General features: G+C 65.2%; 55 protein-coding genes, 1 tRNA gene, 1 other RNA gene and 1 pseudogene (1 of these 58 running past the window's edge). 22 read left to right on the forward strand and 36 right to left on the reverse strand.

All coding sequences use genetic code 11. The features are described 5' to 3' along the window. Nucleotides 1-71: 71 nt before the first annotated feature. The 8 genes and pseudogenes from ACFSCT_RS17050 to ACFSCT_RS17085 all read right to left on the reverse strand — a co-directional run. Nucleotides 72-392: pseudogene (locus ACFSCT_RS17050) on the reverse strand (aminomethyl transferase family protein); the annotation flags it as partial. Between the two features lie 181 nt (nucleotides 393-573). Beyond that, nucleotides 574-2,358, reverse strand: a complete 1,785-nt coding sequence (locus ACFSCT_RS17055) for an APC family permease (protein ID WP_379144793.1) — start codon at nucleotides 2,356-2,358, stop codon at nucleotides 574-576. Between the two features lie 170 nt (nucleotides 2,359-2,528). Beyond that, nucleotides 2,529-2,804, reverse strand: coding sequence for a hypothetical protein (locus tag ACFSCT_RS17060; protein WP_379144795.1), 276 nt, complete (start codon nucleotides 2,802-2,804; stop codon nucleotides 2,529-2,531). Then, nucleotides 2,801-3,472: a hypothetical protein gene (locus ACFSCT_RS17065; RefSeq protein WP_379144797.1), complete on the reverse strand. Its 672-nt coding sequence runs from the start codon at nucleotides 3,470-3,472 to the stop codon at nucleotides 2,801-2,803. The genes ACFSCT_RS17060 and ACFSCT_RS17065 overlap by 4 nt, the downstream gene beginning before the upstream one ends. Nucleotides 3,473-3,477: 5 nt before the next feature. Then, nucleotides 3,478-4,911 carry an APC family permease gene (locus ACFSCT_RS17070; RefSeq protein WP_379144798.1) on the reverse strand — a complete coding sequence of 478 codons (1,434 nt, stop codon included), beginning with the start codon at nucleotides 4,909-4,911 and terminating at the stop codon, nucleotides 3,478-3,480. Then, entirely contained in the window at nucleotides 4,908-5,114 is a 207-nt protein-coding gene (locus ACFSCT_RS17075; RefSeq protein ID WP_379144800.1) for a hypothetical protein, read from the reverse strand. Before ACFSCT_RS17075 ends, ACFSCT_RS17070 begins: the two co-directional genes overlap by 4 nt. Before the next feature lies 1 nt (nucleotide 5,115). Then, complete coding sequence (locus ACFSCT_RS17080; RefSeq protein ID WP_379144802.1) at nucleotides 5,116-5,505, reverse strand: hypothetical protein; 390 nt, start codon at nucleotides 5,503-5,505, stop codon at nucleotides 5,116-5,118. After that, entirely contained in the window at nucleotides 5,505-5,822 is a 318-nt protein-coding gene (locus ACFSCT_RS17085; protein WP_379144805.1) for a hypothetical protein, read from the reverse strand. Before ACFSCT_RS17085 ends, ACFSCT_RS17080 begins: the two co-directional genes overlap by 1 nt. Nucleotides 5,823-6,067: 245 nt before the next feature. Here ACFSCT_RS17085 and ACFSCT_RS17090 point away from each other — a divergent pair, with 245 nt between their 5' ends. The 6 genes from ACFSCT_RS17090 to ACFSCT_RS17115 all read left to right on the forward strand — a co-directional run bounded on the left by ACFSCT_RS17090 (nucleotide 6,068) and on the right by ACFSCT_RS17115 (nucleotide 11,918). Further along, nucleotides 6,068-6,964: a class II glutamine amidotransferase gene (locus ACFSCT_RS17090; RefSeq protein WP_379144808.1), complete on the forward strand. Its 897-nt coding sequence runs from the start codon at nucleotides 6,068-6,070 to the stop codon at nucleotides 6,962-6,964. A gap of 4 nt (nucleotides 6,965-6,968) precedes the next feature. Further along, on the forward strand, nucleotides 6,969-7,658 hold the full coding sequence (locus ACFSCT_RS17095) for a GltB/FmdC/FwdC-like GXGXG domain-containing protein (protein WP_379144810.1): 690 nt from the start codon (nucleotides 6,969-6,971) through the stop codon (nucleotides 7,656-7,658). 7 nt (nucleotides 7,659-7,665) lie between these two features. Next, nucleotides 7,666-8,991, forward strand: coding sequence for an FMN-binding glutamate synthase family protein (locus ACFSCT_RS17100; protein WP_379144812.1), 1,326 nt, complete (start codon nucleotides 7,666-7,668; stop codon nucleotides 8,989-8,991). Between the two features lie 90 nt (nucleotides 8,992-9,081). Further along, the gene (glnT, locus tag ACFSCT_RS17105) at nucleotides 9,082-10,389 is read left to right on the forward strand and encodes a type III glutamate--ammonia ligase (protein ID WP_379144813.1); all 1,308 of its coding nucleotides are present in this window, start codon (nucleotides 9,082-9,084) and stop codon (nucleotides 10,387-10,389) included. Then, a complete protein-coding gene (locus ACFSCT_RS17110) occupies nucleotides 10,389-10,823 on the forward strand; it encodes a group II truncated hemoglobin (protein ID WP_379144815.1) in 435 nt (144 codons plus the stop codon). The genes glnT and ACFSCT_RS17110 overlap by 1 nt, the downstream gene beginning before the upstream one ends. Nucleotides 10,824-10,979: 156 nt before the next feature. Next, entirely contained in the window at nucleotides 10,980-11,918 is a 939-nt protein-coding gene (locus ACFSCT_RS17115; protein ID WP_379144818.1) for a calcium-binding protein, read from the forward strand. A 120-nt stretch (nucleotides 11,919-12,038) separates the two neighbouring features. On the opposite strand, the gene ACFSCT_RS17120 is transcribed toward ACFSCT_RS17115, so the two are convergent. The 5 genes from ACFSCT_RS17120 to ACFSCT_RS17140 are packed head-to-tail and all read right to left on the reverse strand — an operon-like array spanning nucleotide 12,039 to nucleotide 17,081. Then, complete coding sequence (locus ACFSCT_RS17120) at nucleotides 12,039-13,118, reverse strand: BMP family ABC transporter substrate-binding protein (protein ID WP_379145039.1); 1,080 nt, start codon at nucleotides 13,116-13,118, stop codon at nucleotides 12,039-12,041. A 39-nt stretch (nucleotides 13,119-13,157) separates the two neighbouring features. After that, nucleotides 13,158-14,087 (reverse strand): ABC transporter permease, encoded by a 930-nt coding sequence (locus tag ACFSCT_RS17125; RefSeq protein WP_379144820.1) that lies wholly within the window; start codon nucleotides 14,085-14,087, stop codon nucleotides 13,158-13,160. Next, nucleotides 14,084-14,446: a hypothetical protein gene (locus ACFSCT_RS17130; RefSeq protein ID WP_379144823.1), complete on the reverse strand. Its 363-nt coding sequence runs from the start codon at nucleotides 14,444-14,446 to the stop codon at nucleotides 14,084-14,086. Before ACFSCT_RS17130 ends, ACFSCT_RS17125 begins: the two co-directional genes overlap by 4 nt. Then, nucleotides 14,443-15,519 (reverse strand): ABC transporter permease, encoded by a 1,077-nt coding sequence (locus tag ACFSCT_RS17135; protein WP_379144824.1) that lies wholly within the window; start codon nucleotides 15,517-15,519, stop codon nucleotides 14,443-14,445. Before ACFSCT_RS17135 ends, ACFSCT_RS17130 begins: the two co-directional genes overlap by 4 nt. Continuing rightward, nucleotides 15,516-17,081: an ABC transporter ATP-binding protein gene (locus tag ACFSCT_RS17140; protein ID WP_379144826.1), complete on the reverse strand. Its 1,566-nt coding sequence runs from the start codon at nucleotides 17,079-17,081 to the stop codon at nucleotides 15,516-15,518. The genes ACFSCT_RS17135 and ACFSCT_RS17140 overlap by 4 nt, the downstream gene beginning before the upstream one ends. A gap of 106 nt (nucleotides 17,082-17,187) precedes the next feature. Between ACFSCT_RS17140 and dnaE the strand changes: the two genes are divergently transcribed. Beyond that, nucleotides 17,188-20,664, forward strand: coding sequence for a DNA polymerase III subunit alpha (gene dnaE, locus ACFSCT_RS17145; protein ID WP_379144827.1), 3,477 nt, complete (start codon nucleotides 17,188-17,190; stop codon nucleotides 20,662-20,664). Between the two features lie 153 nt (nucleotides 20,665-20,817). Here the strand turns inward: dnaE and eda are convergent, their stop codons facing one another. The 4 genes from eda to ACFSCT_RS17165 form a co-directional block, all read right to left on the reverse strand. Next, nucleotides 20,818-21,459, reverse strand: a complete 642-nt coding sequence (gene eda / locus ACFSCT_RS17150) for a bifunctional 4-hydroxy-2-oxoglutarate aldolase/2-dehydro-3-deoxy-phosphogluconate aldolase (protein WP_379144829.1) — start codon at nucleotides 21,457-21,459, stop codon at nucleotides 20,818-20,820. A gap of 95 nt (nucleotides 21,460-21,554) precedes the next feature. Beyond that, nucleotides 21,555-22,211, reverse strand: a complete 657-nt coding sequence (locus ACFSCT_RS17155; RefSeq protein WP_379144831.1) for a DUF1190 domain-containing protein — start codon at nucleotides 22,209-22,211, stop codon at nucleotides 21,555-21,557. A gap of 10 nt (nucleotides 22,212-22,221) precedes the next feature. After that, on the reverse strand, nucleotides 22,222-23,445 hold the full coding sequence (locus ACFSCT_RS17160) for a glutathionylspermidine synthase family protein (protein WP_379144834.1): 1,224 nt from the start codon (nucleotides 23,443-23,445) through the stop codon (nucleotides 22,222-22,224). A 95-nt stretch (nucleotides 23,446-23,540) separates the two neighbouring features. Next, nucleotides 23,541-23,615: transfer RNA gene (locus tag ACFSCT_RS17165), tRNA-Thr, on the reverse strand. Between the two features lie 172 nt (nucleotides 23,616-23,787). On the opposite strand from ACFSCT_RS17165, the gene ACFSCT_RS17170 reads away from it, so the two are divergent. The 4 genes from ACFSCT_RS17170 to ACFSCT_RS17185 are packed head-to-tail and all read left to right on the forward strand — an operon-like array spanning nucleotide 23,788 to nucleotide 26,270. After that, nucleotides 23,788-23,985, forward strand: coding sequence for a hypothetical protein (locus tag ACFSCT_RS17170; protein ID WP_379144836.1), 198 nt, complete (start codon nucleotides 23,788-23,790; stop codon nucleotides 23,983-23,985). A gap of 32 nt (nucleotides 23,986-24,017) precedes the next feature. Then, nucleotides 24,018-25,319, forward strand: a complete 1,302-nt coding sequence (gene murA / locus ACFSCT_RS17175; RefSeq protein ID WP_379144837.1) for a UDP-N-acetylglucosamine 1-carboxyvinyltransferase — start codon at nucleotides 24,018-24,020, stop codon at nucleotides 25,317-25,319. Continuing rightward, the gene (locus ACFSCT_RS17180; protein ID WP_379144839.1) at nucleotides 25,312-25,797 is read left to right on the forward strand and encodes a DUF2948 family protein; all 486 of its coding nucleotides are present in this window, start codon (nucleotides 25,312-25,314) and stop codon (nucleotides 25,795-25,797) included. The genes murA and ACFSCT_RS17180 overlap by 8 nt, the downstream gene beginning before the upstream one ends. Further along, complete coding sequence (locus tag ACFSCT_RS17185) at nucleotides 25,794-26,270, forward strand: GNAT family N-acetyltransferase (protein ID WP_379144841.1); 477 nt, start codon at nucleotides 25,794-25,796, stop codon at nucleotides 26,268-26,270. Before ACFSCT_RS17180 ends, ACFSCT_RS17185 begins: the two co-directional genes overlap by 4 nt. A gap of 35 nt (nucleotides 26,271-26,305) precedes the next feature. Here ACFSCT_RS17185 and recR read toward each other — a convergent pair whose 3' ends face one another. From recR to ACFSCT_RS17210, 5 genes are all read right to left on the reverse strand, one after another. Continuing rightward, nucleotides 26,306-26,908 (reverse strand): recombination mediator RecR, encoded by a 603-nt coding sequence (gene recR, locus ACFSCT_RS17190; RefSeq protein WP_379144843.1) that lies wholly within the window; start codon nucleotides 26,906-26,908, stop codon nucleotides 26,306-26,308. A gap of 12 nt (nucleotides 26,909-26,920) precedes the next feature. Next, on the reverse strand, nucleotides 26,921-27,274 hold the full coding sequence (locus ACFSCT_RS17195; protein WP_379144845.1) for a YbaB/EbfC family nucleoid-associated protein: 354 nt from the start codon (nucleotides 27,272-27,274) through the stop codon (nucleotides 26,921-26,923). Between the two features lie 11 nt (nucleotides 27,275-27,285). Further along, entirely contained in the window at nucleotides 27,286-29,157 is a 1,872-nt protein-coding gene (locus tag ACFSCT_RS17200) for a DNA polymerase III subunit gamma/tau (protein WP_379144846.1), read from the reverse strand. Between the two features lie 120 nt (nucleotides 29,158-29,277). Then, an RNA gene (gene ffs, locus ACFSCT_RS17205) (signal recognition particle sRNA small type) lies at nucleotides 29,278-29,374 on the reverse strand. Between the two features lie 38 nt (nucleotides 29,375-29,412). Beyond that, a complete protein-coding gene (locus tag ACFSCT_RS17210; protein ID WP_379145041.1) occupies nucleotides 29,413-31,365 on the reverse strand; it encodes a 5'-nucleotidase C-terminal domain-containing protein in 1,953 nt (650 codons plus the stop codon). Nucleotides 31,366-31,741: 376 nt separating this feature from the next. On the opposite strand from ACFSCT_RS17210, the gene ACFSCT_RS17215 reads away from it, so the two are divergent. Next, nucleotides 31,742-32,125 (forward strand): hypothetical protein, encoded by a 384-nt coding sequence (locus ACFSCT_RS17215; RefSeq protein ID WP_379144848.1) that lies wholly within the window; start codon nucleotides 31,742-31,744, stop codon nucleotides 32,123-32,125. Between the two features lie 186 nt (nucleotides 32,126-32,311). Here ACFSCT_RS17215 and ACFSCT_RS17220 read toward each other — a convergent pair whose 3' ends face one another. Then, nucleotides 32,312-33,199: a prephenate dehydratase gene (locus ACFSCT_RS17220; protein ID WP_379144850.1), complete on the reverse strand. Its 888-nt coding sequence runs from the start codon at nucleotides 33,197-33,199 to the stop codon at nucleotides 32,312-32,314. A 228-nt stretch (nucleotides 33,200-33,427) separates the two neighbouring features. Between ACFSCT_RS17220 and ACFSCT_RS17225 the strand changes: the two genes are divergently transcribed. From ACFSCT_RS17225 to coaD, 7 genes are all read left to right on the forward strand, one after another. Further along, nucleotides 33,428-33,955 (forward strand): c-type cytochrome, encoded by a 528-nt coding sequence (locus ACFSCT_RS17225; protein WP_379144852.1) that lies wholly within the window; start codon nucleotides 33,428-33,430, stop codon nucleotides 33,953-33,955. 146 nt (nucleotides 33,956-34,101) lie between these two features. After that, entirely contained in the window at nucleotides 34,102-36,114 is a 2,013-nt protein-coding gene (locus ACFSCT_RS17230; RefSeq protein ID WP_379144853.1) for an extracellular solute-binding protein, read from the forward strand. A gap of 33 nt (nucleotides 36,115-36,147) precedes the next feature. Continuing rightward, on the forward strand, nucleotides 36,148-37,236 hold the full coding sequence (locus ACFSCT_RS17235; protein ID WP_379144855.1) for a microcin C ABC transporter permease YejB: 1,089 nt from the start codon (nucleotides 36,148-36,150) through the stop codon (nucleotides 37,234-37,236). Continuing rightward, entirely contained in the window at nucleotides 37,233-38,339 is a 1,107-nt protein-coding gene (locus ACFSCT_RS17240; protein ID WP_379144857.1) for an ABC transporter permease, read from the forward strand. Before ACFSCT_RS17235 ends, ACFSCT_RS17240 begins: the two co-directional genes overlap by 4 nt. After that, entirely contained in the window at nucleotides 38,336-40,135 is a 1,800-nt protein-coding gene (locus tag ACFSCT_RS17245; protein ID WP_379144860.1) for an ABC transporter ATP-binding protein, read from the forward strand. Before ACFSCT_RS17240 ends, ACFSCT_RS17245 begins: the two co-directional genes overlap by 4 nt. After that, on the forward strand, nucleotides 40,132-41,364 hold the full coding sequence (locus tag ACFSCT_RS17250; RefSeq protein WP_379144862.1) for a glycosyltransferase: 1,233 nt from the start codon (nucleotides 40,132-40,134) through the stop codon (nucleotides 41,362-41,364). The genes ACFSCT_RS17245 and ACFSCT_RS17250 overlap by 4 nt, the downstream gene beginning before the upstream one ends. A gap of 144 nt (nucleotides 41,365-41,508) precedes the next feature. Further along, nucleotides 41,509-42,003: a pantetheine-phosphate adenylyltransferase gene (gene coaD / locus ACFSCT_RS17255; RefSeq protein ID WP_379144864.1), complete on the forward strand. Its 495-nt coding sequence runs from the start codon at nucleotides 41,509-41,511 to the stop codon at nucleotides 42,001-42,003. A gap of 110 nt (nucleotides 42,004-42,113) precedes the next feature. On the opposite strand, the gene ACFSCT_RS17260 is transcribed toward coaD, so the two are convergent. From ACFSCT_RS17260 to pyrC, 7 genes are all read right to left on the reverse strand, one after another. After that, on the reverse strand, nucleotides 42,114-42,617 hold the full coding sequence (locus tag ACFSCT_RS17260; protein ID WP_379144867.1) for a bactofilin family protein: 504 nt from the start codon (nucleotides 42,615-42,617) through the stop codon (nucleotides 42,114-42,116). Nucleotides 42,618-42,640: 23 nt separating this feature from the next. Next, nucleotides 42,641-43,951 (reverse strand): DUF5930 domain-containing protein, encoded by a 1,311-nt coding sequence (locus ACFSCT_RS17265; protein ID WP_379144870.1) that lies wholly within the window; start codon nucleotides 43,949-43,951, stop codon nucleotides 42,641-42,643. Nucleotides 43,952-44,234: 283 nt separating this feature from the next. Further along, the gene (locus tag ACFSCT_RS17270; RefSeq protein WP_379144872.1) at nucleotides 44,235-45,479 is read right to left on the reverse strand and encodes a multidrug effflux MFS transporter; all 1,245 of its coding nucleotides are present in this window, start codon (nucleotides 45,477-45,479) and stop codon (nucleotides 44,235-44,237) included. Beyond that, complete coding sequence (locus ACFSCT_RS17275; protein WP_379144873.1) at nucleotides 45,466-45,816, reverse strand: DMT family protein; 351 nt, start codon at nucleotides 45,814-45,816, stop codon at nucleotides 45,466-45,468. The genes ACFSCT_RS17270 and ACFSCT_RS17275 overlap by 14 nt, the downstream gene beginning before the upstream one ends. 3 nt (nucleotides 45,817-45,819) lie before the next feature. Next, nucleotides 45,820-47,286, reverse strand: coding sequence for a replicative DNA helicase (locus ACFSCT_RS17280; protein ID WP_379144875.1), 1,467 nt, complete (start codon nucleotides 47,284-47,286; stop codon nucleotides 45,820-45,822). A 123-nt stretch (nucleotides 47,287-47,409) separates the two neighbouring features. Then, nucleotides 47,410-48,081, reverse strand: coding sequence for an orotate phosphoribosyltransferase (locus ACFSCT_RS17285; RefSeq protein ID WP_379144877.1), 672 nt, complete (start codon nucleotides 48,079-48,081; stop codon nucleotides 47,410-47,412). Between the two features lie 10 nt (nucleotides 48,082-48,091). After that, the gene (pyrC, locus tag ACFSCT_RS17290; protein WP_379144879.1) at nucleotides 48,092-49,135 is read right to left on the reverse strand and encodes a dihydroorotase; all 1,044 of its coding nucleotides are present in this window, start codon (nucleotides 49,133-49,135) and stop codon (nucleotides 48,092-48,094) included. Nucleotides 49,136-49,350: 215 nt separating this feature from the next. On the opposite strand from pyrC, the gene ACFSCT_RS17295 reads away from it, so the two are divergent. After that, complete coding sequence (locus ACFSCT_RS17295) at nucleotides 49,351-49,680, forward strand: antibiotic ABC transporter (RefSeq protein WP_379144880.1); 330 nt, start codon at nucleotides 49,351-49,353, stop codon at nucleotides 49,678-49,680. 89 nt (nucleotides 49,681-49,769) lie between these two features. Here ACFSCT_RS17295 and ACFSCT_RS17300 read toward each other — a convergent pair whose 3' ends face one another. Then, nucleotides 49,770-50,297 (reverse strand): hypothetical protein, encoded by a 528-nt coding sequence (locus ACFSCT_RS17300; protein ID WP_379144882.1) that lies wholly within the window; start codon nucleotides 50,295-50,297, stop codon nucleotides 49,770-49,772. A 108-nt stretch (nucleotides 50,298-50,405) separates the two neighbouring features. Between ACFSCT_RS17300 and ACFSCT_RS17305 the strand changes: the two genes are divergently transcribed. Continuing rightward, nucleotides 50,406-50,816 carry a SufE family protein gene (locus ACFSCT_RS17305; protein WP_379144883.1) on the forward strand — a complete coding sequence of 137 codons (411 nt, stop codon included), beginning with the start codon at nucleotides 50,406-50,408 and terminating at the stop codon, nucleotides 50,814-50,816. A gap of 36 nt (nucleotides 50,817-50,852) precedes the next feature. Here the strand turns inward: ACFSCT_RS17305 and ACFSCT_RS17310 are convergent, their stop codons facing one another. The 5 genes from ACFSCT_RS17310 to ispF all read right to left on the reverse strand — a co-directional run bounded on the left by ACFSCT_RS17310 (nucleotide 50,853) and on the right by ispF (nucleotide 54,434). Further along, complete coding sequence (locus ACFSCT_RS17310; RefSeq protein ID WP_379144884.1) at nucleotides 50,853-51,200, reverse strand: RidA family protein; 348 nt, start codon at nucleotides 51,198-51,200, stop codon at nucleotides 50,853-50,855. 14 nt (nucleotides 51,201-51,214) lie between these two features. Then, nucleotides 51,215-51,982, reverse strand: coding sequence for a sulfite exporter TauE/SafE family protein (locus ACFSCT_RS17315; RefSeq protein ID WP_379144887.1), 768 nt, complete (start codon nucleotides 51,980-51,982; stop codon nucleotides 51,215-51,217). A 117-nt stretch (nucleotides 51,983-52,099) separates the two neighbouring features. Beyond that, nucleotides 52,100-52,645, reverse strand: a complete 546-nt coding sequence (locus ACFSCT_RS17320) for a CinA family protein (RefSeq protein WP_379144889.1) — start codon at nucleotides 52,643-52,645, stop codon at nucleotides 52,100-52,102. After that, nucleotides 52,642-53,142, reverse strand: a complete 501-nt coding sequence (locus ACFSCT_RS17325; protein WP_379145042.1) for a phosphatidylglycerophosphatase A family protein — start codon at nucleotides 53,140-53,142, stop codon at nucleotides 52,642-52,644. Before ACFSCT_RS17325 ends, ACFSCT_RS17320 begins: the two co-directional genes overlap by 4 nt. 29 nt (nucleotides 53,143-53,171) lie before the next feature. Next, the gene (gene ispF / locus ACFSCT_RS17330) at nucleotides 53,172-54,434 is read right to left on the reverse strand and encodes a 2-C-methyl-D-erythritol 2,4-cyclodiphosphate synthase (protein WP_379144891.1); all 1,263 of its coding nucleotides are present in this window, start codon (nucleotides 54,432-54,434) and stop codon (nucleotides 53,172-53,174) included. Nucleotides 54,435-54,678: 244 nt separating this feature from the next. On the opposite strand from ispF, the gene rpiA reads away from it, so the two are divergent. Then, on the forward strand, nucleotides 54,679-55,340 hold the 5' portion of the coding sequence (rpiA, locus tag ACFSCT_RS17335) for a ribose-5-phosphate isomerase RpiA (RefSeq protein ID WP_379144893.1). Its footprint extends 64 nt past the window's final position; 662 of the gene's 726 nt are visible here — the first part of the coding sequence; the start codon lies at nucleotides 54,679-54,681; its stop codon lies beyond the right edge, outside the window.

A 55,340-nucleotide genomic window follows, 5' to 3' on the forward strand; every position in this document is an offset into this window, starting at 1 on the left:
CCATGCCCCTACCGTCGAACGCCTCCCGCGTCATACCCCGACCGCCGCATTGCTGCAATTTTTAGAGGCGCCCGATAGATCACGCAATCGTCGATGAACTTGCCGGCATCGTTCAGCATCGTGGCATAGACCGACCGGCCCGGCATCAGCTTTTCCATGTTCCGCGTGGTGGCGCGCTCGATCACATGGCTGGCGGCGGGTCCGGTGATGTGGATCTTTTTCAGTCCCGAAACGTCCATCAGCCCCGCTTTGGTGCGGATCGCCTCATATTCCTTTTCGGGATCGCCCTTGGAATAGCTCCATGCGGTGCCCATGCCGCTCCAATCCTCAAGCTCGGATCCAAGCGCACGGTGCCGGTCCCCCAGCGTCGAGAATCGCCACGAATTGGTCATTTCCACTCTCCTCCCGTCTGTGTTGACGTCAGTGTCGGTCGGGGCTGGCTGGAAATCAACATGCAAGTGAACAAAAATCACTGACAGGCAATCAGGCCGGCGCCACGTCCTGATCGCGGCATGAAGAAAGAGGCAGCATTCCTGCTGCCTCTGGTGCGCAAGAAAGGGGCGCGGGCCGGGATCAGCCCGGCAGGACGAAGAACCAGTTGGCCCACAGGACCAAGATCGCCCCGGCGATCAGGGCAAGATAGGGTAGCATGCCGGCGCGCCGTTCGCCCAGATGCCGCGCATCGGGGGGCAGGCCCAGATCCTCCATCGCGGCGGGGGGAAAGACGCCCTTGTCCACCACGTAATGCCGCCAGGCAAACACCGGGATGATCAGCGCCGCAAAGATCAGCCCCGCCCAAAGCGCGTTCGAATATCCCCAGACCTTGGCGCCCGCACCCAGAAACAGCGCGTTCACGAACGCCAGAACGGTGTTCACGCCGATCAGAAACGTCGGCGCGCGCCACGGACGCGGCCGGTCCGGGGAATCGACGCGGTGGATCCAGCCGGCGTTCAGGTTGAGGAAGTTGAAGATCAGATAGCCGACGTTGGAAATGGCGAGCACATAGAAATAGCCGCCCGCATCCGACGCCAGCGCCAGCAGGATCAGGTTGAAGCAAAGGTCCGTCGCCATCGCCCCGGTGGGTGCGCCGTGCGAATTGACCCGGCTGAGGTATTTCGGCAGCCAGCCGTCGCGCGATCCCTGATAAAGCGTGCGCGACGATCCCGCCATCGCGGTCATGATGGCCAGAAACAGCGCCAGGATCATCAGAAGCACGAACAACTGGATCCAGATCCGGCTGTCGGACACCATCCGCGCCAACGCCTCGCCCACGCCGGTGCCGTCGACGATGCCGGGGTTCAGCATGCCCGCGTGGCCGTAAACGCCCTGAAACGCGAACGGGATCAGGAAGAAGAACAGGATGCACAACAGGCCGGAATAGAAGATCGCCTTGAACGTGTCGCGCGCCGGGTCGCGCAGTTCGGCCGTGTAGCAGACGGCGGTTTCAAAACCATAGGTCGACCATGCCGCGATATACATGGCCCCCAGAACCAGCGTCCAGCCGCCCAGATTCCACGACCCTTCCTCGGCCGCATAGGCCGCCGTCGGCGGCACGATATCGGTGACATTCGCCCATTGGATCGAGCCGGTCAGTATCGGCCAGACCCCGGCGATCAGAAGCGGCACCAGCACGATGATCGCCAGCACCTTCTGCGCCGAGGCGGTCGAGGCGATGCCGCGGTGCTGGATACCGAAGATGATCAGCATGAGGATCGTCCCGATCACGAAGGTCGAGTTGAAATGCAGCGTCCCGAGCCCCGGGATTTGCAGCGCGAACAGCTCCCACGTGCGGAAGGCGGGGGTCAGGGCGGTCACGGCATCGGTCGACAGAATGGCGTTGATCGCCTGTTCGGCCGATGTGCCGGGGTTGCTTCCCAACCATTCGACGACCCGCGGATCGGCGGCGGTCAGGCTGGCCGAGTTCGCGGCGATCCAGTCCGCGACCAGGGCGCTGTCGGCCGACGGGATCGGGAAAAAGGCGTTCAGGATATAGCCGGCGGCGATCGCGCAACCCAGCGACAGCACCGGGCTCCACGCGAACCAGTTGCACCACACCGACAAGGGCGCGATCAGCTTGGAATAGCGCAGCCACGCGGTCGCGCCATAGACCGAGGTGCCGCCCGATTTGTTGCCGAACATGCCGGCCATTTCGGCATAGGTGAAGGATTGCAGGAACCCCATGCACATCGACACGATCCAGACGACGAAAGCCGCCTTGCCCGCGACCCCGGCAATGCCGCCGATCGAGAACAGGACCAGCGGCGGCACGCCCGCCGCGACCCAAAAGGCCCCGCGCCAGGTCAGCGATCTTTGCAGCTCGTGCTGCGGCGGATCGCGATAGTCAGTGGTCACACTCATCGGTTCCCTCTCTCACTGTTTGATGGCCGGCGCCTTGATCGGGCCGGTCTTTGGTTATTGACCTGATGCAGGCGGCACGGCGCAGGGCCTCAAATTCCTTTGATGCGGGTGATGCGTTACAGGGCATTCTGGCCGGGAAAATTCTGGCCGTGAAATCAGGGGATGACGGATCATTTTCCGGCCCCGCGCGCGGCGCTTGTGGCGCTGCGGATCCGGGCGATGCGATAAGCGTCAAGGATCGACATCGCCCATACGAACAACCCGCCCGCGATGCGGCCGACGGGCGATGCGGCATCAGGCGCGGTCAGCACGGTGGCCGCGCCCAGAAGCAGGATGAACAACACGAAACCCAGCCCGCGTTTCGGCAATCCCAGCCACACATGTCCCATGCCCGGCAGGATCGTCGCCAGCCCCATCACCGCATAGGGATTGGGGGTGCGGCTCATGCCGCGATCCTTTCGCCGGGTGGCGCGGTCAGGGCCCGGTCAAGCGCAAGGGCGGCATCGAACAGCCGCGCCGCCAGATCGGCGGGGACCGGATCGACCGGGAATTCGGCGTCGCGCCCAAGCAGATAGCGGCCACGGTCGGCCTCGGCCAGAAGCCAGGTCAGGCGGATGCCGGAAGGGGTCAGTTCGACCTCGCGCAGACGATCCCCCAGCCCGGCGAAAGCGGCGTTGAGCGGCTGCGGATCGGGCAGCCGCGCCGCCGGATCATCCGTGGAAATCCGGGCGTCCTCGGGAAACGCGCCCGGTGTTTCGACCGGGAGCGGCAGGTCGCGCGCCGGCCCGATGCGGCGGCGGCTGATCGTCAGGCGGGGCCGGGCCGCCTGGCGGATCAGCGCGACCTCCAGCCACAGGCTTGGCAGCTTGCGGACCTCCAGCGCGTCGGGATGAAGTTGCAGGTCAAAGACCGCGCCCCGCCACCGCCCCGAGATGCGCGGCCAGCCGTCCGCCGCGATCAGGCGGCGCGGATCCGCAAGATCGCCGGCGACGCCGTCCAGCATGATCCGCCGCCCGTGACGACGCCGGGCCAGCCCCCGCCCAAAGGCCCGTGCGGCATGGGCCAGCGCAATTCCGGCCACCACAAGAACCACAAGCGGGACGATGGGGCCCATGGGTGCTAGTACCCCTGTGGCCGGTGCCACGGCATGGTGAACTGGCTGGCGCGGTCGACAAAGCGATAGCGCCAGAAGTGGAACCACAGCGAGACGATGACATAGAAAACCACCATCGCGACCAGTTGCGTGCCATAGCCCAGAAACACCGCGAAATAGGTGACCGCGCACAGCGCCAGCAGCGTCAGCGCCGGGATCGGATGGAACGGATGCTCATAGCCGCGCTTGATCGAATCCAGCGGCCATTTGCGGCGGAACAGGATGATGTTCAGCGGCATGAACGTATATTCCAGCAGCCCCGACAGGATCGAGAAGGTGATCACCTGATCCAGGGGCGCCCCCAGCGCGAAGGTCAGCGCGATCGGGATCAGGAAGATGATCGAGCGATAGGGGGTGCGATAGACCGGATGCACGGCGCCGAACCATGATGGCAGGTAATTGTCGCGGCCCATGGCGAACCATGCCCGCGAGGCGTCGTTGATGCAGCCGTTCGCCGATGCGAGCGTGGCGAACATCGTGCCGATGCCCAGAAGCACCATAAGCAGCGGCGATCCGGTCAGCCGCGCCGCATCGAACAGCGGCACCCCGGCCTGACCCAGATATTCCCACGGCATCAGGCCGGAACAGACATACCAGGTCAGCGTCGCCGCGATCAGCAGCGTCATGATCCCGGCCAGCGTGCCGAAGGGCAGGGCGCGGGCGGGTGAGCGGACCTCTTCCGCGGCCTGCGTGGTGCCCTCGATCCCCAGATAGAACCACAGTCCGAAATGCATCGCCGCCAGAACGCCAAGCCAGCCATAGGGCAAGCCCCCCTCCATCAGCGCGGCATGGGCCAGAAGCGGCGCGCCCGGCTTCAGCACGGCGGCGAGGAACAGAACCACGATGGCGGTGAAGGCGAAGGCGGTGATGACAAGGTTGAAGGTCAGCGTCGCCAGCACCCCGCGATAGTTCAGCCAGGCCAGGAACATGATCGACAGGATGATGAACGGGCGCTGGTCGATGCCTTGATACCCGGTCAGATTGGCGACGGTGTCGATCAGAAAGCCGAAGGTGATGGCGTTCGCCGCTTCCAGCATCGTATAGGCAAAGACCAGATACAGCCCGACGTTGAAGGCCATCAGCGGGCCGACGATATGCTTGGCCTGCGTATACTGGCCGCCCGCCGCCGCCACGGTCGAGGTGACCTCGCTGTCGATCATGGCGACGCAGGTGTAAAGGATGCCGGCGAACCAGCAGGCGATCAGCGCCGCATAGGCGCCGCCCTTGCCGACGGCAAAGTTCCAGCCCATGTATTCGCCGACCAGCACGATGCCGACGCCAAGCGCCCAGATATGTGCCGGGCCCAGAACGCGGGACAGCCCGAAGCCGCCGGGCTTTGCGCCGTCTGGCAGTTCGTCGCCGGGCAGTTCTTCGGCGGCCGATGTTGTGCGGTCGGTCATTCTGGCTTGCCCCCGGTCTTGGCGTTATGGCCCGCCGGCAGGCGGTGCTGTTCAGTCAGCGCCTCAAGCTCACCCTCGCGCGAGGAAAGCAGTTCGGCCTCGGAATAGGTTGAATCGGTGCGCAGCCAGTCAAAGACGATCAGCGCGGCAAAGATGGCCGAGCCGATCCAGGCCGCGATTTCCAGAATGTTCCAGATGCTCATGTCACCGCTTCTCCCTGTCGCCGAACCGGGCGTCGACGACTTCGCGATATTCCTTGTCGGAAAGGCGCAGCATCATCACGAAATAACCGATGATGACGATGGCCATGACGATCAGTTCGAACCAGCTGAAGGCGTAGTTGAACCGCGAGGTGATGATCGGCGCGGCATCGGCCGGGGTCGCAAAGCCAAGCTGCTGCCAGCGTTCGGCCATGGTCGCGTTCTGGCCCAGCGTCTCCCACGTCGGGTCGGGGACCGGGGTGTCGACCTTGGCGCTGCCGGCCAGCCCCAGCCAAAGCGGCACGTAAAGCGCCCCGAGCGCCAGAACCAGAAGCACGATCACGTCGATGATCTGACCGGCCCGCGACTGGACCGGAGGGGTATATTTCGCCATCAGCCGCGCCCCCGATCTTGTGCACGGCTTTGTGCGCGACGTTCCCGCGCCTCGTCCAGAAACCGCAGGTCAAGCCCGTACATGAAATCCCGGTCCTCGCGGTAATGGCGCAGCATCGCCATGATCGCGGCGGTGTTGAAGGTCAGCACAACCGCGCCCGCGATCAGCAGAACCACCCGCGCCGCGCCGCTTGGGGCCAGGGGCCAGACCGAGATGGCGACAAACACCATCGCCAGCCAAAGCCCCACGATAAAGGCCCAGGCGACCATCACGTCACGCCTGTGCATGTTTTCGATGCGAGATTGAAGACTGTCCATTCGTCTTTCCTTTTCAAGCAGTTGGCGTGAATTGGGTTTAGACTGCGCGGCAACTATATTTCATGAAAGGAAATGGTGCCTGCGACATTCTGTCAAGAAAAACTTTGACCGGACGGCCTGTCGGATTCGACAATCGCGGTGTTGACGCCTAGGATTGTTTGCCGCAGAGTGAAAATAGTTTCATAGAACTTGACCGCGTCCCGACCCATTCATGCGGGATGCCACAACCGGGAAAGAATCGCGCTATGTGCGGAATTGTGGGGCTTTTCCTCAAGGACCCGAAGCTTGAACCCAAGCTTGGTCAGATGCTGACCGACATGCTGATCACCATGACCGACCGCGGCCCCGACAGCGCCGGTATCGCCATCTATGGTCACGGCAAGAAGGGGGTCGCGAAACTGACCGTTCAGTCGCCGGACCCCGCGAATAATTTCAAGGGCTTGGCGGGCGATCTTGGCAAGGCGATCGACGCCAAGGTCAAGGGCACGGTCAAGGATACACATATCGTGCTGGAACTGCCCACCGAAAAGCTGGCCGAGGCCCGCGCCGCGATGCGCGATCTGCGCCCCGACACCACGGTGATGAGCGCCGGCGAGGAGATCGAGATCTTCAAGGAGGTCGGCCTGCCCAAGGATGTGGCGGCGCGGTTCCATGTCGAGAAGATGGCTGGCACCCACGGGATCGGCCACACCCGGATGGCGACGGAATCGGCCGTCACGACGCAGGGCGCGCACCCGTTCTCGACCGGCGCGGATCAGTGCCTTGTGCATAACGGCTCGCTGTCGAACCACAATTCGGTGCGCCGCGTGCTGTCCGACGCCGGCATGACCTTCGAGACCCAGAACGACACCGAGGTCGCCGCCGCCTTCCTGACCCACAAGATGAACGAGGGCGCCAAGCTGGGCGAGGCGATGGAGGCGACGCTGACCGATCTGGACGGTTTCTTCACCTTCGTCGTCGGCACCAAGGACGGCTTTGGCGTGATCCGCGACCCGATCGCCTGCAAGCCGGCGGTCATGGCCGAAACCGACCAGTATGTCGCCTTCGGCTCGGAATACCGGGCGATGGTGAACCTGCCCGGAATCGAAAACGCCCGGGTCTGGGAACCGGAGCCCGCGACCGTCTATTTCTGGGAGCGCTGAGAATATGCAGAATTTCGACCTTGGGAAGCTTGGCCTGCGCGAGCTGAACAGCCAGCTTCATCAACTGAGTCAGGATACCAACCAGACCGCCTGGACCGTGACCAATCCGCGCGGCAGCCACGCCATCGCGGCCGGTGTGGATGCGCCGGTGGACATCACCGTCGACGGCTCGACCGGCTATTACTGCGCGGGCATGAACAAGCAGGCGACGATCCGCGTCAACGGCTCGGCCGGGCCGGGTGTGGCGCAGAACATGATGTCGGGCGCGGTGATCGTTGACGGCGATGCCAGCCAATATGCGGGGGCCACCGGACGCGGTGGCCTTTTGGTCATCAAGGGCAACGCAAGCTCGCGCTGCGGCATCTCGATGAAGGGCATCGACATCGTGGTGCATGGCAACATCGGCCATATGTCGGCCTTCATGGCGCAATCGGGCAATCTGGTGGTGCTGGGTGACGCCGGCGACGCGCTTGGCGATTCGCTCTACGAGGCGCGGCTGTTCGTGCGCGGCGACGTCAAAAGCCTTGGCGCCGATTGCGTCGAAAAGGAAATGCGCCCCGAACATCTGGAACTGCTGGCCGACCTGCTGAAACGCGGCGAAGCGGACGGCAAGGCCAAGCCCGAAGAGTTCAAACGCTACGGCTCGGCCCGCAAACTTTACAATTTCAATATCGACCACGCTGGCGAATACTGAGGCTTCCATGAGCGATTTTCCCCACACGCCGCCCAAATACTCGTGGACATTCTCGCCCGAGGTGAACGCCGAGATCCGCCGCGCCGCGGATTCGGGCATCTATGACATCCGCGGTGGCGGCTCAAAGCGGCATCTGCCGCATTTCGACGATCTGCTGTTCCTCGGCGCCTCGATCAGCCGCTATCCGCTGGAAGGCTATCGCGAGAAATGCACCACCGACGTGTGGCTGGGCACCCGTCACGCGAAAAAGCCGATCCATCTCGATATTCCGATCACCATCGCGGGGATGAGCTTCGGCGCGCTGTCCGGCCCGGCGAAAGAGGCTTTGGGGCGCGGCGCGACCGAGGCCGGCACCTCGACCACCACCGGCGACGGCGGCATGACCGAAGAGGAACGCGGCCATTCCAAGACGCTGGTTTACCAGTATCTGCCCAGCCGATACGGGATGAACCCCGACGATTTGCGCCGCTGCGACGCGATTGAAATCGTGGTCGGGCAGGGCGCCAAGCCCGGCGGCGGCGGTATGCTGCTGGGGCAGAAGATTTCGGACCGGGTGGCGAAGATGCGCAACCTGCCGAAAGGTATCGACCAGCGTTCGGCCTGCCGGCATCCGGACTGGACCGGCCCCGACGATCTGGAGATCAAGATCCTTGAGCTGCGCGAGATCACCGACTGGGAAAAGCCGATCTACGTCAAGGTCGGCGGCGCGCGGCCCTATTACGACACCGCGCTGGCGGTGAAGGCCGGGGCGGATGTGGTCGTCGTCGACGGCATGCAGGGCGGCACCGCCGCCACGCAGGACATCTTTATCGAAAACGTCGGTATGCCGACGCTTGCCTGCATTCCGCAGGCGGTGAAGGCGCTTCAGGATCTTGGCATGCACCGCAAGGTGCAACTGATCGTCTCGGGCGGGATCCGCACCGGCGCCGATGTGGCCAAGGCGATGGCGCTTGGCGCCGATGCAGTCGCCATCGGGACCGCCGCACTGATCGCGCTTGGCGACAACGACCCGGCACTTGAGGAGGAATACCGCAAGCTCGGCACGACCGCCGGCGCCTATGACGACTGGCACGAAGGCCGGGACCCGGCCGGGATCACCACCCAGGACCCGGCGCTGTTCAGCCGCTTCGATCCGGTGCAGGGCGGGCGGCGGTTGCGCAATTATCTGAAAGTGATGACACTCGAGGCGCAGACCATCGCGCGCGCCTGCGGCAAAAGCAGCCTGCACAATCTTGAGCCCGAGGATCTTTGCGCCCTGACCGTCGAGGCGGCGGCGATGGCCAATGTTCCCATCGCGGGAACCAACTGGATTCCGGGCAAGACCGGCTATTGACGGGTTCGGAGAACTAGCGACGACGCAGGCACACAACACTGGCGCGGAACAGTAAACAGCGCGAGAAAACCTAGCAGGGAGTATCTATAGATGGCCAAGGACCTGGCAGCGTTTGCCGAGAAGAATGGAGTGAAATACTTCATGGTCTCGTATACGGACCTGTTCGGCGCGCAGCGGGCGAAACTCGTACCGGCGCAGGCGATCAACGACATGGCGGTGGATGGGGCCGGTTTTGCCGGGTTCGCGACCTGGCTGGACCTGACGGCGGCCCACCCCGACATGATGGCGGTTCCCGACGCCGAGGCGGTGGTGCAACTGCCCTGGAAACCCGATGTCGCCTGGGTTCCGGCGAATTGCGTGATCGAGGGGCAGCCGCTGGCGCAGGCCCCCCGCAACGTCCTGCGCCGGATGGTCGACGAGGCCGCCGCCGAAGGGCTGCGCGTCAAGACCGGGGTCGAGCCGGAATTCTTTCTGCTTTGCCCCTCGGGCGACCGGGTTGCGGATGAATACGACACGGCGGTCAAGCCCTGCTATGACCAGCAGGCGGTGATGCGGCGCTATGACGTGATCGCCGAGATCAGCGATTACATGCTCGCCTTGGGCTGGGAGCCCTATCAAAGCGACCACGAGGACGCGACCGGCCAGTTTGAAATGAACTGGAAATTCGACGATGCGCTGGCCACCGCCGACAAGGTGTCCTTCTTCAAGTTCATGGTGAAATCGGTTGCCGAGAAACACGGGCTGCGGGCGACCTTCATGCCGAAACCGTTCGAGGGGCTGACCGGCTCGGGGATGCACGCGCATATCTCGGTCTGGGACAAATCGGGCAAGAAGAACGCTTTCGCCGATGATTCCCGGGAACTGGGCCTGTCCGAACAGGGCCGGAATTTCCTTGGCGGGATCATGGCCCATGGCACCGGCATGACGGCGATCACCAACCCCACCGTCAACAGCTACAAGCGGATCAACGCCCCGCGCACCTCGTCCGGCGCGACATGGGCGCCGAACAGCCTGACCTGGACCGGCAACAACCGCACCCACATGGTCCGCGTCCCCGGTCCCGGCCGGTTCGAGCTGCGGCTGCCGGACGGTGCGGCGAACCCCTATCTGCTGCAGGCGGTGATCATCGCCGCCGGTCTGGACGGCATCCGCCGCAAGCTGGACCCCGGCCCGCGCAGCGACATCAACATGTATACCGACGGCCATCTGGCCAAGGATGCGCCAAAGCTGCCGCTGAACCTTCTGGATGCGCTGCGCGCCTTCGAGGCGGACGAAACCCTGAACCGCGCGCTTGGCGCCGAGTTCGCCGCGGCCTATCTGAAGTTGAAGCGCATGGAATGGGACAGCTATGTCTCGCATTTCTCGAAATGGGAACACGACCACACGCTGGACGTCTGATGCAACCGACCGCCGCCATCCTTGACCGGATCGGCGGCGCCGCGACCCTGCGGGGCGTGGTCGCGCGGTTTTATGACCTGATCGAGACCGACCCGCGTGGCGCCCGCATCCTGCAAATGCACCTGCGCGGCCACGGGCTCAGCCATGTGCGGGCGGAACAATTCGACTTCATGTCCGGGTTTCTGGGCGGCCCGCGCCTTTATGCCGAGCGTCACGGCCATATGAACCTGCGCGAGATTCACGACCATGTCCCGATCCGCAGCCGCGACGCCGAGGATTGGCTGGCGCTGATGGACCGCGCGCTTGACGAGGCCGGCATAGATGACGCCGAGGCGCTGGAGCGTATCCGCGCCACCCTGCGCCGGGCGGCGCTGATGCTGGTCAATACCTCGGACGACATCACGCATCTGCCCGACAGACCGACGCGAAGCTGACGCGCAGCCGCCCCCAAAGACCGCCTCGCGTGGGCGGCGCCTGTCCATCATACATGTATCATAATTGCGTAACCCGCCCGGTTCCGGCCAAGCAACTTATTGTCCCAGCCGGTTAACCATGCTTTGATCGCCGCAAATCAACGTGACACGGGGCAGATGATGGGAAACGAATGGTGGTTGCTGGGCCTGTTGCCTTTGGCGGCGCTTGCCGCGGCGATTATGAACGGCGGCAGCGATGACGGCAGCGACGATGATGACGACGGCAATTTCCCCGATGAGCTGGACCTGCCTCCGCCGCCCGCCGACCCCGAGGATCCGACCATCGTCGGCACCGACGGCGCCGACAACCTGACCGGAACCCCGGACGCCGATTTCATTGCCGGTGCCGGTGGCAACGACACGATCAGCGACGGCGTGGCCGACAGCGATCCCACCACGATCGACAAATTCTATGGTGCGGGCGGCGACGATCTGATCGACAGCCTGGAAGGGCCGACCTATGTCGTCGGTGGCGATGGCGACGATACCGTCAATGGCGGGGCCGCCAACGACACCATTCTGGGCGGTCCGGGTGATGACGTGATCGACGTCGGCGGCCTGCCCTCGGAAGGTGAAACCGGCGCCGACTGGGCCCATGGTTCGCGTGGCGACGATACGATCACCGGTGGCGCCGGCGATACGCTTTATGGCGGTGGCGGCGAGGATCACATCTCGGGCGGCGAATTTCAGCATGGTGGCGTCGGTGACGACACGCTGGTGGCGACCGCCGGTATCAACGACGTCACCTATATGAAGGGCGGCGCGGATGACGACCTGTTCCAGATCAATCTGAACAAGGGCGAATCCGCCGAAATCCTTGATTTCAAATCGGGCACCGACAAGCTGGAGGTCTCGGTGCGCGATCAGGACGATCTGACCGAGGATGGTTATGTCCGCATGACCATGGTCGAGGATGCGGACGGCAACACCGTCGTGCTGATCGGCAATCCCGACGATCCGATCGCGCGTCTGAACGACCTCGACAAGCTGAAGGAATCCGATTTCCCGCAGGGCTTCCGCACGGCCGAAGAACTCGCCGCCGAGCAAAAGACCTGAGGCAGCGGGCCAAGCCCACGGTTTGCGCGGCGGCTGATTTGCCGGGCCACGCGGGCAAAAGATACGAAAAGGGGCGGCCATCGCGGGCCGCCCCTTTTTGATCCGCGCCGATCGCGCCGGTTATTGCGGGATTTTCGCGGTGATGCCTTCGACGAAGAAATTCAGCCCGCTGAGTTCCTGATCCGTCGCGGTCTGCCCCTCGGCCAGCCATTCGCTGCCATCCTGCTTTTTCAGCGGGCCGGTGAAGGGGTGATAGGCGCCCGAGGCGATCTTGTCCTTCAGCGCCAGCGCCTCGTCCTTGACCTCGGCGGGGATGGCGTCGGTGATTTCGCCGATCACGACCTCGCCGTCGCCGATGCCCATCCATTTGGACTGGCTTTTCCACGACCCGTCCAGCATCGCGCCGATCCGCTGGATGTAATAGGGCGCCCAGTTGTCGATGATCGAGCTGACCCGCGGGGTCGGGGCAAAGGCCGCCATGTCGCTGGCCTGACCAAAGCCGATCACGCCGGCCTCTTGCGCCTTGGCCAGCGGCGCGGTGGAATCGGTATGTTGCAGGATCACATCGACGCCCTCGGCGATCAGGGCGGCGGCGGCGTCGGCCTCTTTCGCCGGGTCGAACCATGTATAGGCCCAGACCACGCTGATCTGCACGTCGGGGTTCACCTTGCGGGCGTGGATGAAGGCGCTGTTGATGCCCTGAATGACCTCGGGGATCGGGAAGGATCCGATATAGCCGATCTTGTTCGATTTCGTCATCCGCCCGGCGATGGTGCCGATCACGGCCCGGCCTTCATAGAAACGGGCGTCATAGGTCGCCACGTTATCGGCGGTCTTGTAGCCGGTCGCGTGTTCGAAATTCACATCGGGGAATTTCTTGGCGACGTTGATGACGGCATCCATGAAACCAAAGCTGGTCGCGAAGATCAGCTTGTTCCCGGCCAGTGCCAGTTGGGTCAGTGCGCGTTCGGCGTCGGCGCCCTCGGGCACCGATTCGATGAAGGTGGTCTGGATCTTGTCGCCATATTCCTCTTCGGCGGCCTTGCGGCCAAGGTCGTGCTGGAAGGTCCAGCCGCCGTCACCGACGGGGCCGACATAGATGAAGCCGACTTTCAGCGGTTCTTGCGCACGGGCCGGAAGGCCGACGGCGGCCAGCGTGGCCGCGCCGGCGGCGGTGCCGAGCAATTGGCGGCGGGTCATGGACATAGGCGTATTCTCCCTGTTGGTTTCTGCGCCGGCTTACCGCAGCGCGTGGAATGTGCGCCCCAGCGAGCCGGGGGCCGAAAATGCCTGTGAATGGCTGTATTTCTGCAAGGCGGATATGATCACAAGCACAAGGATCGTGGCAAGATAGGGCGCCATGCTGAGAAGCTGGACGGGCACCGAAACCCCGGCTGCCTGCAGACGAAGCTGCAATACGGTCACGCCGCCGAAAAGCCAGGCACCGGCTAGAACGCCAAGCGGCCGCCAGAAGGAAAAGACCACGATCGCCAGCGCGATCCAGCCGGCGCCGGCGGTCATTCCGTCGGTCCACTGCAACACCGTCGCGATCGAGATATAGGCGCCCCCCAGACCCGCCATGGCGCCGCCAAAGGCGATCGCCGCGGTGCGCACCAGCACCACCTTGTAGCCGAGCGCATAGGCGGCATCGTGGTTCTCGCCGATCGCGCGCAGGATCAGCCCGGCGCGGGTCCGGTTCAGGAACAGCCAGACCAGCAGCACCATCAGAAAGCCCAGATAGACCATGCCGTCAAACCGGAAAAACGCCCGGCCGACAAAGGGCAGCTCGGCCAGAAACCCAAGGTCGGGCCGCAGCAGGGCAGGCGCCTTGATCCCCTCATACCCCTTGCCGAAAAGCGAGGTCATGCCCAGTCCGAACAGGGTCAGCGCCAGGCCGGAGGCCACCTGATTGGCCAGCAGGATCTGGGTCAGGACGGCGAAGGGCAGCGAGATCAGCGCGCCAGCCACGGCGGCGGCGGCAAAGCCGATTGCCGGGCTTCCCGTGGCGACGGCGGCGGCGAAACCGGCCAGCGCGCCGGTGATCATCATCCCCTCGACCCCAAGGTTCAGCACGCCCGCGCGTTCCACCACCAATTCACCCAGTGCGGCGAACAGAATGGGCGTCGCCGCCGCCACCAGAAGCACGAATACCGAAACCGGGTCGATCATGCATTGCCCCCCGCACCTGACGCCGACATCCATATCACCGCGACGACCGAGATCAGATAGCCCAGCCCAAAGGCCGGTGCCGCGATGGCGGGTGGTTCCTTTGCGGAAGCACCGCCGCGATAGATCGCATGGCCCAGTCGCGAGACCCCGGCCCAAACCAGTTCAAGCAGCTTCGTGGCGATGTCGGATATGAAATAGATGTCCAGCCACGGCCCGACGATCAGCGCGACGACCACGATCAGCGCAAGGTATCCCAGCGCCGTGGTGGTGATCAGCCAGCCGGTCAGCGCGCCCAGAAACAGGCCGATCACGAAGAAAACCGCGCTGTCCCACCGGGTCGAACCCATATCACCGCTCATGCCAGTTTCCCCCAGACGATGCGGAACCGGGTCAGCAGGTCAAAGGCCAGCAGAAAAAACAGCAGCATCCCCTGAAACACCTGCACGGTCGCGGCGGGCATGTTCAGCGTCAGTTGCGCCAACTCGCCGCCGATATAGGTCAGCGCCAGCAGCAGCCCCGCCAACAGGATGCCGATCGGGTTCAGGCGGCCCAGAAACGCCACGATGATCGCGGTGAAACCATAGCCGGAACCGAATGCATCGGTGATCTGGCCGCCGGGGCCCGCGACCTCGAACAGACCCGCCATGCCGGCCAGCGCGCCCGAAAGCCCAAGGCAGAAGGCGACCAGCCGCTCGGGCCGGACACCGGCGAAACGGGCGGCACGCGGCGCCTCGCCCGCGACGCGGATGTGAAACCCCCGGATATGGCGGCTCATCAGCCACCATGTGAACAGAACCGCCGCCGCCGCCGCGACGACCCCCCAATGGGCGCCGGTGTTCGGCACAAGCTCGGGGTTCGAGGCGGCGGGGTATTGCTGAAGATTGCGCGAGCCGGGAAAGCCGTATCCCTCGGGGTTCTTCATCGGACCAAAGGCCATCCACGCGGCAATTTTCTGCGCCACATAGACCAGCATCAGCGACACGAGAATCTCGGAGGCGCCGAACCAGTTGCGCAGCAGCGCCGGGATCATCCCCCAGGCCCAGCCGCCCGCGGCCCCGGCGATGATCATGGCCGGAAAGATCCACACCGCGTCCAGCGGATAGACCGCAAGCGCGACCGCCGCGCCCGAGATGCCGCCGATGATATACTGACCCTCGGCCCCAATATTCCAGATTCCGGCGCGAAACCCGATGGCAAGGCCCGAGGCGATCAGGATCAGCGGCGCCGCCTTGACCAGCAATTGCGGCCGCGAATAGCTGGCGCTGGCGCCGAACAGCGGATCCCAGAAGATCGTGCGGATGGCGGCGACCGGGTCATATCCCATGATCGCGAACAACAGCGCTCCGGTCATCATCGTGGCCAGAAGTGCCGCGACCGGCGCGCCCAGTTCCCAGCCGCGCGCGGCGGATGACCGGGGGACCAGCCGCATCATGTCGCCACCCCGTCAAGCGCCGGCGCTTCAGGGGCGGAAGGGTCGATTTCGGCCACGCGCATGCCATGCGCCCCGCCCAGCATCAGCCCGATTTCGTCCAGCGTCAGCCCTTCGGTCGGGCGCGGCTCGGACAGGCGGCCTTCGTTCAGCGCGGCGAAGCGGTCGGAAAGCTCCAGCAACTCATCAAGATCCTGGCTGATCACGATCACCCCGGCGCCATCCCGGGCAAGGTTCAAAAGCGCCTGCCGGACCGCGGCGGCGGCGCCGGCATCGACGCCCCAGGTCGGCTGGTTCACGGCCAGCACGCGGGGGGCCTGCATGATTTCGCGGCCGATGACGAATTTCTGCAGATTGCCGCCGGACAGGGCCGCCGCAGCGGTCAGTTCATTCGGCGTGCGGACGTCGAAGGCGTCGATGACCCGGCGGGCGAATTCGCGGGTGCGGGGACGGTCGATCATGCCGGCGCGCACCAGCCCCTCGCGTCCGGCGGCGGTAAGCAAGGCATTGTCGGCAAGGCTCATTCCCGGCACGGCGGCATGGCCCAGCCGATCCTCGGGCGCGGCCGACAGCCCGGCCAGACGGCGGCGGTCGGGGCCCAGTTGCGACAGGTCCGCGCCGTCCATGACCACGGTGCCGGTGGGGCTGACGATCTCGCCCGAAAGCGCCGACAAAAGCTCTTCCTGTCCGTTGCCCGCGACACCGCCGATGCCCAGAACCTCGCCCGCGCGCAACTCGATGGTGATGGATTTCAGCGCCACCCCGTCGCCCGGCGGCGTCGACAGATCGCGGATATGCAGGACCGGCGCGCCCTGAGTGCGTCCGCTGCGGTCGATCCGGCGCATCTCGCCGCCCACCATCATCGCGGCCAGTTCGCGGGCCGAGTGGTCGCGGGGATTGGCGGTGGCCACGACCTTGCCGTGGCGCAGGATCGTGGCGCGGTCGCAATGGGTGCGGATTTCCTCGAGCTTGTGGCTGATATACAGGATCGCCGTGCCCTGATCGGCCAGTTTGCGCAGGGTCGCGAACAACAGATCGCTTTCCTGCGGCGTCAGCACGCTGGTCGGCTCGTCCATGATCAGCAGACGCGGGTTCTGCAACAGGCAGCGGACGATCTCGACCCGCTGGCGTTCGCCGGCCGAAAGCGCGCCGATCCGCCGGGCCGGGTTCAGCGGCAGACCGTACTCCTGACTGACCCGGCGAATCCGCTCGGACAGCAGGCGGCGCGGCGGCGGGTTCTCCATCCCGAGGGCGACGTTCTCGGCGACCGTCAGCGCATCGAAAAGCGAGAAATGCTGAAACACCATCGCGACGCCCGCGGCGCGGGCCGCGCGCGGGTCGGCGGGCGCATAGGGCGCGCCGCTTAGCCACATCGCGCCCTGATCCGGGCGGACAAGGCCGTAGACCATCTTGACCAATGTCGATTTGCCGGCGCCGTTCTCACCCAGAAGTGCGTGGATTTCGCCCGCGCGGACGTCGAAGGACACATCGTCATTGGCGCGCACGCCCGGATAGGTTTTCCCAAGCCCTTCGGCCCGGAAAACAACACCTTGATCGTCAGGCACGCGGCATTCCCCTGTCGGTTTTTTATCGTCCTTTGGGCTAGGTTAGCCGCTTTCCCCGCATTCGCGCAATTGGACTTTGCGTCGGCGGCGCAATACTGTGCGGACCATGAGCCAGCCCCGATTCATCCACCTGCGCACCCATTCCGAATATTCGCTGCTCGAGGGCGCGGTCCCGGTCGGCAAGCTGATCAAATCAGCGGCCGAGGCCGGGATGCCCGCCGTCGCGCTGACCGACACCAACGCCATGTTCGCGGCGCTGGAGTTCTCGACCAAGGCCAAGGCGGCGGGGGTGCAACCCATCGTCGGCTGCCAGATGACGCTCGAGGCCGGCGGCCAGACCGGTCCCTTGGTGCTGCTGGCCCAGAACGCCGAGGGCTATGCCAATCTGATGGCGTTGTCCTCGGTCCTGTATCTGACGCCCGATGTGGCGCGGCCGCGGATCACGCCCGCCGATCTGGCCGCGCATTCGGCCGGGCTGATCTGCCTGACCGGGGGGGCCGAAGGCTGTCTGGGCCGGATGCTGGCCGCCGGGCAGGGCGATGCCGCCCGCGCGCTGGCCGAGGCGCTTTTCGCCGATTTCGGGGACCGGCTGTATGTCGAATTGCAGCGCCATCCCGTCGAGGGCGCCGGCATGACCGAGGCCGAAGCGGCCGCCGAACCCGGGCTGATCGCCCTTGCCTATGACATGGCGCTGCCTCTGGTCGCGACGAATGACGTGCATTTCCCGAAACCGGCGATGTTCGAAGCCCATGACGCGCTGATCTGCATCGCCGACGGCACCCGGGTCGATCAGCCGGGCGCGCGGCGGCGGCTGACGCCGTCGCATTATTTCAAATCGGCCGAAGAGATGGCGGCGCTTTTCGCCGATCTGCCCGAGGCGATCGCGAATACGGTCGAAATCGCGCGCCGCTGCGCATTCGCGGTGCCGAAACATGCGCCGATCCTGCCGCGCTTTGCCGATGACGAGGTGCAGGAGTTGCGCCGGCAGGCACGCGAAGGTCTGGCCGCGCGGCTGGCCGTCATCCCCCATGCGACCAGCGTCGCGGAATACGAAAAGCGGCTTGAGTTCGAGCTGGGCATCATCGAGCAGATGGGCTTTCCCGGCTATTTTCTGATCGTCGCCGATTTCATCAAATGGGCCAAGGATCAGGGTATCCCGGTGGGGCCGGGGCGGGGGTCGGGCGCGGGCTCGCTGGTCGCCTATGCGCTGACCATCACCGATCTGGATCCGTTGCGCTACAACCTGCTGTTCGAGCGTTTTCTGAACCCCGAGCGCGTCTCGATGCCGGATTTCGACATCGACTTCTGCATGGACCGGCGCGAGGAGGTCATCCACTACGTTCAGCAGAAATACGGCCGCGACCGGGTCGGGCAGATCATTACCTTCGGCGCGCTTCTGTCCAAGGCGGCGGTACGCGATGTCGGCCGGGTGCTGGAACTGCCCTATGGTCAGGTCGATCGGCTGTCCAAGATGATCCCGGTCGAGGGCGTGAAGCCGGTCAGCATCGAAAAGGCGCTGGCCGACGAACCGCGTCTGCGCGAGGCCGCGCAGGAACCGGTGGTCGACCGGTTGCTGACCTATGCCCGCCAGATCGAAGGGCTGCTGCGCAACGCCTCGACCCATGCGGCGGGGGTGGTGATCGGCGACCGGCCGCTTGACCATCTGGTGCCGCTCTACCGCGATCCGCGTTCCGAGATGCCCGCGACCCAGTTCAACATGAAATGGGTCGAGGCGGCCGGGCTGGTCAAATTCGACTTTCTGGGCCTGAAAACCCTGACCGTGATCCAGAACGCGGTCGATCTGATCCGGACCTCGGGTCGCCATCTGCACATGGCCCCGGACGGCCGCACCCTGTTCACCCCGCCCGAGGGCGCGATCGACGAGATCAACGCCATCCCGCTTGATGACAAGGCGAGCTATGATCTGTTCGCGGCGGCCCGCACGGTCGCGGTGTTTCAGGTGGAAAGTCAGGGCATGATGGATGCGCTGCGGCGCATGAAACCCACCTGCATCGAGGATATCGTGGCGCTGGTGGCGCTGTACCGTCCCGGCCCGATGGAAAACATCCCGACCTATTGCGATGTGAAGAACGAGGTGCAACCCATTGCATCGATTCACCCTTCCATTGACCACATCCTTGCCGAGACGCAAGGCATCATCGTCTATCAGGAACAGGTGATGCAGATCGCGCAGGTCATGGCGGGCTATAGCCTGGGCGGTGCCGACCTGTTGCGCCGGGCCATGGGCAAGAAGATCGCCGAGGAGATGGCCAAGGAACGGCCGAAATTCGTGGACGGCGCGGTCAAGAATGGAATCGACGCGAAGAAAGCCGGGGAAGTTTTTGACCTGCTTGAGAAATTCGCGAATTACGGTTTCAACAAAAGCCACGCTGCGGCTTATGCCGTGGTCAGCTATCAGACCGCATGGCTGAAGGCCAACCACCCGGTCGAGTTCATGGCCGCGGTGATGAACTGCGACATGCATCTGACCGACAAGCTGGCGGTCTACAAACGCGAAACCGACCGCATGGGCATCGAGACGGTGCCGCCCTGCATCAACCGTTCGGAGGCGAAATTCACCGTGCGCGATGGCCGTCTGGTCTATGCGCTGGGGGCGCTGAAAAACGTCGGGCTCGAGGCGATGCGGGTCATTGTCGCAGCGCGCGGCGAAACGCCCTTTGCCGATATGGCCGATTTCGGTCGCCGGGTGGATCTGAAGCGGGTCGGCAAGCGCCCGTTGGAGATGCTGGCCCGGGCCGGCGCCTTTGATCTGCTGGATCCGCACCGGGCGCGGGTTCTGGCCTCGCTTGATGCGCTGGTTGCGTGGTCGGCGGCGGTTCACGAACAGGCGGGCTCGGCGCAGGTCTCGCTGTTCGGCGGGGGCGAGGATCTGTTGCCGCCGCCGATGCCGCGCGTGCCCGACTGGCTGCCGACCGAACGGCTGGCCGAGGAACATACCGCCATCGGTTTTTACCTGTCCGGCCATCCGCTGGACGATTACGCAAGCGCGATGCGGCGCAAGAAGATCGTCTCGGTGGCGGAACTCGCCGCGGCCGCGCAGGACGGGCGGCCGATGGTGGCCGACGTTGCCGGTACGGTCGCGGTGCGGCAGGAACGCAAGTCGGCCAAGGGCAACCGCTTTGCCTTCGTCAGCATGTCCGACCCCTCGGGTCTGTTCGAGGTCACGGTTTTCTCGGACGTGCTTGAGGCCGGGCGCCCCTATCTGGAACCCGGGCTGAACGTGGCGATGAAGGTCGAGGCGCAGCTTGCGGGCGAGACGCTGAAACTGTTGGCGCGGTCGATCCAGCCGCTGGACAAGGCGGTCGCGGATGCGGGGCCCGCGTCGCTTCGGGTCACGCTGTCCGATGCGAATGCGGCGGGCGCGGTCGCGCAGATGCTGGAGCGGATCAGCGCCGAGGTCACGGCGCCCAAGCGCGCCTGCGGCAACATCGTGCTGCATCTGCCGCGCCCGACCGAAGCAGCGGATATGGAGTTTCGCCTGTCGGGAAACTGGCCCCTGACCCCGGTCGCGCGCAATCTTTTGCGTTCGGTCGAATCGGTCGCCGCCGTCGAGGAGTTCTGATCGGCGGCTGCCCCGCGCCGTCGGCTATCCCTCACGCCGCCGTTCGTCGGCCCAGGGCCGTTTTCAGCGGTGTTCACCGTGATGCAAGGACGTGCATCGGCGCGGTCCGTGTCTTGGGCTTCATCGCACCAAGCCGGAGCGCGCTTTCCGGTCCTAGCCGTTGAGGGCGGCGGCCGCCTTGGCGCGGGCTTCGATGCCCGGCCAGTCGCCATCGGCAACCGCCTTGTCCGGGGCGATCCAGCTTCCCCCGACGCAGACCACATTCGGCAGCGCCAGATAGCTTGGCGCCTTTTCCGGGGTGATGCCGCCGGTCGGGCAAAAGCTGATCCGGGGCAGGGGGCCGGCCAGCGATTTCAGCGCCGGGGCGCCGCCGATCGCCTCGGCGGGAAAGAATTTCAGCATGTCATAGCCCGCATCGGCCAGCCGCATCGCCTCGGACGCGGTTGCGGCGCCGGGCAAAAGCGGCAGTTCCGCGTCGATGCAGGCCGCGATCAGCCGGTCGGTGGCGCCGGGCGAGACCGCGAATGTCGCGCCCGCGTCCTTGGCCCGTTTCACGTCATCGGGGGTCAGGACGGTGCCGGCACCGACATGGCCGCCGGTGACCTTGCTCATCGCGCGGATGGCCTCAAGCGCCGCATCGGTGCGCAGCGTCACCTCCAGCACCGGCGTGCCCCCCGCCACCAGCGCCTTGGCCAAAGCTTCGGCGCGTCCGGCATCCTGCAGCACCAGCACCGGGATGACCGGGGCGATCTGGCAAAGCCTGCGGGCGGCGGCGGATTGGGCGGCGGGGGTCATGGCGTGCTCCGGAAGGGGTGCGGGGATCGGTGCTGTTGGCGTAAACAATCCGGCGCGGCACCGCAAGGAATCGCTGCGCACGCCGGTGTCGAATATCAGCTTCCGACGCTGCGCGTCCCGCCCGATCCGATGCTGCGGCTGGCGCCGAAGCCGCCACGGCTGGCGACCTGCGCCCGCGTCATCGGCGCCTTGCCGATGGTCGAGGGTGCCTTCTGGAAGGTCGAGGCCGGGACCGCGCCCTTGCCGCTGTTGGTCGCAAAGGTCTGGTTGCCGCTGGGGGTCGAAAAACCACCCTGCGCGGTCCTGACCATCGGCTGCGAGAATACGCCGCGCCCGCCGCCCGACAGCATCGAGCCCATCATGTAGCCGACCAGCAGCGGCATGAAGGAAAAGCCGCCGCCCTGCGACGGCTGCGCCTCGGCGGCCGGATCGCCGCCGCAATTGCCCTTGCCGTGTTCTTCCTCGCACAGCGCCAGCGATTCATAGCGCGGCGCGGTTTCAAGATGGGTCTTTTCGGCTTCGGCGAACTGGGTCCTGCAATCCTCTTCGGTGAACCACAGGCCGCTTTCCTTGGAGGCGGTGATACAGCTTTGCAGATCCGGAAACGCCTCGGCGTCGACCTTGTCTTCTTCGCAGGCCGACAGCGTCAGCACCGTCGCGCCCGCCAGAAACAGCGCCGCCCGACGCGAGCGTTTGCGGCGCGGGGGCCCTGGTGGCGCGGGCGGGTCAGAGCGTTTCGCGGACAGTTTCATGGCGGTTTCCTCAGTCACGAATGAAATGCGGCTTGAACCGCGAAAGGTTATGGGTGATCCGGGCCTGATCCTCGCGCAGGCCCATGCCCGTGCAGCGCGTGCCGGTGATCCATGCGCCGAGGACCGGATAGAAGCCGTCGAACACCGGCAGGGGCGCAAGCGCCTGAATGATCTTCGGGTGATCGGCGTAACCGCCGGTCGGGGCCGCATCGGTGATCCGGCCGCCTTCGGTGATTGTGACATCCGCGCCTTCGCGTGAAAAGATCGGCTTGGTCACATATCCGCGCGAAAGCTGCGGCAGTGCTGCCTCGAACGCGGTGGCGATGGCGGGGGCAGGGGCGCCACCCTTCAGCGCCTCGGCCACATCCTCGGCAAAGAACGCCGGCAGCAGATTCGGGTGGTCCGGGAACATCTGCCACAACAGCGGCAGCAGCGCCTTGTTCGAGACCAGAGCCTTCCATGGCGGTTCGATGAACCGGGTCTGCGAGGGTTGCAGATAGGGGGCAAAATCGTCCCGCATCATGTCTTCCCAAGGATACAGCTTGAACAGCGTGCCGATGACCCGATCCTCGGCATCGGCAAACTGGCCCTCCTCGGTGATGCCGATCGCGGTCAGATCGGTGTAATGCGCGCCCAGCCCGGCTTCGCGCGCGGCCCATGCCAGCGCCTCGACGGTGGCGTAATCCTCGGGGTTTTCGCGGTCGGCGGCGAAATGAATATCCTCGCCCTGCGGCGCCATCTCGGCCCAGCGTTCGACCAGCCCTTCGTGGATGCCGTTGAACTGATCGTCGCCCGAGCGCAACACGCCGGCGGCAAGCTGATCCTCGAACCACAGCCATTGAAAGCTGGCGGATTCGTAAAGCGAGGTCGGGGTGTCGGCGTTGTATTCCAAAAGTTTGGCGGGGCCGTCACCGTCATAGGCAAGGTCGAACCGGCCATACAGTTCCGGCTCACCCCCCGCCCAAGAGCGTTCCACGAAATCCCACATCGGCCGGGGAATCGCCATGCGGGTCATCCATTCCTCGGATTTCACCGCCTCGGCCACGGCCTCGCGCACCATCGCGTGCAATTCGGTCGAGGGATCCTCGATATTATCCTCGACCTCGGACAGGGTGAATTGATAGGCGCTGGTTTCATCCCAATAGGGCTGATCATTCATGTCGGCGAATGTGAAACCCACCTCTGCCGCGCGCTCGCGCCAGCCGGGCCGTTCGGGAAGGGTAACTTTGCGCATCCGGTTCCTGCCTATCTGGGTCAGACCGATGTGGCAAGGATGGCGGGGGGATGCAAGTCCGCAGCGCCCGATCGCGGGCCGCGCGGCAAGAAAGATGGTGCTGTGAGAGAGGATTGAACTCTCGACCTCACCCTTACCAAGGGTGTGCTCTACCACTGAGCTACCACAGCGCCTGAGACCCGGACCGCTGGGCTGTCGCCCGGTGGCCTTGATCGTGCGGGCGGATTTAGACGCATTGATCCGGGCGTGCAAGGGGGCAATGCAAATTTCCGCAACAGCATTCGGCGCCGCCACCGCCCGCGGCAACTGGACGGCGGGGCGCGTCAAGGGTAATCAGGGCAGATGAACCGCGATCCCGACGACAATCACCGGAAACAGCCCGAAAAGCCCTCGCGCCAGGACCGGCTGCGGGCGGCGCTGCGCGCCAATCTTGGCCGCCGCAAGGAGCAGGCACGGGAGCGCGCGGCAGAGGCAACGGATAACGCGGCGGAAAAAGCGGCGAAAAAACCGGCCCCCGGACGGGGCGACCGGGACAACTGACGGCGGACAAGCAGGACACGGGACGCAGGATCATGGACCACATCATCGTTCACGGCGGCAATGAGCTGCACGGGACCATTCCAATCGCCGGCGCGAAAAACGCCTGCCTGACGCTGATGCCGGCGACGCTGCTGTCGGATCAGCCGCTGACGCTGACCAACGCGCCACGGCTGTCCGATATCCGTACCATGACCGATCTGCTACGCTCTTTGGGGGCCGAGGTCGCAGCACTGGCCGACGGGCAGACCATCGTCATGTCGAGCCACGGGCTGAACAACCATACGGCGGATTACGACATCGTGCGCAAGATGCGCGCCTCGATCCTTGTTCTGGGGCCGATGCTGGCGCGGGACGGGCGCGCCATCGTCTCGCTGCCCGGGGGCTGTGCCATCGGCGCGCGTCCGGTCGACCTGCATCTGAAGGCGATGGCGGCGATGGGCGCCAGCATCGATCTGCGCGACGGTTATGTGCATGCCACGGCGCCGAACGGCGGTCTGAAGGGCGCGGTCGTCGAATTTCCGCTGGTCTCGGTCGGGGCGACCGAAAACGCGCTGATGGCCGCGACGCTTGCGCGCGGCACCACGGTGCTGAAAAATGCCGCGCGCGAGCCCGAGATCGTCGATCTGGCGCAATGCCTGCGCAAGATGGGCGCCCAGATCGAGGGCGAGGGCAGCTCGACCATCACCATTCAGGGTGTCGATCGGCTGAACGGCGCGACCCATCCCGTGGTGACCGACCGGATCGAGCTGGGCACCTATATGCTGGCGCCGGCGATCTGCGGGGGCGAGGTCGAATGTCTGGGCGGCCGGATCGAGCTGCTTTCGGCCTTCTGCGAAAAGCTGGACGAAGCCGGGATATCGGTCAGCCAGACGCCGAACGGCATCAAGGTCGCGCGCAAGAACGGCCGCGTGCGCGCGGTCGACGTGGTGACCGAGCCGTTCCCGGGCTTTCCCACCGATCTTCAGGCGCAGATGATGGCGCTGATGTGCACGGCCGAGGGCACCTCGGTTCTGGAGGAAAAGATCTTCGAGAACCGTTTCATGCACGCGCCCGAACTGACCCGGATGGGGGCGCAGATCGACGTGCATGGCGGTCATGCGACGGTGACCGGCGTCGACAAGCTGAAGGGCGCGCCGGTGATGGCCACCGATCTGCGGGCCAGCGTCAGCCTGATTCTCGCGGGTCTGGCGGCCGAGGGCGAAACCGTGGTCGGCCGGGTCTATCATCTGGATCGCGGCTATGAGCGGGTCGAGGAAAAGCTGTCGGCGGTCGGCGCCCGGATCGAACGTGCCGCGGACCGCCCCCATCACGAGGAAAGGCCAGCCGATGAGTGATCGCGACGCGAGTTTCGCGGAAGGTGCGGAACAGGCGCTGACGCTGCGGGCCGAGACGCCCGAGGATCTGCCGGTCATCTCTGCGCTGGTGCAGGATGCGGTGCTGTCGGTCGAGGATATCCGGTATGAGCGCAAGGAACGCCGGCTGGCGCTGCTGCTGAACCGGTTCCGCAACGAGGATGCCGACAACGCGCGCCGCGAACACCGCCCGTTCGAGCGGGTGCGCAGCCTGCTGGTCATCTCGGATGTCGGCCGGGTGCAGGCACAGGGGATCGGACCCAAGGACAAGGATCTGGTGATCTCGATTCTGGCGCTGAACTGGCAGCCGGGGCCGGACGGGACTGGGCGGCTAGAGTTGGAGCTTGCCGGTGACGGTGCGATCGCGGCCGATGTCGAGTGCATCTCGGTCGATCTGCGCGATGTGACGCAGCCCTATATCGCGCCCTCGGGCAAGGCGCCGAACCACGACGACGCATGAGCCGGATCTGGCGGCTTGGACCCGAACGCGCCGCCGAATGGCGGGCGATCAGGCTGGCCGCGCTGGCCGAGGCACCGGATGCCTTCGGCTCGACGCTGGCGGAATGGCAGAACCGCCCGCTGGCCGATTTCGCCGCACGGCTAAGCGCCACGCATAGCTTTGCCGCCGGCGCTGCGCCGGGCGCGCCGCAGGCCGTAGCCGGATGGTCGCCGGGCGACGGCAATCCCGACGCATGGCTAATCGGGGTATGGGCGCGCCCCGAGGTCCGGCGCCAGGGGTTGACCCGCAAGCTGGTCCTCTATGTGATGAATGATGCCGCGCAGGCGGGCTACAGCGTGATGCAGCTTGGCGTGGGGGCCCATAACCACGGCGCCCAGGCGCTGTATCACAGCCTTGGATTTCGGCCCGTTCCCCACAGCGCCGCCCCCAACCCGCGCGGGGTGATCGAGATCACCATGCGGCGCAAGCTGTAAGAAGGGCGCATTTGCGCGGTGATATGCGACGGGTCTCAGACCCGCTTTCGCGCGTTCAGCGCGGCGGAAATGGTGCCGTCGTCCAGATAATCCAGCTCTCCGCCGATCGGAACGCCCTGCGCCAGCCCGGTGACGGTGACGCCGCTGTCATGCAGCGCGTCGGCGATGTAATGGGCGGTGGTCTGGCCCTCGACCGTGGCATTCAGCGCCAGAATGACCTCGCTGACGCTTTCGGGGCCGATCCGGTCCAACAGACGCGGTATGCCCAGATCCTCGGGGCCAACGGCGTCAAGGGCCGAAAGCGTGCCGCCCAGAACGTGATAGCGGCCGCGAAAGGCGCGGCCCCGCTCGACCGCCCAAAGATCGGCCAGATCCTCGACCACGCAGATCTGGCCATTGGCGCGCGCCGGATTGGCGCAAATCGCGCAAAGCTCATCCATCGAGACATTGCCGCATTGCCGGCATTCGCGGGTGTCGCGGGCGACCTGTTCCATGCTGCGGGCGATCTGGGCCATCAGGGTGCCGCGCCGCCGGATCAGGTACAGCACCACCCTCCGCGCCGAGCGCGGCCCAAGCCCCGGCAGCCGTGACAGCAGTCCGGTCAGTTCCTCGATCCGGTCGGCGGGGTCGGCGCTCATCCCAAGGCCCGGTCAGAACGGCAGTTTCATGCCCGGTGGCAACCCGAGATCCGCGGCGACACGCTGCATTTCCGCGGCGCTGCGCTCCTGCGCGCGTTTCTGGGCATCCTTGATCGCGGCGAGGATCAGGTCCTCGACCACCTCCTTGTCATCCGGCCGGAAGATCGAGGGGTCGATGTCCAGCGCCGTCAGCTCACCCCGCGCGGTGGCGGTCGCCTTGACCAGACCGCCGCCGGATTCACCGGTGACGCTGATCCGGTCCAGCGACTCCTGAACTTCGGCCACCTTGCCCTGCATGTCCTGCGCGGCCTTCATCATCTTGCTGAGGTCGCCAAACCCGCCCAGCCCGCCTAATCCCTTGATCATTCTGTGCCTTTCTAATCCTCGAACGGGTCCCAGCCTTCATCCTCGTCGATTGCGGCGACGGGGGATGCGGTGTCGTCATGGGTGGATATAGCCGCCTCTGATCCGGCTTCAACCGCCGCTGCCGCAGGCGTGACGGGAACCGGGCGCGGGACGATCTTGATCGCGGCGTCGGGAAAGACCGTCAGGATCGCCTGAACCTCGGGGTCTTGTTTGGCGCGGGCCATCTGATCGGCCTTGGCCGCCGCCTCGCGCTCGGCGATGGTGGGCGCGCCCCCGGTCGAGGTCACGCTGACCCCCCAGCGCGCGCCGTCGGTCCAGCCGCGCAGCCGTTCGGCAAGACGCTGGGCAAGATCGGCGGGGGCGCCCGGGGCGGGCTCGAACTCGATCCTGCCGGGGGAATACCGCACCAGACGCACGAACCGCTCCACCGCGACCATCAGTTGCAGGTCGCCCATGCGGCGGATCAGCGCCACGACCGACCCGAAATCGGGGAAATCGGCCGGATCGAGCGCCCCGTTCAATGCCTGCGCGGTCGCCGCCCCGCCGCCATTGCCGGACGGCTGCACCATGCGGCCAACGGGACTGGTCTGCGCCTGCATCGCGGGGGCGGGCCGCGCCTGCGCGCTGGCACCGCCATTGCCGCGGCCCGCGCCACCGCCCGCCGGGGCACCGGAAAACTGCCCGGCGGCCTGACCCTGCTGGATCTTGCGGATAAGCTGTTCCGGGTCGGGCAGGTCGGCGACATGGGTCAGCCGGATCACCGCCATTTCGGCTGCCATCATCGCATTCGGCGCGATCGAGACCTCTTCCAGCGATTTCAGCAGCATCTGCCACATGCGGGTCAGGGCGCGCATCGGGGCGCGTTCGGCGATGGCTTTGCCGCGCTGCTGTTCCGAGGGCGACAGCGTCGGATCATCCCCCGCATCAGATGTGACAGACAGCATGCTGATCCAATGGGTTATTTCCGCAAGATCGCGCAGAATGGCGACCGGGTCGGCACCATCGGCATATTGCTGGCCCAACTCGGCCAGCGCCGCGGCGGCATCGCCCCGCATGATCATCTCGAACAGGTCCAGCACGCGGCCGCGATCGGCCAGACCCAGCATCGCGCGAACCTCGTCGACGCCGACCTGATCGGTGGCGGCGCCAAGGCTGATCGCCTGATCGAGCAGGCTCATCGCATCGCGGACCGACCCTTCGGCGGCGCGGGTGATCAGCGCCAGCGCGTCATCGGCGACGCTGGCGCCTTCGCGCGTGGCGATCTTCGACAGATGGGCGATCATCACCTCGGGTTCGATCCGCCGCAGGTCGAACCGCTGGCAGCGCGACAGGACCGTGACCGGAACCTTGCGGATTTCGGTGGTGGCGAAGATGAATTTGACGTGCGGCGGCGGTTCCTCGAGCGTCTTCAGCAGCGCGTTGAAGGCGCTGGTGGACAGCATGTGAACCTCGTCGATGACATAGACCTTATAGCGGGCGCTGGCCGCGCGGTAATGCACGCTGTCGATGATCTCGCGGATGTCGCCGACGCCGGTGCGCGAGGCCGCGTCCATCTCGAGCACGTCGACATGGCGGCCCTCGGCGATGGCTACGCAATGCTCGCACAGACCGCAGGGTTCGGTCGTCGGGCCCCCCTGACCGTCGGGACCGATGCAGTTCAGCCCCTTGGCGATGATGCGCGCGGTGGTGGTTTTGCCGGTGCCGCGAATGCCGGTCATGATGAAGGCCTGCGCGATTCGGTCGGCAGCAAAGGCGTTTTTCAGCACCCGCACCATGGCTTCCTGCCCGATCAGATCGGCGAAGGTGGCGGGGCGGTATTTCCGGGCCAGAACCTGATATTCCTGACCCTGTACCTGATCCTGCGTGGCTGTCGCGTCGTTCATCCTGTCCCCGTCGTTCAGGCGCAAACCCTAGCCAAGCCAATGCGGCGGGGCAACAGCAAGCATGCGCCGGGGGCGTGCCTTGCGGTCATCGCCGCGTCGTCTTCTATTGCCGGGAAAGCGGGTGAGAGGCTGGAACACGACCCAAACGGGACTCGTTGCGGCTGCTTCCTTCCGGACCTGACCGGGTTGGCGAGGCGTCTGCCCGCGCCAACCTCTCGACAGATGATATAGTCGGGTCGGAAACCGGTTGCAAGTTTACAGCGCGATCCGCCAGCGATGAAATCCGTTGGGGGCGGGACCTTGGGCGGTCGCAAAGCCGGGGGGCGGTTCCGTGCCGGGCTGACCGGCCCCGGGCGCGGTGTCGAACCATGCCGAGGTGCGGGGCATCGCGGCAAAGGAAAAGGCAGTCGGATAAGGCGCGGGGACCCGACCCAGCATGGTCAGATACCGCTGAAGAATGTCGCGCACCCGCCGCTGCCCCGGCAGGATCGGCGCCGCCCGCGCGGTGATCGGCGCATAAAGCCCCCAGCCCGAAAGCCGGTAGCCATTGGTGACCATGACCAGCGGCTCGTCGGGGTCGATGGGCCGGCCGTGGTGGCGCAGATCGCTTATCCGACCCGCGCGATGCCCGTGATCCGTCAGACTGCCGTCGGGGTGATATTTCGCCGGTTGCGACAGGTCGATACGCCAGTTGAGCCCGTGCAACAGGTCGAAGTGATAGCTTGGAAACTCGGGCTGAATCAGCGGCTGGTCGGATATGCCTGGCTGAAGCTGGCGGAATTGCCCGGCGGCGCGCTCCAACCAATCCTGCGCCTGCGCGCCGGTCATGCAAAGCGCGCTGATGGTGTTGGGAAAGGCGTAAAGGTCGGACAGCGCGCCCAGCGTTACCGGTCCGGCGGCGATGTTGGTGTAATTCTCGGGACCGCCGCGGCCACCGGCCCGGAACGCGGCGACGGCCGAGATGATCGGAAGCCCGTCCCAGCGCGAGCCTTTCAGCGCCCGCCTTGCATGCCACCGCTGGGCACGCGCCACCACGTCCAGCGCCGCCGATTGTCCAAGCTGGGCGAAATGGGTGGTCATCGGATGGGCGCTTTGGCAGATCTTGCGGGCGGCGTGACGCAGGGTGGCGCGGTGCGCGGCGATGATGGCGGGCGCCAGCACCGGCGATGCAAGTTCGCCCCCCTTGGGCCAAAGACGCGCGGCCCCCGCAGCCGTTGCCCCGCAGGCAGGTGGCCCGGCGGCTATCGGGGCAGGGTGGATTTCGACCGCATCGCTGCGCTCGACCCGGGCGTTCGCGTTCGTGACGGTCCAGCCCTCGGGCCGACGCTCCAGCGCAAGGTCGATGATCCCCAGATGCGAGCCCCAGAACCCCGGCATCACCGCCGGCACCTTGCCCAGCCGGCCAAGGGCCGGATCGGTGCCGGGCAGCGCCGGAAAATCGGCATCGGGAAAGACGCGGTGGATATGCCCGGCGATGATGGCGTCAATGCCGGGCACATCGGCCAGCGCCGTCGCCGCGTTCTCCATGCCCGCCTCGGCAAGGTTGCCGGCGATACCGCTGTGGGCAAGCGCCACGACGATGTCGGCGCCCGCCGCGCGGATACGGGGCACAAGTGCGGCGGCTGAGGGCACGATGTCGGTGCAGCTTAGCGCCCCGCCGCGGCCATGGGTTTCCCAGGCGCTGGTCTGCGGCGGCAGAAAACCTATGACCCCGATCCGCAGCGCCGAGGTGCCGCCGTCGGAAAGCGTGATCCTGCGGTCCAGAATCGTCCAGGGCGCAAGGTCCAGCCGTTGCCGGTTGGCGCGGATATTGGCGCTGACGATCGGGAACCGCGCCAGCGCCAGAACCGTGCGCAGGAACTTCAGCCCATAAGTGAAATCGTGATTACCAAGCGTGCCGGCGTCATATCCAAGCGCATTCATCGCGAGAATCACCGGATGCATGCGCCGGGCCGAGATTCCCTGTCGTTCCGCCACGAAGTCGCCCAGCGGATTACCCTGCAAGAAATCACCATTGTCGAACAGAAGGCTGTTGGCGGCCTCGGCGCGATGGCGTGCGACCAGCCGTTCAACTCTTGTTAACCCAATGTTTTTTAATGCTTTGCCGCTGAAGTAATCATATGCTAGAACATGCGCGTGCAGATCGGTCGTCGCCAGTATCCGCAGATCGGCCCGGCGCGCGGTCTTGTCTTTTAGGACAGGTTGCAGTCGGACCTCCTGGCGGCCAAAGTGATGCGTTACGGCAACCTGAGGAAGATCGCCACATAAGGGTAAAAGCGTAGTCGAAATCAACACCACGTTGAAAATGGATTGTGGAACTTTGTTTGTCCACCACCCGTTTTAAACGCTGCGATGACGGAAGGGGCCATTGTTTGCGGGCCCCGGTCGGTTCTGAGCATGGATAGGCGTGTTGATGTGTTAGCAAGGTAGTGCGCAGATGAAATTTTCCACGCGCGTGGACACGAACGTACCATCCACCCAGCTTTTCGATCATATCGGTGACCATGACCGATCTGAAAGGCTTATGACCCAGCGGGGCGTGCACATACGCCGCGTTGATCCTTCGGCAGTGCCGGGGGCCAGCATGGCATGGGATCTGGCTTTCAAATGGCAGCGCAAGATGCGCAACATCCGGCTGAACGTGACCCGTTACGACCGGCCCGAAAAGCTCAGCCTCGCCGGCCAGTCGGAAATGTTCGATCTGACGCTGGACTATACGATCATCGCGCTTGCCCGCAGCAAATCGCGCCTGATGGTTGAGTTCGAGGTGAAGCCTCGGAACATCCGCGCACGGCTGTTTCTGCAAACGGCCAAGCTGGGCAAGGCCGGGCTTCAGCGCGAGTTCGAACGGAAGATCGTCAATTTCTACGGATTGGACGCCAAAGCACCGCCGGACGGCATTTCGCTGTTCGGTGCGCAGGGCGCCGGGGGCATGCACGGGCTCAGCCGCCCGAACCTGCACAGTTAGACGCCGCGGGCACCCGAACGCTGCGGGCGTTTGAACGCTGTGGGCTTCTGAACGCTGCGGGCGTCCGGTCCTGCTGGGCCGGATAACCCGGGCGGATGATCGGGGGCGGATAATCGGGGCCGGATAATCACAAAAGAGACGGGCAGGGACGGCGCGCGGCCGGTGCGCGCGCCGTCAGCCAAACAGTCAGCCAAGCTGCGCCGCGCGCAGGGGATCCGCCGGATAAACCCCCAGCACCGTCAGGGATGAGCTGAAATAGGCAAGCTCCTCCAGCGCCCGGGCGACGTTGATATCCTCGGGATGGCCCTCGATATCGGCATAGAACTGGGTCGCGGTGAAAACGCCGTCGACCATATAGCTTTCCAGTTTGGTCATGTTGACGCCATTGGTCGCGAAACCGCCCATGGCCTTGTAAAGCGCGGCCGGCAGGTTGCGGACCCGGAACACGAAGCTGGTCATCATCTGATCTCCGCGCCGGCTGAAATCGGGGGTGCGCGACATGATCAGAAAGCGGGTGGTGTTGTTCTGCCGGTCCTCGATCTTGTCGGCCAGATTGTCGAGACCATAGATCTCGCCCGCCAGCGCGCTGGCCAGCGCCGCAAGCCCGGGCTCGGCCTTTTCGGCCACGAGCCGGGCCGAACCGGCGGTGTCGGGGCCGGTCACCGGGTGGATCTTGTGGCGGCGCATGAAGTTGCGGCACTGACCCAAAAGGACGGTATGGCTCATGGCTTCACGCACCTGATCCAGCGGCGTGCCGGGCACCGCCAACAGGCTGATATGCACCCTGACGAAAGCCTCGTCGATGATATGCAGCCCGCTTTCCGGCAGCAGGTGATGGATGTCGGCAACCCGGCCATAGGTCGAGTTCTCGACCGGCAGCATGGCCAGATCCGCGTCACCTTTGCGCACCGTCTCGATCACCTCCTCGAAGGTCCGGCAGGGCACCGCCTCCATCGTCGGACGCGCGCGTTTGCACGCCTCGTGGCTATAGGCGCCGGGCTCGCCCTGAAAGGCGATGCGGCCGGTAACCGCGGCATGTGAGGGCCCGGGGGTTGGGGCGGGGGTCTGTGTCATCGCTGTGTCTTTCCGCGCTGTGACGTCTTGGCGCGCTATAGAAGGTGCAATCGCGACAACTATACCTTGAACAGCCGGAACGAAAGCGGGTAGATAGCCGGGACTGGCTATACCCGTTCGGCGGGAACAGGGTGCTTTTGCGTAATCCGGACATTGATCCCGGGGCAGGGGCGCCGATCCGGGCAACGACATAGGCACTGAAACAGGCACTGAAAGCGGGGCGTACAGATGTTCAACACCATGACCTTGACCAAAGCGGCCGGCGCGCTGATCGGCGCATTGCTGTTCCTGCTGCTGGCGAACTGGGCCGCGGGCGCGCTGTATCTTGGCGGCGAAAGCGAGGTCGCCGAGGGTGAGGAAAGCGAGCAGGCCTATGCCATCGAAGTGCCGGATGCCCCCGCCGCAGGTGGTGAAGCCGCCGCCAGCGGACCCGATTTCGCCACCGTCTTTGCCGCCGCCGATGCCGCCGCCGGCGAAAAGGTGTTCGGCAAGTGCAAGGCCTGCCACAAGATTGACGGCGGTGACGCCACCGGGCCGCATCTGAACGGCGTCGTTGGCCGCCAGGTCGGCAGCATTGCCGGTTTCGCCTATTCGGACGCGATGAAGAACCACGGCGGCGACTGGACGCCCGAGGCGCTGTACAATTTCCTGCTCGCGCCGAAGAAAGAGGTCCCGGGCACCAAGATGACCTTCGCCGGTCTGCCGAAACCCGAGGACCGGGCCAATCTGATCGCGTGGCTGGAAACCCAGAAATAGGACTGGCCGTCGTGCCGCACCCGGTTCCGGCGGGATCGCGGCGGCTTGGTGCCGCGATCCGCGGTGTTCACGAAATCGCGGCTTGATCGGGGGGCCTAGGCCCCCTAGCCTGCGGCAAAAGAAGCCGAAGGGACTGCTTGATGCGAATGATCCGACTGACTCTGCCGATCGCCACCGCATTGACGCTTTCCCTTATGCCAGCATCCTTCGCACAGGCGCAGGACACCACTCAGGCCCCCACCGCCCAACCTGCGCCCGCCGAACCTGCCCCCTCGCAATCCCAGCCCGCACCGTCGCAACCCTCACAGCCCGCGCCGGCTCAGCCCGCGCCGGCTCAGGCCGCCGATGCGGCGGCAGCCCCGGCCGCAGCCCAGTCCGGCGATGGCCAGACCATCACCGCCCACGGCATCGGGGTGTTTGACGAACTGGCTCTGCCGCCCGATTTTCCCTATCTGAAATATGTGAACCCGGATGCGCCGAAAGGCGGCGAGATCTCGCTTTGGGCTTCGGGCGGGTTCGACAATTATAACCCCTTCACCTTCCGGGGGCGCGGCGCGGCGCTGGCCTCGGCATGGCTCGAGTCGCTGTTGACCGGCACCGCCGACGAGGTGGGTTCGGCCTATGGGCTGCTGGCCGAATCGCTTGAATATCCGCCCAGCCGCGACTGGGTGATCTTTACCCTGCGCGAAGGCGTGACCTTTTCGGACGGCTCGCCGCTGACCGCCGATGACGTGATGTTTTCTTACGAGCAGTTGCGCGACAAGGGCCTGTCGTCCTTTCGCAATGTGATCAGCCAGCAAGTCGCCAAGGCCGAGGTGCTTGATCCGCGCCGGATCAAATTCACCTTCACACCCGATTATCCGCGCCGCGATCTGATCCAGACCGTCGGCAGCCTGCCGGTGTTTTCGCGGGCGGATTTCGAAAAGAACAACCGCGATCTGGAGCAGCCGCAGACGACGCCGTTCCTGTCCTCGGGGCCCTATGTGCTGGACCGGACCGAAATGGGGCGCTCGGTCAGTTGGAAGCGCAATCCCGATTACTGGGGCCGCGATCTTCCGATCAACAAGGGCCGCTACAATTTCGACCGCATCCGGATCGAGTATTTCGTCGATTACGATACCGCGTTCGAGGCGTTCAAGGCGGGCGAATACACCTTCCGCGACGAGGCATCGTCGATCATCTGGGCGACGCGCTATGACTTCCCGGCCTTCAAGGCGGGGCAGGTCGTCCGCGAGGAGATCCCGAACGGTATCGTGGCCTCGGGCCAGGCATGGGTGTTCAACCTGCGCCGTACGAAGTTTCAGGACATCCGCGTGCGCCAGGCCATCGGGCTTTTGTTCAACTTCGAATGGTCGAACAAGACCTTGTTCTATGGCCTTTACACACGGGTGAATTCGTTCTGGGACAACAGCGATCTGGCGGCCAGCGGCATGCCCGGCCCGGCCGAGCGCGCGCTTCTGGATCCGCTGGCCAAGGATCTGCCCGCCGGGGTTCTGACCGAGCCGGCCGTGATGGCGCCGGTTTCATCCGAAAGCCAGCTTGACCGCAAGAACCTGCGTCAGGCAGCGGCGCTTCTGGACGAAGCCGGCTGGAAGACCGGCAGCGACGGTCTTCGCCGCAACGACAAGGGCGAGGTGCTGCGGGTCGAGATTCTGAACGACACCCAGACCAGCGACCGGATCATCAACCCCTTTGTCGAAAACATGCGCCGCGCCGGCATAGACGGGGTCAACCGCCGGGTCGATGACGCCGAGTACGAAGCCCGCAGCCGCAGCCATGACTTTGACATGGTCACCGCCCAGCTTGGGCAGGATCTGTTCCCCGGTGCCGGGCTTCAGCAATATTTCGGCTCGGCTTCGGTCGGGGACGTGTTCAACATGATGGGGCTGGCCAACCCGGCCGTCGACAAGCTGATAGCGGTGATCGAACGCGCGCAGGACCGTTCCACCATGGTCACCGCCACGCATGCGCTGGACCGCGTGCTGCGGGCGATGCGGTTCTGGGTGCCGCAGTTCTACAAATCCCAATACACGGTCGCCTATTACGATCAGTACGAACACCCCGACAAACTGCCGCCCTATGCGCGGGGCGAGCTTGATTTCTGGTGGTTCAACGCTGAAAAGGCCGAGAAACTGAAAAGCGCCGGCGCCTTGCGCTGACCGGGCGGACGGGGGCGGGGAAAAGTAGCGCCGATGGGTGCCTATATTCTGCGGCGATTGCTGCTGGTCATACCGACGATCATCGGGATCATGATCGTCAACTTCACCTTGACGCAATTCGTGCCGGGCGGCCCGATCGAACAGATCGCGGCGCAGGTGCAGGGCGAAGGCGACGTGTTCCGCAACATCGCGGGCGGCGGCGACACCGGCCAGCAGGATACCGGCAACGCCGGTGGAGGCGGTTATGCGGGGGCGCGCGGCCTGCCGCCCGAATTCATCGCCCAGCTTGAGAAAGAGTTCGGCTTTGACAAGCCGCCGCTTCAGCGCTTCCTGCTGATGATGAAGAATTACCTCACCTTCGACTTCGGCACCTCGTGGTTCCGCTCGATCTCGGTCGTCGATCTGGTCATCGAAAAGCTGCCGGTCTCGATCACGCTGGGGCTGTGGTCGACGCTTCTGGCCTATCTGATCTCGATCCCGCTGGGCATCCGCAAGGCGGTGCGGGACGGATCGCGTTTCGACACATGGACCTCGGCCACGGTGATCGTCGGCTATGCGATCCCGGGGTTTCTGTTCGCGGTGCTGCTGGTCGTGCTGTTCGCCGGCGGCTCCTATTGGCGGATTTTTCCGTCGCGCGGGCTGGTCAGCGAGAATTTCGCCTCGCTTTCCACTTGGGGGCAGATCAAGGACTATCTGTGGCACATCACGCTGCCGGTCGTCGCCTCCAGCATCTCGGGGTTCGCGACGCTGACGCTGCTGACCAAGAACAGCTTTCTGGATGAAATCGGCAAGCAATATGTGCTGACCGCCCGTGCCAAGGGCCTGACCGAGCGGCGGGTGCTTTACGGCCATGTTTTCCGCAACGCGATGCTGATCGTCATCGCCGGATTCCCGGCGCTGTTTCTTGGCGTGTTCCTTGGGTCGTCGCTGCTGATCGAGACGATATTCTCGCTGGACGGGCTGGGCAGGCTTGCATTCGAGGCGACGGTGCAGCGCGATTATCCGGTCATGTTCGGCTCGCTTTACGTCTTTGGCCTGATCGGCCTGATCGTCGGGATCCTGTCGGACCTGATGTATGTCTTTGTCGATCCCCGGATTGATTTCGAGCGGAGACAGGGATGAGATTGTCACCGCTCAACGCCCGCCGCTGGCGCAATTTTCGCCGGAACAAGCGCGCCTTCTGGTCGCTGATCATCTTTTCGCTGCTATTCGTGATCTCGCTGTTCGCCGAGGTGGTGGCCAACGACAAGCCCATCGTCGTCAGCTACAAGGGCGATCTGTATTTCCCGGCATATCGGTTCTATCCCGAAACGGCGTTTGGCGGCGACTTCGGCACCGAGGCGATCTATCGCGACCCGGCGGTGCAATGTCTGATCAAGACCGGCGGTCGGCAGGAATGCTGGGACGATCCGCAGGGCGTGATGACCGAGGCGGAAACCACCGGCAAGATCGGCGGCGAGGCGGTCGACAAGGGCTGGATGATCTGGCCGATCGTGCCCTATCACTATACGACGCCCAATGATGTCGGCACCGCGCCGAGCCCGCCCGACGCCGCCCATTGGCTGGGCACCGACAACACCTCGCGCGATGTATTGGCCCGGGTGATCTACGGCTTCCGCACCTCGGTGATGTTCGCGCTGATCGTGACCACCGTCGCCTCGGTGATCGGGATCGCGGCGGGCGCGGCACAGGGATATTTCGGCGGCCGTACCGACCTGATCTTTCAGCGGCTGCTGGAAATATGGGGCTCGACCCCCTCGCTTTACGTCATCATCATCCTGTTCGCGATACTGGGCCGAAGTTTCTGGCTGCTGGTCGTGGTCTCGATCCTGTTCGGCTGGCCGGCGCTGGTGGGGGTGGTGCGGGCCGAGTTTCTGCGCGCCCGCAACCTTGAATATGTCCGCGCCGCCCGCGCGCTTGGCGTCAGCGACCGCAAGATCATGTTCCGCCACATGCTGCCGAACGCCATGGTGGCGACGCTGACCATGCTGCCCTTTGTGGTGACCGGCACGATCTCGGGTCTGGCGGCGCTGGATTATCTGGGCTACGGGCTGCCGGCCTCGGCCCCCTCGCTGGGCGAGCTGGCCTTGCAGGCCAAGCAGAACCTTCAGGCGCCGTGGCTGGGGTTCACCGCGTTCTTCACGCTGGCGCTGATGCTGTCGCTGCTGGTGTTTATCTTCGAGGGCGTGCGCGACGCCTTTGACCCAAGAAAGACCTTTCAGTGACCGATCGCGTGCCCGAGCCATTGCTGAAGGTCGATGACCTGAAAATCTCGTTCCGGCAGGACGGTCAGATCGTGCCGGCGGTGCGTGGTGTCAGCTTTGCCGTCGGGCGCGGCGAAACCGTGGCGCTGGTCGGCGAATCCGGGTCGGGCAAATCCGTGACGGCGCTGGCCACGGTCGGGCTTTTGCCCGATTCCGCGGTGATCAGCGGTTCGGTCGATTACAAGGGCCAGCAAATGGTCGGCGCGCCGGCGTCCCGTCTGCGCGACATTCGCGGCAATGACATCAGCTTCATCTTTCAGGAGCCGATGACCTCGCTGAACCCGTTGCATACGATCGAAAAGCAGTTGGGCGAAAGCCTTGCGCTGCATGCGGGGTTGCGCGGCGCGGCGGCGCGGGCGCGGATCGTCGAATTGCTGACCAAGGTCGGAATCCGCGACCCCGAGACGCGGCTTGCCGATTACCCGCACCAGCTTTCCGGCGGGCAGCGGCAGCGGGTCATGATCGCGATGGCGCTGGCCAACGGCCCGGAGCTGCTGATCGCGGATGAACCGACCACCGCGCTGGACGTGACCATTCAGGCGCAGATCCTTGATCTTCTGGCGCAGTTGAAGCGCGATGAAAACCTGTCGATGCTGTTCATCAGTCATGATCTGGGCATCGTGCGCCGCATCGCCGACCGGGTTTGCGTGATGAAGGACGGGCTGATCGTCGAGCAGGGCGCCACCGAAGAGGTGTTCGCCAATCCCCGCCACGAATACACCAAAAAGCTGCTGGCGGCCGAGCCGATCGGCACTGTTCCGCCGGTGCCCGAAGACGCGCCCGAGATCGTCCGGGCCGAGGATCTGAAGGTCTGGTTTCCGATCCAGCGTGGTTTCCTGCGCCGCACGGTCGGGCATATCAAAGCCGTGGACGGCGCCAGCTTCCGCATCCGCGCGGGCGAGACGCTGGGGGTTGTGGGCGAATCCGGGTCGGGTAAGACCACGCTGGCGCTGGCGGTGATGCGGCTGATCCCCTCGGACGGGCCGATCGTCTTCATGGGTCAGGACATTTCGCGCTGGACCGGTCGCCAGTTGCGCCGGCTGCGCCGCGATATGCAGATCGTGTTTCAGGACCCCTATGGCAGTCTCAGCCCGCGCATGACGGTCGAGCAGATCATCGCCGAGGGTCTGGGCGTGCACGGGGTCGAGCCGGGCCGCGACCGGCGCGAGATGGTGGCCGAGATCATGACCGAGGTCGGCTTGCCAGTCGAGGCGATGCACCGCTATCCGCATGAATTCTCGGGCGGTCAGCGTCAGCGGATCGCGATTGCGCGCGCCATGATCCTGCGCCCGAAGATGGTGGTGCTGGACGAACCGACCAGCGCGCTCGACATGACCGTTCAGGTGCAGATCGTCGAATTGCTGCGCGATTTGCAGCGAAAGCACGACCTGGCCTATATGTTCATCAGCCATGATTTGCGCGTGGTGCGGGCGCTGTCGCATGAAATCATGGTCATGCGCGCCGGCAAGGTGGTCGAGCAAGGGCCGACCCAAGCGGTCTTTGACGCCCCTCAATCCGACTATACCCGCCGTCTTATGGCGGCCGCGTTTCAGGCCGGCGGCGACGAAGCGATTGCGGCGGCCAGTGGCGCGGACCGCCCGGATCCGGCCGCTTTGGCCGCGGTCGATCTTGGCGCCGGGGTGGCGGCCGGCGCGCTGGGATCGGCCGTTCAGCCTGCCGTGGTCGCGATCGCCGATGACGGGGCACGGGGCAGCGACCGCCCGGCGGCTGACGGCGACGAGGAGCCGGAGCGGTGAAAATCCTGTTCATCCATCAGAATTTTCCCGGCCAGTTCCCGCATCTCGCCCCGGCATTGGCGGCGCGCGGGCATGAGGTCATCGGCATGACCGATGAAAAGAACACCCGCGCCGCCCCGGTCCGGGTGGTCCGCTACAAGGCCCCCGATCCGGTCCCCGAGAATATCGGGCTGGGCCGGACCTATGCCGAAATGACCGCGCGCGGCTATCTCGCCGCCCGTGGCGCGCGGGCGCTGCGTGACCGCCACGGGTTTGTGCCCGACCTGATCGTCGGTCATCCCGGCTGGGGCGAGACGCTGTTCCTGCGGGAAATCTGGCCCAAGGCGCGACTGCTTGTCTATGCCGAGCTTCTGTATCGCACCCATGGCCACGACGTCGGTTTCGACGATGAATTCTCGCCGGCGGTTGACGAAACCCGGTTCTCGACCATCGCGCGTTCGGCCCATCTGATCCAGACATTGGTGCAGGCGGATGCCGCCATCTCGCCCACGCAATATCAGGCCGGCAGCTTCCCGCCCGAGTTGCGCGACAAGATCACCGTCATTCATGACGGCATCGACACCCAGCGGGTAAAGCCGGATGCGCAGGCGGCGCTGACGCTTGACGACGGCCGGGTATTGCGCGCCGGTGACGAGGTGGTCAGCTTCGTCAACCGCTCGCTGGAGCCCTATCGCGGTTTTCCCACCTTCATGCGCGCCTTACCCCGCGTTCTGGCGGAACGGCCCGGCGCTCATGTGCTTATGATCGGTGGCGATGGGGTCAGCTATGGCACCAAGCCCAAGGATGCCGAAAGCTGGAAGGCCAAGATGCTTGCCGAGGTCGGCGACAGGCTGGACATGTCGCGGGTGCATTTTCTGGGCCGGGTGCCCTATGACCGCTATCTTTCCGTCATTCAGTTGGCGCGGGTGCACGCCTATCTGACCTATCCGTTCGTGCTGTCATGGTCGCTGACCGAGGCGATGTCGGCCGGAAAGCTGATCCTCGCCTCGGACACCGAACCGGTGCGCGAGCTGATCCGCGACGGCGAAAACGGGCGGTTGATCCCGTTTTTCGACGTTGACGCATGGTCCGAGGGGCTTATCCGTGCGCTCGCCGGCGATCCCGATGCCGAACGGCTGGGCGCGGCGGCGCGTCAGACGATTCTGGATGGCTATGACCTGCACCGCCACGCGCTGCCCCGCCAGATCGAACTGGTCGAGCGTGTCGGGGCCGGTGCGCCGCGCCCATAGCGGTCTTTCGCCGCGGATGAAAATTACCGCAATAGGCTGCGCCGCTTGCGTTTTTGTTCGCGATGCTGTTGCTTGGGCTGGTCTTGAAACTGCGGCGCCGGGGCGGTCGTCCTCATGATGCCGGCGATAAGGAAACCCGAAAAGATGCGTACAGGTCTTTACCCCGGCACCTTCGATCCTGTCACGCTGGGTCATGTCGACATCATTCAGCGCGCCATGGCTCTGGTCGATCGGCTGGTCATCGGCGTGGCGATCAACCGCGACAAGGGCCCGTTGTTCTCGCTCGAGGAACGTGTCGCGATGGTCGAGGCCGAATGCGCCGGCATCGCCGCGCGGACCGGCGGCAAGATCGAGGTGCATCCGTTCGACAACCTGCTGATCGACTGCGCCCGCGATGTCGGCGCCACGGTGATCGTGCGCGGCCTGCGCGCCGTCGCCGATTTTGAATATGAGTTCCAGATGGTCGGCATGAACCGGGCGCTGGATTCCAGTGTCGAGACGGTTTTCCTGATGGCCGATGCGCGACGTCAGGCGATTGCGTCGAAGCTGGTCAAGGAAATCGCGCGGCTTGGCGGCGACGTGTCGAAATTCGTGCCGCCCGCTGTCCGGCAGGCGCTGATCACCAAGCTGCAAAGCTGATCGCGGGCGCGCCTGCCGCAAACCGGCGCAAGCGCTTATCCCGGCAACGGCCCAATCGAAAAGGGCGGCCCCCTGCGGGACCGCCCTGAATTCTGTCGACCAAAGCCCGGTTACTCCGGCGTGGCCTGGGTCTGCGACTGGGCTTGCGGCGGGGCCAGTTTCTTGGTCACGCCGTTGGCCAGCGGATCTTCCTGACGCTGGACCGAGCCCTCGAAATGGGCGCCCGATTCGATCGCGATGGTCTTGTGGATGATGTCGCCTTCCACCCGGGCGGTCGCCGAAAGGCGCACTTTCAGCCCACGCACCCGGCCGACGACACGGCCGTTGACGATGATCTCATCGGCGACGATTTCGCCGCGGATGGTGGCGCTTTCGCCGACGATAAGCTGATGGGCGCGAATGTCGCCTTCGACCGTGCCTTCGATCTGCACGTCGCCGGCGGTCTGGATGTTGCCCTTGACCGTCAGGTCGCCCGACAGGACCGAGGGGCCCGATTTCACGCGCTGTTGGCCGGCACCGTATTCCGCCGGCACGGAATCATGCGCGCGGACGGGATCGGCTTCGGGCGGAAGTGTTTTCGGTCCGGGTTCAGTGACGCGAGTCTTTGAAAACATGCTGGGCTGCCTCGATGATACTTTTAGTTCTGAGCTGCCTTGATGAAGCTCATTGGGTTCACGGCCTGACCGTTCACACGCACCTCATAGTGCAGATGCGAGCCGGTCGAACGTCCGGTACTGCCCATATCACCTACTTGGTCGCCGCGCGATACCTTTTGGCCCACTTTCGCGCGAATTTTAGACATGTGGGCATACACGGTTTCGGTACCGAGTTCGTGGCGGATCTTTACGACCTGGCCAAAACCGCTTTGCCAGCCGGCGAAATAGACCACGCCGTCGGCGGTCGAATAGATCGGGCTGCCGGACGGGCCGGCCATGTCGACGCCCTTATGCATCCGCCCCCAACGCGAACCATAGGGCGAGGTATAGCGGAACGCGGTCTTGACCGGCATGCTGAGCGGCAGCTTCGATGCCGCGATCCGGTAGCTGTTGATCTTGTCCAGCGAAACGATGATTTCGTTGGCGCGGGTCTCGCCCTCGGTGATGGCGGCGTTGCCGCTGGTCGAGTAGCTCAGCGGGGTCAGCGGGCCACCGGTCCCGGAATAACCGCTGCGGATCGTCTTGAGGACTTTTTCAGGGTCCATGCCGACATTGCGGAAAACCTTGTCCATCGGCCCGGTCGACATGGTCACGGCGTCTTCAAGCTGGGTCAGGATCTGGTCCTGACGCTCGATCACCTGATCACGCTCGACCTTGGCGGTCGCGGCGGCCTGACGGGCGGCGGCGGCGGCCTTTTCGGCCTCGGCACGCTCTTTGGCGGCGGTTTTCAATTCTTCGGAAAGGATGTCCAGCGCGACCGAGAATTCCTCGGACCGGCCCTTGTCGGTCAGCATGTCGGGTGCGTCGGTGCCGGTCAGATGGGCAAGGTCGACCTCGGCCTTGTCGCGCGATTTCAGCGCCTCACGCAGCGTGTCCTGCACCACGCCCATGCCGGTTTCAAGCTCGCGCCGGCGTTCTTCGGACGACAGCAGTTGCGACTGCATGTCCGAAACCTGGTTCAGCGCCACGTTGAAGCGTTCCTGCGCGGCGGCGGCTTCGGCTGCGCGGCTGTCGCGTTCGCTTTGCAGCGCGTCAAGACGCTCTTCCAGCGCCGCCTGCGACCGGGCCGCCTGATCGCGCGAACTGCCCGCGGCGATGGTGTCGGTCAAAAGGATCGAGGTCGCAACCACCGACCAGCCGAATATGATCGCCGTCCCGCCCAGCGCAAGCGCCTGGGTCGTGGGCCGCAGCCGGATGAAGCGGGTCTGGTCGTCCGAACGTAGAAAAAGGCGTTTTTCAGGAAGCCAGCCCTCAAGCATGGCGTTCAGGCGGTCAGATATGCTGCGTGGCAAAGATCACTGTCCCGTTTGTGGGGGCGGTTGCAGGCGCCCCGTTTTCGTTTCAGACCGTAAACAAGACGCGTGCCAAATACGCAACATCGGACGGCGATTGGTTCCATGTCATGCGCGGAAGCCCGCCATATTTGGCGAAAAACCGCCGACATCGGTTGAGCTAGTTAAGACAGGGCCCGGTTTCCGGCGATTGCGCGGGGTTCGGGCGGCATCCCGGGGCATCTTCTATCTTGACGTGGCGGCACGCTTTGCCCCAGCATATCGCGTTCATGTACAGGTATAGTTATTGCGCACCAAGCCGCCTGTCACGCCGGATCACCCACAGAATCGCCAGACAAGACCCGATCGCGGATATGAACATGACCCATAAAAGCGGTCGTGCGCCGGCCCCGGGAACCAGCAGCATGCCGGTGATCGCGGCCAAGATGGCGCCGCCGCCGATGTTCATCGCCCCGCCGATGCCGCTCGCGGTGCCGGCAAGATCGGGGCGCACCGACATCATGCCGGCAAGCGCATTCGGCAGCAGCATCCCGTTGCCCATCCCGATGAACCCGATCGCGCCGAAGAACAGAAGCGGGCTGACCACGCCCAGCAGATCCGCCATCAGCGCGCCGGCGACCGCCAGGAAGGTGATGATGGCGCCGACCAGAATCATCATGTTCATGCCGTATCGCGACGACCAGCGCCCGGCCGAGAAATTGCCCACAACATAGCCAAGCGCCGGAATGGCGAAGAAATAGCCGACCTCGGCCGGGGTCAGGTGAAACACCGTTTCGCCGACAAAGGACGCGCCGCCGAGATAGGCGAAATAGCATCCCGAGGCGGTGGCGGCCGCGCCGCAATAGCCCCAGAACCGCACCGAGGACAGCAGGACCGGATAACGCCTGATCTGGGCGCGCAGGCCAAGCCCTTTGTCGTGAATCGTCTCGCCCATATCGACCCATGCCATGCACAGCACCGCGAGCCCGAGCGCCCCCAGAAACATGAAATTCGACCGCCAGCCAAAGGCTTCGTGCAGCACCCCGCCGATGATCGGCCCGACCATCGGGACCATGGCCATGCCCATCGTCACATAGCCGATTCGCGCCGCCGCCCGGTCCGCCGGGGTGATGTCGCGCACCACCGCCCGGGACAGGACGAAGCCGGCGGATGAAACCGCCTGCATGATGCGGAACGCCAGAAACCAGTTCGCCGTCGGCGCAAGGATCGTGCCGACGGTCGCGGCCAGAAAGATCATGAACGCGCCCAGCATGACCGGACGCCGGCCATAGGAATCGCTCAGCGGCCCGATGAAAAGCTGCAAGACCCCGCTGGCCAGCAGATAGGCCGAAACCGAAAGCTGCATGACCGCATAGTCGACGCCGAATTCGCGCGCCATATCGGGCAGCGAGGGCAGGAAGATGTTCATCGCCAGCGAGCCGATGCCGGCCATGGCGACCAGCGTCAGGATATGCGGGGGCGTGCGGCGGTCGGATGTCGGCACAGCGGTCGCAGCCTTGGGTTCAGAGCGGATATCAGGTCCAGTCATGAAACACGAACCATGCGCCAAGGCAAATCAGCGCAAATCCGACGCCGTGCTGCCAGGTCAGCTTTTCGCCCAGATAAAGCCATGAAAACCCGGCGAAAACCGTCAGGCTGATGACTTCCTGAATGGTTTTCAGCTGGGCGGCGTTGAAATAGCCGTAACCGATGCGGTTCGCCGGAACCTGCAGGACATATTCAAAGAACGCGATGCCCCAACTGACCAGAATGACGATGCCAAGGGCGGTGCCTTTGAACTTCAGATGGCCATACCACGCCACCGTCATGAACAGATTGGACAGAATCAAAAGGCCGACCGTCACGACCGGGACAGGCAAGGTCATGGGTCAGTCCCAGTTCCGGCCGGGCGCGTGATGCGTTTCCAGATTGCCGAAGCGGGTGAACTGCCCCTCGAAGGACAGCTCGACCGTGCCGATCGGCCCGTGGCGCTGCTTGCCGATGATCACCTCGGCCCGGCCATGCAGCCGTTCCATCCGCGCCTGCCAGTCGGCCATTTTCGACAGGTCATCCTCGCCCGGCTTTTCGCGTTCGGCATAATATTCCTCGCGGAAGACGAACATGACGATATCGGCGTCCTGCTCGATACTGCCCGATTCGCGCAGATCGGAAAGCTGCGGGCGCTTGTCCTCGCGGCTTTCGACCTGACGCGACAACTGGGACAGCGCGATGACCGGGATGTTCAGTTCCTTCGCCACCGCCTTCAGCCCCTGAGTGATCTCGCTGACCTCGTTCACCCGGCTGTCCTTGGCCGACGAGGCGCGCAGAAGCTGAAGATAGTCGACGAACAGAACGTCCAGCCCGTGGGTGCGCTTCAACTTGCGGGCGCGGGCGGCCAATTGGTGGATCGGCAGGGCCGGGGTGTCGTCGATGTAAAGCGGGCAGGTCTCAAGCGCGGTGGCGGCGTCGATGAAGCGGCGGAATTCCTCTTCGCTCATGTCGCCGCGGCGGATCTTTTCGCTGGGCACCTCGGATGCTTCCGACAGGATCCGCGCCGCCAGTTGTTCGGCCGACATCTCAAGCGAGAAGAAGCCGACCACGCCGCCCTGTGATGGATCGCGCGCGCGTTCCTTGGCGACGTTGAAGGCGATGTTGGTCGCAAGCGAGGTTTTCCCCATCGACGGGCGCCCGGCAAGGATGATCAGGTCCGACTGCGACAGGCCGCCAAGCTTGCGGTCCAGATCAATCAGCCCGGTCGGCGTGCCCGACAGGCCGCCGTCGCGCTGATAGGCCGCGTTGGCATGCTGGACGGCGGTCAGCGCGGCTTTCAGGAAACTTTGGAACCCGCGTTCGGCCACCCCCTGTTCGGCCATCTGATACAGGCTTTGCTCGGCCGATTTGATCTGTTCCTCGGGGTCGTCGTCGACCATCACCTTGGCGGCCCGCGCCGTGATGTCCTGTCCCAGTTGCATCAACTCGCGCCGCAGCGCGAAATCGCGGATCATCTGGGCATAGTCGCGCGCGGCATAGGACGAAATCGCCGCCCCCGCGATCCGCGCCAGATAGGCCGGCCCGCCCAGTTCCTTCAGCCCCTCGTCATCCTCCATGAACGCCTTTATGGTGACCGGGCTGGCAAGGGCGTTGCGTCCGATCCGTTCCCGGCACAATTCGAAGATGCGGCCGTGGACGGGATCGTAGAAATGGGCCGACTGGACGATCTGGATGACCCGGTCCATGACCTCGTTATTGGTCAGGATCGCGCCCAGAAGCTGCTGTTCCGCCTCGATCGAATAGGGGGTGGCGGGCTCGGGCAGGGGGTCCGCTTGCCGCGCCTGAATTGCCCTGACCTCGCTCATGTCATCCGCCCCCGACCGAATCTAGAAAACGCACCCTTATTGCATATTGCGCCACCGGGCGGCACTGGGTCCGGGACGAATTTCGTCGCCCGCCGGACCGCGGGGGCTGGATTCCGCCGCACCTCAGGCGTGCGCGGCCTGCCATTCGCGCGGTTCCCGAAGAAAGCGTTCGACCTCGGCCAAGGTTGGATCGTCGAACGATCCGCGCGCGCGGGCGACCGCCAGAACATCCCACCAGGTGCACAGGTGATGCAGCGTAACGCCATGATCCTTAAGCGTTTTCGGGGTTTCCGGAAAGATCCCGTAATAGAAGATCACGGCGGTATCCCCGCAGGTCGCCCCGGTCTCGCGGATCGCATCGACGAAAGACAGCTTGCTGCCGCCATCGGTGGTCAGGTCCTCGACCAGAAGCACCCGGTCGCCTTCGCCCATCACCCCCTCAATCCGGGCGTTGCGGCCGTAACCTTTCGGCTTTTTGCGCACATAGGTCATCGGCAGGCCCAGCCGTTCGGCCACAAGGGCCGCGAACGGAATGCCGGCGGTCTCGCCCCCGGCGATATTGTCGAAGGCTTCGAAACCGGCGTTCCGGCAGACGGTCGCCGCCATGAAATCCATCAGCGTGCCACGGATGCGCGGATACGAGATCAGCTTGCGGCAATCTATATAGGTCGGCGATTTCAGCCCCGAGGCCAGCGTGAACGGATCGGCCGCGTTGAAATGAACCGCGTTGATGTCCAGCAGCATGCCGGCGGTCAGCCGGGCGATTTCTTCGGCGGGGGGGAAGGTCAGGGCCATGTGCGGTCTTTCATTCGACGTGCCAGAAAAGCGGAAAACCCGGGTCGAACACCGTAACCCGGGCGGTGTCGAACCCGATGTGCTCGGGGTGGATCGCCGGGGTGTCGCGCCGGGTCAGCGTGATGCGCGCCGGGTTCGGCTCGACCCCATAGAAGGCGGCACCATTCAGCGAGGTGAATGCCTCCAGCCGGTCCAGCGCGCCTTCCTCCTCGAACACCTGCGCGAGGATCGAGAGCGTGTTCGGGGCGGTGAAACAGCCGGCGCAGCCGCAGGGCGACAGCTTGGCCGCGTCGGGGTGGGGGGCGCTGTCGGTGCCCAGAAAGAACCGTGCGTCGCCCGAGACCGCGGCCTGCCGCAGCGCCAGCCGGTGTTCTTCGCGCTTGGCCACCGGCAGGCAGTAGTAATGCGGGCGGATGCCGCCGGCCAGAATATGGTTACGGTTGATGATCAGGTGATGGGTGGTGATGGTCGCCGCAATATCGGCGCCCGACCCGGCATTGGCGCGGACATAATCGACGCCGTTGCGGGTCGTCACATGCTCCATCACCACGCGCAGCCCGGGCGTGCGGTCCCGCAAGGGTTCCAGCACCCGGTCGATGAACACCGCCTCGCGGTCGAAAATGTCGATCTCGGGGTCGGTGACCTCGCCATGCACGCACAGCGGCACGCCCTTTTCGGCCATCGCCTCCAGCACCGGGCGCACCTTGTCAAAGTCGCGCACCCCCGAATCGGAATTGGTCGTGGCACCGGCGGGGTACAGCTTGACCGCCGTGATCAGCCCTTCCTGATGGGCGCGGACCACATCGGCGGGATCGGTCTTTTCGGTCAGGTACAGCGTCATGCGGGGCACGAAATCCGCCCCCTTCGGCAGCGCATTCAGGATGCGTTCGCGATAGGACCGCGCGTCCTCGGCCGTGACCACCGGCGGCACCAGATTGGGCATGATCAGCCCGCGTCCGAAGTGATTGGCGCTATAGGGCAGCACCGCGCGCAGCATCTCGCCGTCGCGGAGATGCAGATGCCAGTCGTCGGGGCGGCGGATCGTCAGGTTCATGGCAGGACCGGGGCGCGAGCAAAAAGGGATCGCCCGCTCCTACACCCCGGATGCCGGTTTGGCCAGCCGGTTGGACAGCCAGTCCCATTTGGGAAACACCTCGCGGCAAAAAAAACAAATATATGTATAAATTCCTTGGCAAGCCGGTCCGTTACTACATATTGGGGGAACGCACCTCCGATCCGGCGATGCGATTTTGGGATTGGATTTTGCCGATGGCACGCAATTTGACGCCAGATTTCACCGCGCTGTCCCCGGCGGACTCGGTCCGGCTTTGGACGGAACTGTTCCGGCTTGGCGTCGAATCGCAGATGGTGATCGCCATGCGTGTGGCCGGAATGATGGGGCTTTGGCCGACCTCGCCGGGCGAGGAAAGCCGCATGTTCATCGAAAAGCAGGATGCCGCATGGGCCGCGTTCCGCGCGATGAGCCGCGCCGTCGGCCGCGGCGCCACGCCCGAGCGGATGATGGCGGCAGCACTTCGGCCCTACAGCCGCCGCGCCCATGCCAACGCCAAGCGCCTGTCGCGGGCGCCGCTGCGCTGACACGGCGCTGAAATGGGGCTCACCCCCACCGCGCGGATTGGCCGGGCGGTGGGACGGACCCCAGGGACGGGTCCTGGGGATGGGGCGGATCAGCGCGGCTTCAGCGTCAGGGTATTGCTGGCGCTCATCACCACGATCTGACGGATATCGGCAAGCGCCTCGTGCGAAAGCGTCAGGCCGACGGTCAGCTTGTCGGTTTGCGGGTTCGCGGGCATCGCGGCCTGCGGCGATCCCGGCACCGGCGGCACCGCCAGAAAGCGCAGGCGCAGCACACCATCGGCGTCGGGGGTCAGCCGGTCGCCGGGCTGTGGGGTTTCGGTGACAAGGGCGGCCGAATTCCAGCCCTTTGTCGGCACCGCGCCCTCGACCACCAGAAGACGACCTTCGACCAGCGGCTCGAATCGGGCATTGGTCGCCGCCGGCACCAGGGAACGGAAATCATCCGAGGCGTCCGGGTAACCGCCCTTGGGGGCAAGCGTCGTCGGGCCGGTGTCTTCCTGCGCAAACCAGCCCAGCGGATTCCAGCCGCTGTCGCTGAACCGGCCGCAGCCCGCCAGCGTCAATACCGTCGCCATCGACAAAAGCAGGGCCGATTTCCGAAGCGTGGGGAAGGTCATGCGTCACATTCCTGACTAAACGCCGTTTTCCCGGTCATAGGCGATTGCGATGCGTCTGGAAACCCCCGCTGCCCGGACCTAGATAGGCATGAGGGAAAGGACGGACCATTGGCTACACCCGCTTTCGAAGACATCGCCGACACCTTCAGCTTTCTGGACGACTGGGAGGATCGCTATCGCCATGTGATCGAGCTGGGCCGTGCCATGCCGGCCATGGACCCGGCCTTGCAGGTGCCCGCGACAAAGGTCGAGGGTTGCGCCAGTCAGGTCTGGATCATGCCGGCGATCGAGTCCGGCCGCTTTGACTTTATTGGTGACAGCGATGCCTTGATCGTCAAGGGGTTGGTGGCCATTCTTCACGCGCTTTATGCGGGCGTGCCGGTGGCTCAGGTGGCCGCGATCGATGCCCCTGCCGAACTGGGCCGGCTGGGGCTCGAGGAACATTTGTCGGCGCAACGCTCGAACGGGCTAAGGGCGATGGTGAAGCGCATCGGCCAGCTTGCGGCCGAGGCGGCGTGATTCCGGGCGGGACGAGCCGCCCGGGCATCGGCGCGATCAGACCGCGGCGATCACGATGATCTCGACCTTGTAATCGGGCGTTGCCAACGCCGATTCGCCGGTTGCGCGCGCCGGGGCGTTACCCTGCGGCACCCATGCATCCCAGACCGCGTTCATCTCGGCAAAATCGCCCATGCTGGCCAGCCAGATCTGGGCGGTCAGGATACGGGTCTTGTCGGTGCCGGCCTGCGCCAGCAGCCGGTCGATCTGGGCCAGAACCTCACGGGTCTGATCCGCCACCGGCGCGCCGGGCTTGCCGACCTGACCGGCAAGATAGCACAGGCCCCCATGGACGACGGCCTGGCTCATCCGCGGGCCGGTCTCGAAGCGTTTGATATCGGACATTGGGGTTCCTTTCCTTAGAACATCCGCCAGAAGAATACCGCTGCCATGCCGAATCCGATCGCCGCGATCAAGGCCCGCAGGATCGGGCGCGGGATGCGCCGCGCCAGCGGCGCGCCCAGATAGCCGCCGGTGATCGTCCCCAGCGCCATGATCAGTGCCGCGTTCCAGTGGATCAGCGGCGCGGTGCCGGTGAACATGTCATAGACCAGAAACACCGCGACCGAGATCAGCGAAAGCGCGAAGGACAGCCATGTTTTCAGCCCGTTCATCTGGTGCAGGTCGCGCATCCCCCACAGGCTGAACAGCGATAAAAGGATGATGCCCAGACCGCCGTTGAAATAACCGCCATAGATCGACACGCCCAGCATGCCGCCGGCGCCGAAGGCCGTCACCTCGCGCGCGTGGCGGCTGGCGAAGGCGCGGATCTGTTCGCCAAAGACAAAGGCCAGGGTGGCGATCAGCAGAAGGAACGGCACGATGGCGGAAAACGCCTTGTTCGACGAAAAGATCAGCAGGACCGAGCCGATGATGCTGCCGATCACGGTCAGCACGGTCAGCCGCAGCACCTGCGCGCGGTCGATCGAGGCCAACTCGCGCCGGAAACCCAGTGCGCCGGCCAGATAACCGGGCAGGGCGGCCAGCGTGCTGGTGGCATTGGCGGCGACGATGGGTATGCCGGTAAAGACAAGGGTCGGGAAGGTCACGAAAGTCCCCCCGCCGGCGACCGTGTTCATCACCCCTGCGACAAAGCCGGCCCCGAACAGCAACGCGATTGTTTCCATGCCGGCGGTCCTTTCCGTTTAGCCCGGCGCACCATGTCCCCGGCGCGCCGCCTAGTCGAGGGGGCACGCGCCGCTGTCCGCACCGAATGGTGCAATTGCGCCGCAGGTTTTTCCGGATCAGGCCGCGCCCGTCGCAGGGCCGGTCGCAGGGTCCGTCGCAGGGCCGGTAGGGGCGCCGGGCAGGGCGTTCAGCACAAGCTTCAGCGCATGCAGGACCGTGGCGCGCCGCACATTGCCGCGCCCGAGCGCGCCGAAATCGACGGTTTCCGTCCGCGTACCCTGCGCCGTGGCGATGCCGAAACAGACCCGGCCCTCGGGTTTTTCGGCGCTGCCGCCGCCGGGTCCGGCGATGCCGGTCACCGCCACCGCGACGCCCGCGTCCGAGCGGTCAAGCGCGCCCCGGGCCATTTCGGCCGCGACCGGCTCGCTGACCGCGCCATGGGCGGAAAGGGTCTTTTCGCCGACGCCCAGCATCTGCATCTTGGCGGCGTTGGAATAGGTGACAAAGCCGCGATCCACCACATCCGACGACCCCGGTATCGCGGTCAGCGCCGCCGCGATCATGCCGCCGGTGCAGCTTTCGGCGGTCGCCAGCATGACGCCCGCCCGGCGGGCCGAGGCGAGGGTCTGCCGCGCCAAAGCGTTGCTGCCGCGCGTCGTCATCGCAGGAACACGCCGTGCGCGATCGCGGCGGCAAGGATCGTGCAGACCCCGGCCAGCGCACCCGCCGCCAGATCATCCAGCATAACCCCCGCCGCATCGGTGCGCCGGTCAAGCCGCCCGACCCACCATGGTTTCCAAATGTCGAACAGCCGGAAGAACAGAAATGCGGCGACCGGCGCGGGCCAGGGAAACATCGTCGAGGGCGCGCCCGCGAACCAGAACCCGGCCGAGGCGAAGCTCAGCGCCAGCCACTGGCCCGCAACCTCGTCGATCACGAACTCGGAACGGTCCTTGTGCGCGTCGCCCCGGCTGGCGGCCTCGACCGACCAGAAACCCAGGATCGTCACCGCGACCGTCGCCGCCGCCAGCAGCGGAAAATGCCCAAGCCGGTGGATCAGCACGCCCAGCATCACCGCCACGGCCGAGGCCCATGTGCCGGGGGCCGGGCGCAGCAGTCCGACGCCGAACCATGTCGCGATGAAACGGGCAGGGGTCAGACGGGGCGCAGTCGGACGGGGCGGGGTGGTCATCGGTCACCTCCGATCAGGGTGCAGGTGGCAAGCGCGGCGATGCCTTCGGAACGGCCGGCAAAGCCCAGCCGCTCGGTGGTCGTGGCCTTGACGCTGATCCGGTCGGGGGTGACGGACATGATTTCGGCCAGTGCCGCGATCATCGCCGGGGCGTGCGGGGTGATCTTGGGTCGCTCGCATATCAGGGTGACATCGGCATTGCCGATCCGAAGGCCCCGGGATGCGGCAAGCCCGACGGCGTGTCGCAGAAAGATCGCGCTGTCGGCGCCCTTCCATTGCGGGTCCGAGGGCGGGAAGTGCCGCCCGATATCGCCCATCGCCAGCGCACCATAGATGGCATCGGTCAGGGCGTGCATGCCGACATCGGCGTCCGAATGACCGACCAGCCCCTTGTCGTGCTCGACGCGAACCCCGCACAGGGTGACGTGATCGCCGGGACCGAATGCGTGCACGTCGAACCCGTTGCCCAGCCTGACATCCATCGCCCCATCCTTCGTATCGGCACCCCTGCCATCGGCGGGCGTTGTATCGGTGGCTTGCGTCCCGCCGTCGCTTGCCGCGTGATCCGCCGCGATCCGTCGCGCGGCCAGGATCCGCTCGGCGCGGTTGAAATCGCCCGGCCGGGTGATCTTCAGATTATCGTCCGAGCCGGCGGTGATGGTGACCGGCGTCCCCATGGCGCGGACCAGTTCGACATCGTCGGCAGCGGTGTGGCGGGCGGCCGCGCGATGGGCGGCCAGCGCGATGTTCAGCCGGAAGCCCTGCGGGGTCTGGGCGCGGAACAGCTCGGCCCGCGGGACGGTTCCCGCGACCTGACCCTGATGGCCGCGCCACAAGGCATCGCTGACCGCGACCCCGGGGGCTGCGGCATCCGCGCCGGCGCTTAGCGCATCGACCACGCCGGCGATCACCTCGGGCGGGCAGGTGGCGCGGGCGGCGTCATGGATCAGGACGTAGCCGATTCCCGACCCTTCCAGCACCGAAAGCCCGGCCAGCACGCTGTCCTGCCGGGTCGCGCCGCCGGTGACCAGCGTCACCCGTCCGCCGAACCGTTCCACCCCGCGCACCATATCCTCGGCATGCAGGACGACGACGGTGCGTTCCGCCCCGGCGAAACTGTCGATCGCATGGTCGAGCACCGTGCGGCCGTTCGCCCCCAGATCATGCCATTGTTTCGGTTCGGGATGGCCCATCCGCTGACCACGCCCGGCGGCGACGATCAGGGCGGCGAAACCGGGCGGGAACAGCGGCTTTTGCATCATGCGGCGCGGTCTAGGACATTGCCCCTGCAAGAGCAATCTATTCCCGCGCCCGGTCACGAGGGAATGAGAGGGGGGAATGACCGCGACCCGCCTGCCGCGCCGGAATATGTCGGCGCTCAACGGCGGGGCCGTGCCCGGCGCCCGTCATTTGCCCCCTCGCCCCGGGGTGGCATCTGCGCCTATATGGCTGTATCCCGACGCTATTCACCGCCTGCAAGGGCAACAATTGCAAAGGTATGCCATGGCCGAAGCCTCATCTTCAGACATCGCCAAGGACGCCGCGGCACGCGCCGCCGTCGCGCTGGTCGAGCCCGGCATGAAGCTGGGCCTTGGCAGCGGGTCAACCGCCGCCGTCATGGTCCGCCGGCTGGCCGAGCGGAATGATGAAGAACCGCTGGGGCTGATCTGCGCCGCCACCTCGGCCGCGACGGCCGAGCTTGCCACCTCGCTGGGTCTTGCGGTGCACGAACTGGACCAGATCGGCTGGCTGGACATGACCATCGACGGCGCCGACGAGATCGACCCCGACCTGAACCTGATCAAGGGCGGCGGGGGGGCGCTGTTGCGCGAAAAGATCGTCGCCATGGCCTCGGACCGGATGGTCGTCATCGCCGACCCGACCAAGGTCGTCGAGCAGCTTGGCGCCTTTCATCTGCCGGTCGAGGTGATCCCCTTCGGCTGGGAAATCACCCGCAAGCTGATCGGCGAGGCGCTGGTCGCCGAGGGGATGGAGCATCGCCCGATACTGCTGCGCAAGCGCGACGACACGCCGTATCGCACCGATGAGGGCAACCTGATCCTTGATCTGGCGCTGGAGCAGATCGAGGATCCGGCGCGGCTGTCGCGGGTGCTGAACGCGCTGCCCGGCGTGGTCGAAACGGGGCTGTTTCTGAACATCTGCCG

Origin of the sequence: Paracoccus pacificus (assembly GCF_042680785.1) — a bacterium.
GTDB lineage: Bacteria > Pseudomonadota > Alphaproteobacteria > Rhodobacterales > Rhodobacteraceae > Paracoccus > Paracoccus pacificus.

Excerpts from the sequence above, each read along its gene's own strand:
- ACFSCT_RS17085 (WP_379144805.1), bottom strand. The coding sequence starts at position 5,822 with ATGGACAGTCTTCAATCTCGCATCGAAAACATGCACAGGCGTGACGTG.
- ACFSCT_RS17065 (WP_379144797.1), bottom strand. The coding sequence starts at position 3,472 with ATGGGCCCCATCGTCCCGCTTGTGGTTCTTGTGGTGGCCGGAATTGCG.
- ACFSCT_RS17060 (WP_379144795.1), bottom strand. The coding sequence starts at position 2,804 with ATGAGCCGCACCCCCAATCCCTATGCGGTGATGGGGCTGGCGACGATC.
- ACFSCT_RS17280 (WP_379144875.1), bottom strand. The coding sequence starts at position 47,286 with ATGAGCGAGGTCAGGGCAATTCAGGCGCGGCAAGCGGACCCCCTGCCC.
- ACFSCT_RS17120 (WP_379145039.1), bottom strand. The coding sequence starts at position 13,118 with ATGACCCGCCGCCAATTGCTCGGCACCGCCGCCGGCGCGGCCACGCTG.
- ACFSCT_RS17180 (WP_379144839.1), top strand. The coding sequence starts at position 25,312 with ATGAGTGATCGCGACGCGAGTTTCGCGGAAGGTGCGGAACAGGCGCTG.
- ACFSCT_RS17220 (WP_379144850.1), bottom strand. The coding sequence starts at position 33,199 with ATGACACAGACCCCCGCCCCAACCCCCGGGCCCTCACATGCCGCGGTT.
- ACFSCT_RS17135 (WP_379144824.1), bottom strand. The coding sequence starts at position 15,519 with ATGATGCGGCTGGTCCCCCGGTCATCCGCCGCGCGCGGCTGGGAACTG.
- ACFSCT_RS17230 (WP_379144853.1), top strand. The coding sequence starts at position 34,102 with ATGATCCGACTGACTCTGCCGATCGCCACCGCATTGACGCTTTCCCTT.
- ACFSCT_RS17215 (WP_379144848.1), top strand. The coding sequence starts at position 31,742 with ATGGCATGGGATCTGGCTTTCAAATGGCAGCGCAAGATGCGCAACATC.
- ACFSCT_RS17225 (WP_379144852.1), top strand. The coding sequence starts at position 33,428 with ATGTTCAACACCATGACCTTGACCAAAGCGGCCGGCGCGCTGATCGGC.
- ACFSCT_RS17185 (WP_379144841.1), top strand. The coding sequence starts at position 25,794 with ATGAGCCGGATCTGGCGGCTTGGACCCGAACGCGCCGCCGAATGGCGG.
- ACFSCT_RS17195 (WP_379144845.1), bottom strand. The coding sequence starts at position 27,274 with ATGATCAAGGGATTAGGCGGGCTGGGCGGGTTTGGCGACCTCAGCAAG.
- ACFSCT_RS17055 (WP_379144793.1), bottom strand. The coding sequence starts at position 2,358 with ATGAGTGTGACCACTGACTATCGCGATCCGCCGCAGCACGAGCTGCAA.
- ACFSCT_RS17275 (WP_379144873.1), bottom strand. The coding sequence starts at position 45,816 with ATGACCTTGCCTGTCCCGGTCGTGACGGTCGGCCTTTTGATTCTGTCC.
- ACFSCT_RS17155 (WP_379144831.1), bottom strand. The coding sequence starts at position 22,211 with ATGAAACTGTCCGCGAAACGCTCTGACCCGCCCGCGCCACCAGGGCCC.
- ACFSCT_RS17170 (WP_379144836.1), top strand. The coding sequence starts at position 23,788 with ATGAACCGCGATCCCGACGACAATCACCGGAAACAGCCCGAAAAGCCC.
- ACFSCT_RS17270 (WP_379144872.1), bottom strand. The coding sequence starts at position 45,479 with ATGACTGGACCTGATATCCGCTCTGAACCCAAGGCTGCGACCGCTGTG.
- coaD (WP_379144864.1), top strand. The coding sequence starts at position 41,509 with ATGCGTACAGGTCTTTACCCCGGCACCTTCGATCCTGTCACGCTGGGT.
- ACFSCT_RS17115 (WP_379144818.1), top strand. The coding sequence starts at position 10,980 with ATGATGGGAAACGAATGGTGGTTGCTGGGCCTGTTGCCTTTGGCGGCG.
- ACFSCT_RS17110 (WP_379144815.1), top strand. The coding sequence starts at position 10,389 with ATGCAACCGACCGCCGCCATCCTTGACCGGATCGGCGGCGCCGCGACC.
- glnT (WP_379144813.1), top strand. The coding sequence starts at position 9,082 with ATGGCCAAGGACCTGGCAGCGTTTGCCGAGAAGAATGGAGTGAAATAC.
- ACFSCT_RS17240 (WP_379144857.1), top strand. The coding sequence starts at position 37,233 with ATGAGATTGTCACCGCTCAACGCCCGCCGCTGGCGCAATTTTCGCCGG.
- ACFSCT_RS17095 (WP_379144810.1), top strand. The coding sequence starts at position 6,969 with ATGCAGAATTTCGACCTTGGGAAGCTTGGCCTGCGCGAGCTGAACAGC.
- dnaE (WP_379144827.1), top strand. The coding sequence starts at position 17,188 with ATGAGCCAGCCCCGATTCATCCACCTGCGCACCCATTCCGAATATTCG.
- ACFSCT_RS17070 (WP_379144798.1), bottom strand. The coding sequence starts at position 4,911 with ATGACCGACCGCACAACATCGGCCGCCGAAGAACTGCCCGGCGACGAA.
- ACFSCT_RS17310 (WP_379144884.1), bottom strand. The coding sequence starts at position 51,200 with ATGTCCGATATCAAACGCTTCGAGACCGGCCCGCGGATGAGCCAGGCC.
- recR (WP_379144843.1), bottom strand. The coding sequence starts at position 26,908 with ATGAGCGCCGACCCCGCCGACCGGATCGAGGAACTGACCGGACTGCTG.
- ACFSCT_RS17320 (WP_379144889.1), bottom strand. The coding sequence starts at position 52,645 with ATGACGACGCGCGGCAGCAACGCTTTGGCGCGGCAGACCCTCGCCTCG.
- ACFSCT_RS17315 (WP_379144887.1), bottom strand. The coding sequence starts at position 51,982 with ATGGAAACAATCGCGTTGCTGTTCGGGGCCGGCTTTGTCGCAGGGGTG.
- ACFSCT_RS17260 (WP_379144867.1), bottom strand. The coding sequence starts at position 42,617 with ATGTTTTCAAAGACTCGCGTCACTGAACCCGGACCGAAAACACTTCCG.
- ACFSCT_RS17130 (WP_379144823.1), bottom strand. The coding sequence starts at position 14,446 with ATGAGCGGTGATATGGGTTCGACCCGGTGGGACAGCGCGGTTTTCTTC.
- ACFSCT_RS17090 (WP_379144808.1), top strand. The coding sequence starts at position 6,068 with ATGTGCGGAATTGTGGGGCTTTTCCTCAAGGACCCGAAGCTTGAACCC.
- murA (WP_379144837.1), top strand. The coding sequence starts at position 24,018 with ATGGACCACATCATCGTTCACGGCGGCAATGAGCTGCACGGGACCATT.
- ACFSCT_RS17100 (WP_379144812.1), top strand. The coding sequence starts at position 7,666 with ATGAGCGATTTTCCCCACACGCCGCCCAAATACTCGTGGACATTCTCG.
- ACFSCT_RS17200 (WP_379144846.1), bottom strand. The coding sequence starts at position 29,157 with ATGAACGACGCGACAGCCACGCAGGATCAGGTACAGGGTCAGGAATAT.
- pyrC (WP_379144879.1), bottom strand. The coding sequence starts at position 49,135 with ATGAACCTGACGATCCGCCGCCCCGACGACTGGCATCTGCATCTCCGC.
- ACFSCT_RS17295 (WP_379144880.1), top strand. The coding sequence starts at position 49,351 with ATGGCACGCAATTTGACGCCAGATTTCACCGCGCTGTCCCCGGCGGAC.
- ACFSCT_RS17160 (WP_379144834.1), bottom strand. The coding sequence starts at position 23,445 with ATGCGCAAAGTTACCCTTCCCGAACGGCCCGGCTGGCGCGAGCGCGCG.
- ispF (WP_379144891.1), bottom strand. The coding sequence starts at position 54,434 with ATGCAAAAGCCGCTGTTCCCGCCCGGTTTCGCCGCCCTGATCGTCGCC.
- ACFSCT_RS17125 (WP_379144820.1), bottom strand. The coding sequence starts at position 14,087 with ATGATCGACCCGGTTTCGGTATTCGTGCTTCTGGTGGCGGCGGCGACG.
- ACFSCT_RS17285 (WP_379144877.1), bottom strand. The coding sequence starts at position 48,081 with ATGGCCCTGACCTTCCCCCCCGCCGAAGAAATCGCCCGGCTGACCGCC.
- ACFSCT_RS17235 (WP_379144855.1), top strand. The coding sequence starts at position 36,148 with ATGGGTGCCTATATTCTGCGGCGATTGCTGCTGGTCATACCGACGATC.
- ACFSCT_RS17080 (WP_379144802.1), bottom strand. The coding sequence starts at position 5,505 with ATGGCGAAATATACCCCTCCGGTCCAGTCGCGGGCCGGTCAGATCATC.
- ACFSCT_RS17075 (WP_379144800.1), bottom strand. The coding sequence starts at position 5,114 with ATGAGCATCTGGAACATTCTGGAAATCGCGGCCTGGATCGGCTCGGCC.
- eda (WP_379144829.1), bottom strand. The coding sequence starts at position 21,459 with ATGACCCCCGCCGCCCAATCCGCCGCCGCCCGCAGGCTTTGCCAGATC.
- ACFSCT_RS17300 (WP_379144882.1), bottom strand. The coding sequence starts at position 50,297 with ATGACCTTCCCCACGCTTCGGAAATCGGCCCTGCTTTTGTCGATGGCG.